Annotated in this window: 51 protein-coding genes (2 of these 51 cut by a window edge); 23 read left to right on the plus strand and 28 right to left on the minus strand. The window is 70.5% G+C overall.

Going from position 1 to position 57442, the window contains the following annotated elements; genetic code table 11:
- The 3 genes in view from lpdA to F4554_RS28580 are tightly spaced (at most 26 nt apart) and all read right to left on the minus strand, a layout consistent with a single transcriptional unit that may run on beyond the window.
- On the minus strand, window positions 1-899 hold the 5' portion of the coding sequence (gene lpdA / locus F4554_RS28570; RefSeq protein WP_179790687.1) for a dihydrolipoyl dehydrogenase. 502 nt of this gene lie to the left of the window's left edge; the window shows 899 of its 1401 coding nt (coding positions 1-899); it begins with the start codon at window positions 897-899; its stop codon lies off the left edge, out of view.
- Between the two features lie 26 nt (window positions 900-925).
- The gene (locus tag F4554_RS28575; protein ID WP_238341430.1) at window positions 926-2803 is read right to left on the minus strand and encodes an ABC transporter ATP-binding protein; all 1878 of its coding nucleotides are present in this window, start codon (window positions 2801-2803) and stop codon (window positions 926-928) included.
- Window positions 2796-4679: an ABC transporter ATP-binding protein gene (locus F4554_RS28580; protein WP_337796238.1), complete on the minus strand. Its 1884-nt coding sequence runs from the start codon at window positions 4677-4679 to the stop codon at window positions 2796-2798. The genes F4554_RS28575 and F4554_RS28580 overlap by 8 nt, the downstream gene beginning before the upstream one ends.
- On the opposite strand from F4554_RS28580, the gene F4554_RS28585 reads away from it, so the two are divergent.
- On the plus strand, window positions 4666-5808 hold the full coding sequence (locus F4554_RS28585; protein WP_179790691.1) for a tartrate dehydrogenase: 1143 nt from the start codon (window positions 4666-4668) through the stop codon (window positions 5806-5808). The two genes, F4554_RS28580 and F4554_RS28585, sit on opposite strands and share 14 nt — an antisense overlap.
- Here F4554_RS28585 and F4554_RS28590 read toward each other — a convergent pair.
- Complete coding sequence (locus F4554_RS28590) at window positions 5759-7072, minus strand: ROK family protein (RefSeq protein WP_179790693.1); 1314 nt, start codon at window positions 7070-7072, stop codon at window positions 5759-5761. The genes F4554_RS28585 and F4554_RS28590 overlap by 50 nt on opposite strands.
- Window positions 7073-7418: 346 nt before the next feature.
- On the opposite strand from F4554_RS28590, the gene F4554_RS28595 reads away from it, so the two are divergent.
- From F4554_RS28595 to F4554_RS28615, 5 genes are read left to right on the plus strand one after another with little or no spacing between them, the layout of a single operon-like run.
- The gene (locus F4554_RS28595; protein ID WP_179790694.1) at window positions 7419-9092 is read left to right on the plus strand and encodes an ABC transporter substrate-binding protein; all 1674 of its coding nucleotides are present in this window, start codon (window positions 7419-7421) and stop codon (window positions 9090-9092) included.
- A gap of 13 nt (window positions 9093-9105) precedes the next feature.
- Window positions 9106-10092, plus strand: coding sequence for an ABC transporter permease (locus F4554_RS28600; RefSeq protein ID WP_179790696.1), 987 nt, complete (start codon window positions 9106-9108; stop codon window positions 10090-10092).
- Entirely contained in the window at window positions 10092-11096 is a 1005-nt protein-coding gene (locus F4554_RS28605) for an ABC transporter permease (RefSeq protein ID WP_179790698.1), read from the plus strand. The genes F4554_RS28600 and F4554_RS28605 overlap by 1 nt, the downstream gene beginning before the upstream one ends.
- Window positions 11071-12093 carry an oligopeptide/dipeptide ABC transporter ATP-binding protein gene (locus F4554_RS28610; protein ID WP_179790700.1) on the plus strand — a complete coding sequence of 341 codons (1023 nt, stop codon included), beginning with the start codon at window positions 11071-11073 and terminating at the stop codon, window positions 12091-12093. The genes F4554_RS28605 and F4554_RS28610 overlap by 26 nt, the downstream gene beginning before the upstream one ends.
- Window positions 12090-13103 carry an ABC transporter ATP-binding protein gene (locus F4554_RS28615; protein WP_179790702.1) on the plus strand — a complete coding sequence of 338 codons (1014 nt, stop codon included), beginning with the start codon at window positions 12090-12092 and terminating at the stop codon, window positions 13101-13103. Before F4554_RS28610 ends, F4554_RS28615 begins: the two co-directional genes overlap by 4 nt.
- On the opposite strand, the gene F4554_RS28620 is transcribed toward F4554_RS28615, so the two are convergent.
- Window positions 13104-13928: a phytanoyl-CoA dioxygenase family protein gene (locus tag F4554_RS28620; protein ID WP_179790704.1), complete on the minus strand. Its 825-nt coding sequence runs from the start codon at window positions 13926-13928 to the stop codon at window positions 13104-13106.
- A 193-nt stretch (window positions 13929-14121) separates the two neighbouring features.
- Window positions 14122-14889: a glucose 1-dehydrogenase gene (locus F4554_RS28625; protein ID WP_179790706.1), complete on the minus strand. Its 768-nt coding sequence runs from the start codon at window positions 14887-14889 to the stop codon at window positions 14122-14124.
- A gap of 113 nt (window positions 14890-15002) precedes the next feature.
- Between F4554_RS28625 and F4554_RS28630 the strand changes: the two genes are divergently transcribed.
- Window positions 15003-16091: a mandelate racemase/muconate lactonizing enzyme family protein gene (locus tag F4554_RS28630; RefSeq protein ID WP_179790707.1), complete on the plus strand. Its 1089-nt coding sequence runs from the start codon at window positions 15003-15005 to the stop codon at window positions 16089-16091.
- 4 nt (window positions 16092-16095) lie between these two features.
- On the opposite strand, the gene F4554_RS28635 is transcribed toward F4554_RS28630, so the two are convergent.
- Together F4554_RS28635 and F4554_RS28640 are read right to left on the minus strand one after the other, a co-directional pair.
- A complete protein-coding gene (locus tag F4554_RS28635) occupies window positions 16096-16896 on the minus strand; it encodes a class I SAM-dependent methyltransferase (RefSeq protein ID WP_179790709.1) in 801 nt (266 codons plus the stop codon).
- A gap of 43 nt (window positions 16897-16939) precedes the next feature.
- Window positions 16940-17572 (minus strand): cysteine hydrolase family protein, encoded by a 633-nt coding sequence (locus F4554_RS28640; protein WP_179790711.1) that lies wholly within the window; start codon window positions 17570-17572, stop codon window positions 16940-16942.
- A gap of 181 nt (window positions 17573-17753) precedes the next feature.
- Here F4554_RS28640 and F4554_RS28645 point away from each other — a divergent pair, with 181 nt between their 5' ends.
- Both F4554_RS28645 and F4554_RS28650 read left to right on the plus strand, forming a co-directional pair.
- Window positions 17754-18314: an ArsR/SmtB family transcription factor gene (locus tag F4554_RS28645; protein ID WP_179790712.1), complete on the plus strand. Its 561-nt coding sequence runs from the start codon at window positions 17754-17756 to the stop codon at window positions 18312-18314.
- Window positions 18311-19546 carry an MFS transporter gene (locus tag F4554_RS28650; protein WP_179790714.1) on the plus strand — a complete coding sequence of 412 codons (1236 nt, stop codon included), beginning with the start codon at window positions 18311-18313 and terminating at the stop codon, window positions 19544-19546. The genes F4554_RS28645 and F4554_RS28650 overlap by 4 nt, the downstream gene beginning before the upstream one ends.
- A 24-nt stretch (window positions 19547-19570) precedes the next feature.
- Here the strand turns inward: F4554_RS28650 and F4554_RS28655 are convergent, their stop codons facing one another.
- The 6 genes from F4554_RS28655 to F4554_RS28680 all read right to left on the minus strand — a co-directional run bounded on the left by F4554_RS28655 (window position 19571) and on the right by F4554_RS28680 (window position 29020).
- The gene (locus F4554_RS28655) at window positions 19571-21067 is read right to left on the minus strand and encodes a hypothetical protein (RefSeq protein WP_179790716.1); all 1497 of its coding nucleotides are present in this window, start codon (window positions 21065-21067) and stop codon (window positions 19571-19573) included.
- 27 nt (window positions 21068-21094) lie between these two features.
- Window positions 21095-22741 (minus strand): hypothetical protein, encoded by a 1647-nt coding sequence (locus F4554_RS28660; protein ID WP_202889497.1) that lies wholly within the window; start codon window positions 22739-22741, stop codon window positions 21095-21097.
- A gap of 105 nt (window positions 22742-22846) precedes the next feature.
- Complete coding sequence (locus F4554_RS28665; RefSeq protein WP_179790718.1) at window positions 22847-24586, minus strand: cellulase family glycosylhydrolase; 1740 nt, start codon at window positions 24584-24586, stop codon at window positions 22847-22849.
- A 146-nt stretch (window positions 24587-24732) separates the two neighbouring features.
- Complete coding sequence (locus tag F4554_RS28670) at window positions 24733-26625, minus strand: ABC transporter ATP-binding protein (RefSeq protein WP_202889498.1); 1893 nt, start codon at window positions 26623-26625, stop codon at window positions 24733-24735.
- Entirely contained in the window at window positions 26622-28442 is a 1821-nt protein-coding gene (locus tag F4554_RS28675; RefSeq protein ID WP_179790720.1) for an ABC transporter ATP-binding protein, read from the minus strand. The genes F4554_RS28670 and F4554_RS28675 overlap by 4 nt, the downstream gene beginning before the upstream one ends.
- Window positions 28443-28504: 62 nt before the next feature.
- Window positions 28505-29020: an SRPBCC family protein gene (locus tag F4554_RS28680; protein WP_179790722.1), complete on the minus strand. Its 516-nt coding sequence runs from the start codon at window positions 29018-29020 to the stop codon at window positions 28505-28507.
- Window positions 29021-29257: 237 nt separating this feature from the next.
- Here F4554_RS28680 and F4554_RS28685 point away from each other — a divergent pair, with 237 nt between their 5' ends.
- Together F4554_RS28685 and F4554_RS28690 are read left to right on the plus strand one after the other, a co-directional pair.
- Window positions 29258-29683: a YciI family protein gene (locus F4554_RS28685; protein ID WP_179790723.1), complete on the plus strand. Its 426-nt coding sequence runs from the start codon at window positions 29258-29260 to the stop codon at window positions 29681-29683.
- A 141-nt stretch (window positions 29684-29824) separates the two neighbouring features.
- Entirely contained in the window at window positions 29825-31045 is a 1221-nt protein-coding gene (locus F4554_RS28690) for an RNA polymerase sigma factor (RefSeq protein WP_179791837.1), read from the plus strand.
- Window positions 31046-31073: 28 nt separating this feature from the next.
- Here the strand turns inward: F4554_RS28690 and F4554_RS28695 are convergent, their stop codons facing one another.
- On the minus strand, window positions 31074-31604 hold the full coding sequence (locus tag F4554_RS28695) for an RDD family protein (RefSeq protein WP_179790725.1): 531 nt from the start codon (window positions 31602-31604) through the stop codon (window positions 31074-31076).
- Between the two features lie 107 nt (window positions 31605-31711).
- Here F4554_RS28695 and F4554_RS28700 point away from each other — a divergent pair, with 107 nt between their 5' ends.
- Both F4554_RS28700 and F4554_RS28705 read left to right on the plus strand, forming a co-directional pair.
- Window positions 31712-32275: a GNAT family N-acetyltransferase gene (locus F4554_RS28700; protein WP_179790727.1), complete on the plus strand. Its 564-nt coding sequence runs from the start codon at window positions 31712-31714 to the stop codon at window positions 32273-32275.
- Window positions 32276-32352: 77 nt separating this feature from the next.
- Window positions 32353-32745: a DUF2237 family protein gene (locus F4554_RS28705; protein ID WP_179790729.1), complete on the plus strand. Its 393-nt coding sequence runs from the start codon at window positions 32353-32355 to the stop codon at window positions 32743-32745.
- Here F4554_RS28705 and F4554_RS28710 read toward each other — a convergent pair.
- From F4554_RS28710 to F4554_RS28740, 7 genes are all read right to left on the minus strand, one after another.
- Entirely contained in the window at window positions 32738-33319 is a 582-nt protein-coding gene (locus F4554_RS28710) for a ribonuclease FAU-1 family protein (protein ID WP_179790730.1), read from the minus strand. The genes F4554_RS28705 and F4554_RS28710 overlap by 8 nt on opposite strands.
- Before the next feature lie 76 nt (window positions 33320-33395).
- The gene (locus F4554_RS28715; RefSeq protein ID WP_238341431.1) at window positions 33396-33941 is read right to left on the minus strand and encodes a hemerythrin domain-containing protein; all 546 of its coding nucleotides are present in this window, start codon (window positions 33939-33941) and stop codon (window positions 33396-33398) included.
- Window positions 33942-34282: 341 nt separating this feature from the next.
- Window positions 34283-36424 carry an ABC transporter substrate-binding protein gene (locus F4554_RS28720; RefSeq protein WP_179790732.1) on the minus strand — a complete coding sequence of 714 codons (2142 nt, stop codon included), beginning with the start codon at window positions 36422-36424 and terminating at the stop codon, window positions 34283-34285.
- Window positions 36425-36547: 123 nt separating this feature from the next.
- A complete protein-coding gene (locus F4554_RS33870; protein WP_179790734.1) occupies window positions 36548-38728 on the minus strand; it encodes a heparinase II/III domain-containing protein in 2181 nt (726 codons plus the stop codon).
- Window positions 38725-40452 (minus strand): extracellular solute-binding protein, encoded by a 1728-nt coding sequence (locus tag F4554_RS28730; RefSeq protein ID WP_179790736.1) that lies wholly within the window; start codon window positions 40450-40452, stop codon window positions 38725-38727. The genes F4554_RS33870 and F4554_RS28730 overlap by 4 nt, the downstream gene beginning before the upstream one ends.
- Window positions 40453-40491: 39 nt before the next feature.
- Entirely contained in the window at window positions 40492-41382 is an 891-nt protein-coding gene (locus F4554_RS28735) for a carbohydrate ABC transporter permease (RefSeq protein ID WP_179790738.1), read from the minus strand.
- Window positions 41382-42245: an ABC transporter permease gene (locus F4554_RS28740; protein WP_179790740.1), complete on the minus strand. Its 864-nt coding sequence runs from the start codon at window positions 42243-42245 to the stop codon at window positions 41382-41384. Before F4554_RS28740 ends, F4554_RS28735 begins: the two co-directional genes overlap by 1 nt.
- Before the next feature lie 289 nt (window positions 42246-42534).
- On the opposite strand from F4554_RS28740, the gene F4554_RS28745 reads away from it, so the two are divergent.
- Window positions 42535-43482, plus strand: coding sequence for an AraC family transcriptional regulator (locus F4554_RS28745; RefSeq protein ID WP_179790742.1), 948 nt, complete (start codon window positions 42535-42537; stop codon window positions 43480-43482).
- Here F4554_RS28745 and F4554_RS28750 read toward each other — a convergent pair.
- Entirely contained in the window at window positions 43467-44096 is a 630-nt protein-coding gene (locus F4554_RS28750) for a DUF1918 domain-containing protein (protein ID WP_179790743.1), read from the minus strand. The two genes, F4554_RS28745 and F4554_RS28750, sit on opposite strands and share 16 nt — an antisense overlap.
- Before the next feature lie 237 nt (window positions 44097-44333).
- Here F4554_RS28750 and F4554_RS28755 point away from each other — a divergent pair, with 237 nt between their 5' ends.
- The 5 genes from F4554_RS28755 to F4554_RS28775 all read left to right on the plus strand — a co-directional run bounded on the left by F4554_RS28755 (window position 44334) and on the right by F4554_RS28775 (window position 48455).
- On the plus strand, window positions 44334-45359 hold the full coding sequence (locus F4554_RS28755) for a trypsin-like peptidase domain-containing protein (protein ID WP_179790745.1): 1026 nt from the start codon (window positions 44334-44336) through the stop codon (window positions 45357-45359).
- A 115-nt stretch (window positions 45360-45474) separates the two neighbouring features.
- On the plus strand, window positions 45475-45930 hold the full coding sequence (locus tag F4554_RS28760; protein WP_179790746.1) for a nitroreductase/quinone reductase family protein: 456 nt from the start codon (window positions 45475-45477) through the stop codon (window positions 45928-45930).
- Entirely contained in the window at window positions 45923-46627 is a 705-nt protein-coding gene (locus F4554_RS28765; protein WP_179790747.1) for a class I SAM-dependent methyltransferase, read from the plus strand. Before F4554_RS28760 ends, F4554_RS28765 begins: the two co-directional genes overlap by 8 nt.
- Window positions 46628-46821: 194 nt before the next feature.
- Window positions 46822-47460 (plus strand): SRPBCC family protein, encoded by a 639-nt coding sequence (locus F4554_RS28770; protein WP_337796239.1) that lies wholly within the window; start codon window positions 46822-46824, stop codon window positions 47458-47460.
- Complete coding sequence (locus F4554_RS28775) at window positions 47460-48455, plus strand: phosphotransferase (RefSeq protein ID WP_179790748.1); 996 nt, start codon at window positions 47460-47462, stop codon at window positions 48453-48455. The genes F4554_RS28770 and F4554_RS28775 overlap by 1 nt, the downstream gene beginning before the upstream one ends.
- A gap of 20 nt (window positions 48456-48475) precedes the next feature.
- Here F4554_RS28775 and F4554_RS28780 read toward each other — a convergent pair whose 3' ends face one another.
- Window positions 48476-49789, minus strand: coding sequence for a sulfatase-like hydrolase/transferase (locus tag F4554_RS28780; protein WP_202889499.1), 1314 nt, complete (start codon window positions 49787-49789; stop codon window positions 48476-48478).
- A 92-nt stretch (window positions 49790-49881) separates the two neighbouring features.
- On the opposite strand from F4554_RS28780, the gene F4554_RS28785 reads away from it, so the two are divergent.
- A complete protein-coding gene (locus tag F4554_RS28785; RefSeq protein WP_179790750.1) occupies window positions 49882-50658 on the plus strand; it encodes an SAM-dependent methyltransferase in 777 nt (258 codons plus the stop codon).
- Between the two features lie 12 nt (window positions 50659-50670).
- Here F4554_RS28785 and F4554_RS28790 read toward each other — a convergent pair whose 3' ends face one another.
- Window positions 50671-51270: a TetR/AcrR family transcriptional regulator gene (locus tag F4554_RS28790; RefSeq protein WP_179790751.1), complete on the minus strand. Its 600-nt coding sequence runs from the start codon at window positions 51268-51270 to the stop codon at window positions 50671-50673.
- A gap of 114 nt (window positions 51271-51384) precedes the next feature.
- Between F4554_RS28790 and F4554_RS28795 the strand changes: the two genes are divergently transcribed.
- The 3 genes from F4554_RS28795 (at window position 51385) to F4554_RS28805 (ending at window position 53844) form a co-directional block, all read left to right on the plus strand.
- The gene (locus F4554_RS28795; RefSeq protein ID WP_179790752.1) at window positions 51385-52590 is read left to right on the plus strand and encodes an FAD-dependent monooxygenase; all 1206 of its coding nucleotides are present in this window, start codon (window positions 51385-51387) and stop codon (window positions 52588-52590) included.
- An 83-nt stretch (window positions 52591-52673) separates the two neighbouring features.
- On the plus strand, window positions 52674-53441 hold the full coding sequence (locus F4554_RS28800) for a hypothetical protein (protein ID WP_179790753.1): 768 nt from the start codon (window positions 52674-52676) through the stop codon (window positions 53439-53441).
- Between the two features lie 4 nt (window positions 53442-53445).
- Window positions 53446-53844 carry a DUF2089 domain-containing protein gene (locus tag F4554_RS28805; protein WP_179790754.1) on the plus strand — a complete coding sequence of 133 codons (399 nt, stop codon included), beginning with the start codon at window positions 53446-53448 and terminating at the stop codon, window positions 53842-53844.
- 92 nt (window positions 53845-53936) lie between these two features.
- On the opposite strand, the gene F4554_RS28810 is transcribed toward F4554_RS28805, so the two are convergent.
- The 3 genes from F4554_RS28810 to pknB form a co-directional block, all read right to left on the minus strand.
- A complete protein-coding gene (locus tag F4554_RS28810) occupies window positions 53937-54341 on the minus strand; it encodes a VOC family protein (protein ID WP_179790755.1) in 405 nt (134 codons plus the stop codon).
- A 154-nt stretch (window positions 54342-54495) separates the two neighbouring features.
- Window positions 54496-57093, minus strand: a complete 2598-nt coding sequence (locus F4554_RS28815) for a polysaccharide lyase family 8 super-sandwich domain-containing protein (RefSeq protein ID WP_179790756.1) — start codon at window positions 57091-57093, stop codon at window positions 54496-54498.
- Between the two features lie 217 nt (window positions 57094-57310).
- Window positions 57311-57442: the end of a Stk1 family PASTA domain-containing Ser/Thr kinase gene (gene pknB, locus F4554_RS28820; RefSeq protein ID WP_179790757.1), read on the minus strand. Its footprint extends 1761 nt past the window's final position; 132 of the gene's 1893 nt are visible here — the last part of the coding sequence; its start codon lies off the right edge, out of view — the gene reads right to left on this strand; it ends in the stop codon at window positions 57311-57313.

Below are 57442 nucleotides of genomic sequence, written 5' to 3' on the forward strand. Positions count from 1 at the left end.
CCGCGCCGGTCGACGGCGATCGCGCCGCGTTCGGTCAGCTCGACCCCGGTGGTGTCCAGGCCGTAGCCCTCGACCCGGGGCGCGAAGCCGATCGCCTGCATCACCTTGTCGGCCTTCAGGGTCTGCTTCTCCCCGTCGCGGGTGACCAGCACCTCCACCTGGTCGCCGCTCTCGTCGATCGACTCCACCCGGGTCGAGGTGAGGATGTCGATGCCGAGCTTGCGGAACCTGCGGTTGAGCTCCGCGGACACCTCGGCGTCCTCGGTGGGCACCACCCGGTCGAGGAACTCCACCATGGTCACCTTCACGCCGTAGGCGTTCAGGACGTACGCGAACTCCACCCCGATCGCGCCCGCGCCGGCGATGACGATGCTGCCCGGGAGCTCCTCGCTGAGGATCTGCCCCTCGTAGGTCACCACCCGGTCGCTGAGGGAGGTGCCCGGAAGCAGCCGGGTCTCCGCGCCGACAGCGATGATGCAGTGGTCGAACGTGATCGTCTCGGTGCCGCCGTCGGTCTTGTCGACCCGGATGGTGTTCGGGTCGGTGAAGGTGCCGCGGCCGTCGTACTCGGTGATCGCGTTCTTCTTCATGAGGTAGTGGACGCCCTTGACCCGGCCGTCGGCGACCTTCCGGCTGCGGGTGTACGCCGCGCCGTAGTCGACCCGTACCTCGCCGTCGGCCTGGATGCCGAACGCCTTGGCCTCCCGGGTGACGAGGTTGGCCAGCTCGGCGTTGCGCAGCAGCGCCTTGGACGGGATGCAGCCGATGTTGAGGCAGACGCCGCCCCAGAACTTCTCCTCCACGACCGCGGCCTTCTGACCGAGTTGCGCGGCTCGTACCGCCGCCGTGTAGCCGCCCGGACCCGAACCCAGCACCACCACGTCAAAGTGTGTCGACATGCCCCAGACGGTAGCTCGCCCCCTGGTCAGCGGTAGGCACGGGCCTGCATCTGGAACAGCTCGGCGTACCGTCCACCCAGGGCCACCAGCTCCTCGTGCGAGCCGACCTCCGCGACCCGCCCGTCGGCCATCACCACGATCAGGTCGGCCATCCGGACGGTGGAGAACCGGTGGGACACCAGGATGGTCACCCCACCGGTCTCCGCGGCCGCCAGCCGGGAGGCCTGCGCGAACCGTTCGAACAACACGTGCTCGGCCTCGGGGTCGAGCGCGGCGGTGGGTTCGTCCAGCAGCAACACCAGGGTGCGCTCCCGCATGAACGCCCGCGCCAGGGCCAGCCGCTGCCACTGCCCGCCGGACAGGTCCACCCCGTCGGAGAACTTCTTGCCCAGCTGGGTCTCCAGGCCGCGGGGCAGCTTCTCCACCACCGCCTCGGCGTCGCCGCGGCGGATCGCCGCCGCCACCGCCCGCTCGTCGTCCATCCGGTCGGTGTCGCCGATGCCCACCACCTCCCGGGCGGTGAACTGGAACTTCACGAAGTCCTGGAAGCCGGCCGAGATCCGGGACCGCCACCCCGCCGGGTCGAGGTCGCGCAGGTCGGTGCCGTCGACGCGGATGGACCCCGTCGTCGGGTCGTACAGCCTGGCCAGCAGCTTCACCAAGGTGGTCTTTCCGGCGCCGTTCTCACCCACCAGCGCGACGGTCGAGCCGGCCGGCAGGGTCAGGTCGACGTCGTGCAGGGTGGCCTGCTCCGAGCCGGGGTAGCGGAACCCGACGCCGCGGAAGGTGATCCCCTCGGTCAGCCGGGGCGGGGCGGGCGTACGGCTGTCCGACCAGGAGTTGCGGGCGGCGTACTCCCGCAGCCAGTCGTAGCGGCCGAAGCTGCGCAGGATCTCGCCCATCCAGTAGACGTTGCCGGCCAGGCCGCCGGCGAGCTGGTCGACCTGCGGCGCGACCAGGATCAGGAGTACGACGTCGCCGGCGCTGACCTGGCCCGAACGCGCCCGGGCCAGCACCCACACGATCGCGGCGGCGTAGACCAGGCCGAAGGCGGCCCGCACCGTCCCGTCGAGCAGGGCACCCTTGCGCAACGCCGTCGCCTGGATGTCGAACACCTCGTCGTGCAGCCGCGCGAGCCGGTCGACCAGCACCGGGCGCAGGCCGAAGACCCGTACCTCCAGGCCGTTGCGGGCGTCCTTGGAGATCTCGATCAGCCGGTCGATCATCCGGTGGCGGGGTGCGACCTCCTCGACGGCGTCCTGCACCCGGCGGATGTTGCGGTAGGACGACCACACCCGGCCCAGGCCGAGCACCGGGAGCAGGAGAAGTACGGGGTGCACCGAGCCGAGCAGGCCGAGCACCGCGACGGTGTTGGCCGCGATGCCGACCAGGAACAGCAGCATCTCGAAGCTGACGCCGAGCCGCCACGCCTGCTCGCGGATCAGCTCCAGCCGGTCGGCCACCTTCGGGTCCTCGTGGTGGGTGATGCTCGGGATCGACACGGTGACGTCGAGCAGGTCGCGGTAGACCCGGCCCGCCACCCGCTCGGCGGTGGTGTCCTGGATCGGGCCGGTGACGACCATCCCGACGAAGCTCACCGCGAACCCGACCAGGATGACGGCGGTGCCCAGGCCGATGGTGCCCGAGTCCCGCCCGGTCAGCCCGTCGACGAGGAGTTTCACGCCGTACGTCTGGGCCGGCGCGGTCACCGCCTGCAGAACCGACAGCACGCACTGGACGACGACCAGCAGCGGGGCCGCCCGGAAGGCGGTGACCGCCCACAGGCGTACGGCCCGCACCGCCTCCGGCAGCGGCAGCGAGCGTTCCGCGGCCTTCTTCTCCTCGGCGGCCTTCCGGTCCTCCGCGGCCTTCTGGTCCTCAGGGGACTGCGTGGACTCAGACATCGACCGGTCCCCTCTCCGCGACCTCGGCCACGGCGTACCGCTCGGCCTGCAACGTGAACATGTCGGCGTACCGCCCGCCGGTGCCCAGCAACTCCTCGTGCGTACCCGACTCGACGATCCGGCCGTTTTCCAGCACGCAGATCCGGTGCGCGTCGCGTACGACGGAGAACCGGTGGGAGATGATCAGCGACGTGAGGCCGGAGGTCAGGTCGAGGTAGCGCTCGACGAGTTCGGCCTCGGCGCGGACGTCCAGCGCGGCGGCCGGCTCGTCGAGCACGAGCACCCCGGCGCCGGCGTCGACCGCGAACAACGCGCGCGCCAGCGCGACCCGCTGCCACTCCCCGCCGGACAGGTCGACGCCTCCGGTGTAGGTCTTGTCCAGCACGGTGTTCCAGCCGGAGGGGAGCCTGGCGACGACGTCGGTGATCCCGGCCTCGGCGGCCACCCGGCCGACCGCGTCGCCGGGGTCGACCGCCGGGGACGGCCCCGGCGGTCCGGCGTGCTCGACCGCGCCGAGCACCACGTTGTCGGCAGCCGAGAGCGGGAACCGCAGGAAGTCCTGCACGATGGCGGCGATCCGCCGCTGCCACCGGGCCAGGTCGAGGTCGCGCAGGTCGACGCCGTCGACGGTGATCCGGCCCGACGTCGGCTGGTAGACGCCGGCGAGCAGCTTGACCAGCGTGGATTTTCCGGCGCCGTTGACTCCCACGAGGGCCAGCGCCTCACCGGCCCGGATCTCCAGGTCGAGACCGGACAGCACCTCCGCGCCCTCCGCGGCGCCGGGGTAACGGAAGCTGACGTTCTCGAACCGGACGCACTCCCGCGGCATCGCGCCGACGTCGGGCGTGCGCATCGTCGGGCCCGGCTGCCCTTCCGCCCGCCCCTCGGTCTGCTCGGGGTGGTGTTCGGCGATGAACCCCGGAAGCTCTCGCAACGCGCGAAGGGCGGTCTGTGCCCGCCGCACCTGTACGGCCGCGAAACCGTTGTACGACATGCCGACGGCGAGGATCGCGGGGACCGCGGTGGCCACCTGCGTCAGCGGCAGGTCACCGGCCAGTGCCGCCCGGGCGACCAGCACCACCGCGACCGCGTGCGCGGTCAGGTGCACCACCGCCGCACCGGCGGCGGCCGCCGTGCCCTTGCGGCGGGCCGCCCACACCGGCCGCATCGCGTCCAGCCACTCCCGCAGATGGCGTTCGACCAGCCAGCGGTTGAGGCCGAACACCCGTAGTTCTTTGGGCGCGTCCTTCATGCCGAGGTCGAAGAGGTACCACGTGCGGCGCTGCCCCTCGGTGAGTCCCCACCAGGAGTCGATCTCGCGCTCGACCACCCGGCGGCGGTCCCACTCCATGAAGAAGGTCACCGCGGCCAGCACGACCGCGACCGGCCAGGAGAACGTCCGGCCGACCAGTACGGCCGAACCCAGCAACGTGAGCCGGCTGGACACCAGCCCGGGCAGGGTGTGCAGGCCGTTGCTGACCTGGTAGCCCTCCTTGCCCTTGGCGCGTTCCTGCTCGTCCTGTACCTGCGGGTCCTCCAGGTGGTGGATCCGGCGGGGGCGCAGGAGCGGGTCGATGACGCGGACGCCGATGTCGCGGGAGACCCGGTTGGAGAGGTTCCACTGCGCGACCTGGGTGAGGGCGGGAAGGGTGCTCTGCGCGACGAACACCACCAGCATCGCCGCGAGCAGAAACCCGAAGCCGGCAAGGGACATCGCCGCCGACCTGTCGGCGACGACGTCGGGCACCGCGCCGACGACCTGCCCGACGAGGTAGGTGAGCAGAACGCCGAGGACGGAGGAGGAGACGGCCAGGCCGAGCGTCAGGAGGGTGTTGCGGCGGGCGACCTGGTAGGCATACCCGATGAGTGCGAACACGCCGAGGACCGTAACTGCCACCACCGACAGGCACAACGGGATTAGCGCCGACCCCACCGGCGCACGCGTACACGACGTCGCCGTCATCGCCGGTGACGGCATCGGCCGCGAGGTGGTTCCCGCCGCGATCCGTTGCCTGGACCTCGCAGCCGCCCGCCACGGCTTCGGGCTGGCATGGAGGGAGTACGACTGGGGCTCGGACCACTACCGCCGGCACGGCGCGATGATGCCACCGGACGGCCTGGACCGGCTGCACGCGCACGACGCCATCTTCCTCGGCGCGGTCGGCGCGCCGGACATCCCCGACACCGAAACCCTGTGGGGCCTGCTGATCCCGATCCGGCGCAGGTTCAGCCAGTACGTCAACCTCCGGCCGGTGCGTACGCTGCCCGGCGTGCCCAGCCCGGTGCGCGGCGCGGACACCATGGACCTGGTGATCGTCCGGGAGAACGTCGAGGGCGAGTACTCCGAGGTCGGCGGGCGGATCTACCGCGGCGAACCGGCCGAGGCGGCGATCCAGGAGGCGGTGTTCACCCGCACCGGCATCACCCGGGTGGCGGCGTTCGCGGCCGAGCTCGCCGCCGGGCGGCGCGGCCTGGTCACCTCCGTCACCAAGTCCAACGGCATCGTGCACACCATGCCCTTCTGGGACGAGGTGGTGGAGCAGACGCTGGCCGGCCGGCCGGGCGTACGGCTGGAGAAGATCCTGGTGGACGCGATGGCGGCCAAGCTCGTGCTGGCCCCGACCGCGTTCGACGTCATCGTGGCGTCCAACCTGTTCGGCGACATCCTCTCCGACCTCGCGGGCGCGATCGCCGGGTCGATCGGGGTCGCGCCGAGCGCCAACCTCAATCCCGAACGCGACCACCCGTCGATGTTCGAGCCGGTGCACGGGTCCGCGCCCGACATCGCCGGGCAGGGCGTCGCCAACCCGGTCGGCCAGCTGTGGGCCGGTGCGATGATGCTCGACCATCTGGGTGAGCCGGCCGCCGCCGCGGACGTGGTGGCGGCGTTCGAGGCCGTGCTCGCCGCCGGCGTTCGTACGCCCGACCTCGGCGGGACGGCCGGCACGGAGGAGTTCACCGCCGCGGTTGCCCGACACCTCGGCGAGGCGCCCGCTCCGCACTGACCGGCGCACCGGCATCCCCGGCACCGCGGGTCTCGAACCAGTCGAGCAGGCGGGGTTCCACGTCGTCCAGCCCACGGCGGACCGCGCCGAGCACCACCGCCCGCTCGCCGAGGGCCGAGGCCGCGACCCGAGGCGGGGTGGCGATCCGGCCGCGCAGCAACCGCTGGGTGATCCGGCGCAACGGGTCGACCAGCACCTCGTCGGCCGCAGTGCCGCCGCCGATGACGACGAGCTCCGGGCTCACCAGCAACGCCACCGTCACCAGGGCGTATCCCGCGCCGGCCACGAAACGTTCCAGCGCCGCGCGTGCCTCGCGTGACCCGCCGGACGCCGCGTCGATCAGCGGCCTGGTCTCCACCCCCCACGACAGGCTCTCCCGGTCCTCGGGCCGGCGCAGGCTGTGCCGGCTGGGCCTGCGGCTCCCCCAGCCGACGAACTCCGTCACCAGTTCCGCGCTGGCCCGGGCCACGTCACCGCGGGCCGTACGCGACTCCTCCCACAGGTCGAGGAAGCCGAGCTCGCCGGCCCCGCCGCCGTGCCCGCGCAGCAGTCGCCCGTCGACCACGAACCCCGCGCCCGTACGAGAACCCAGCAGCAGGAACGCGATGTCGCGGCACCCCACGGCCACTCCCCGCCACGCCTCGCCGACCGCGGCCAGGTTGGCGTCGTTCTCCACCAGGACCGGGCAGCCGAACGCCGACCGCAGCGAGGCGGCGAGGTCCAGGTCGGACCACTCCGGCAGCGCCGTGCAGAAGCGCACCCGGCCGGCATCGGCGTCCACCGTGCCGGGCGTACCGACCACCGCGGTCAGCACGTCGCCGGCGCGCACGCCGGCCGCGGCCAGCACCGCGCGAACGGTCGCCCGCACCACCCGCAGCCGGCACCGGCGACCGGCCTCGCGGTCGACGCCTCTGGTGCGCTCGGCAACCAGGTCGCCGGCCAGGTCGGCGACGGCCGCGTGCACCGACTCCTCGGCCACGTCCACCCCGAGCAGGTGGCCGGCGCCGGCACGGAAGCAGAACCGCCGGGCCGGGCGCCCGCGTCGCGGCCGGGCAGGTGCGGACGCGGGGCCGCTCGCCTCCACCACGGCGCCCATCCGCACCAGGTCGGCCATCGCCGCGTCGACGGTGGGCCGGGACAGCTCGGTGCTCGTGGCGACCTCCGCGACGCTCCAGTCGACCTCGGTGCCGCGCAGGGTGTCGAGAACCGTGCGCGCGTTGATGCGCCGCAGCAGGGCCGGTGTCGCGGGGTCGCTTACCTGCAAGGGTCCTCACTCCTCCGTGGCAAACCTCGACAGGATGGACGGTGCCGCCTGGCTGTGGTCACCAGCATCACGACCGGGACGGGCCGACAGTGCCCCGGACGGCGGAAACGGTCAGTAATTTCACAAGGGCTTTACCTAAACAAGGCTTGCTATCGCCACGTCGGCGCGGGAATCTCGGACGCACAGCAAGATCGATCCGACGCTGCACCAGTTCTGTTCCACCAGTTCCGCTGCACCAGTTGTGGTCCACCAGCTCCGCTGCACCAGTTCTTCAGGTACCAGCTCCGCTCCACCAGTTCTTCAGGTACGCCCGTCCCGGCGCGCAGGCACAGACGGTGAGGACGCGATGAAACGATCGGCAGTTGTACGACTTCTCGTGGGTGCGTGCGGCCTGGCAATGGCCGCGACCGCCTGCGGCGGGCAGTCCGGTGGGGGCGGCGGCTCGGCGGGTGCCAGCACGCTGTCGGTGGTGAACGCCTCCGGCGCGTTGTGGACCTGCAACTTCAACCCCTACGCGCCCGCCTCCGGGCAGACCGCCGGTGCGGTGTGGGAGCCACTGATCTACGTCAACACCCTGACCGGCAAGGAGAAGCCCTGGCTGGCCACGGGCTACAAGTGGAGCCCGGACCGCAAGGAGCTCACCTTCACCACCCGGTCGGGAGTGAAGTGGACCGACGGAAAGCCGTTCACCGCCAAGGACGTCGCCTACACCTTCAACGCCGCCAAGGCCAACGACGCACTGGACAGCTACGCCCTGTGGGGCGAGGGCGTCCTCGACAGCGTGACCGCGGTGAACGACACGACGGTGAAGTTCCGGTTCAAGCGGGTGTCCACCTCGTCGTTCTACTACATCGCCGGCCAGACCTGGATCCTGCCCGAACACGTGTGGAGCAAGGTCAAGGACCCGGTGAAGGAGATGATGCGCAAGCCTGTCGGCACCGGGCCCTACACCGTCGGCTCGTGTACGCCGCAGGCCGTCACCTACACAAAGAACACCAACTACTGGCAGAAGGGCAAGCCCAAGGTCGACAAGGTGCTCTACCCCGCCTTCGTCGACAACCAGCCGGCCAACCGCTACCTCGCGCAGGGCAAGGGCGACTGGGGCGGCCAGTTCGTACCGAACATCGACAACTACTGGGTCGCCAAGGACAAGGCGCACCGCAAGTACTGGTATCCGCCGAGCGGCAACGTCTACATCGGCATCAACAGCGCCAAGCCCTACCTGGGTGACAAGCGGGTCCGCCAGGCGCTGTCGTACGCCGTGGACCGGGACAAGGTGTCCAGCGACGCGATGTACGGCTACCAGCCGCCGGCCAACCAGGCCGCGATTCCCACACCCACGTTCAAGGACTGGCTGGACCAGGCCGCGGTGTCGAAGTACGACTACGGCTTCGACCCGGCGAAGGTGGCGAGCAAACTCCAGGCGGCCGGCTTCACCAAGGGGCCGGACGGCATGTTCAGGACGCCGGACGGCAAGCCGTTCAAGCTGAGCATCATCAACAACGGCGGCTTCACCGACTGGGTGGCCGCGGTGCAGGTGCTCACGGCGAGCTTCAAGAAGGCCGGCGTCGCGGTGGAGGCGCTCAACCTCAACGGCAACGAGTACAACCGCCGGCTGAGCCAGGGACAGTTCGACCTGGCGTACATGTCGGCGAGCACCGGCCCGACGCCGTACTACGAACTCCGCGACGTCCTCTACGGCGCCTACGCCAAGCCCGTCGGCCAGGACACCAGCCGCAACTACGAACGCTGGAAGGACAACGCCACCGACACCCTGATCCGCAAGTACGACACGATGACCGACCAGCAGGCCCAGATCGGCGTGGTCAAGCAACTGGAGCAGGTCATGCTGGAGCAGGTGCCGGTCATCCCGGTCACCCAGTCGGTCTCGTGGAGTCAGATGGACAGCACGAGGTTCACCAACTGGCCGACGAAGCAGAACCCCTACGCCAACCCGGCGCCGTACGCCGCGCCCGACTGGGCTGTCGTCCTGCTCAACCTCAAGCCCGTGCAGAAGTGACGAAGGCGCTGGTATGCCCCGACTGATCCGCCGGCTGGAGTTCTTCGTCGTCACGTTCTGGGCAGCGGTGAGCATCAACTTCCTGCTGCCCAGGATGATGCCCGGAGACCCGATCCAGCAGATGATGGCCCGGATGAAGGGCCAGATCACCGGTTCCCGACGACACTCACTGGAGGTGATGCTGGGCCTGAACACGCACGAACCCCTGTGGAAGCAGTACATCTCCTACTGGGGCCAGGTGTTCAGGTTCGACTTCGGCTCCTCCATCACCTACTTCCCCGACAGCGTGACCAGCGTGATCTCGATCGCGATCCCGTGGACGCTGGGTCTGGTCGGGGTCACCACGGTCCTCGCGTTCGTCCTCGGCACCCTGCTGGGCGCGGTCGCGGCCTGGCGGCGCGGCGGGGTGCTCGACAGCGTGCTGCCGCCGGTGTTCATCGTGGTGGGTGCGCTGCCGTTCTTCTGGGTGGGACTGCTGTTCCTGTACGTCTTCGGCGTCCTGCTTCCGTGGGCACCGATCGGGTTCGGGTACGACATCACCGCCGGCCAGTTGTCGCTCAACTGGCAGACGATCAGCCAGATCGTGTCGCACGCGCTGCTGCCGGCCACGGTGATCGTGCTGACCTCCATCGGCGGCTGGATCCTCACCATGCGCAACACGATGATCGGCGTGCTGTCGGAGGACTACGTGAAGATGGCGCGGGCGAAGGGACTGCCCTCCGGCCGGATCATGTTGCAGTACGCCAGCCGCAACGCGATCCTGCCCAACCTCACCGGCTTCGCCATGTCGCTCGGCTTCGTCATCAGCGGCGCACTGCTGGTGGAGCTGGTGTTCACCTACCCGGGGGTCGGCTACCTGCTGGTGCAGGCGGTGACCGGGCAGGACTACCCGTTGATGCAGGCGTTGTTCCTGCTCATCACCGCCGCGACGCTGGTCTCGGTCCTCATCGCCGACGCCGTGACGTACGTCCTCGATCCCCGGACCCGAGGCAGGGCGTGATGAGCACCGACGTCAACCACACCGGCGACACCGGCAACACCGACACCGCCGTCGAGGCAGCGGCGGGCGCCCAGGACGACGACACCCGCCACCGGAGCGCGATCGGCCAGTTGCTCGGCTCGATCGCGCACAATCCCAAGGCGCTCACCGGCGCCGCCATACTGGGTCTGTTCGTCGTGGTCGCGGTGTTCGCGCCGCTGATCGCGCCGTACGACCCGCACGCCACCGACTACGGCCGCGGCGTCGGACCCAGCGGGGCGCACTGGCTGGGCACCACGACGTACGGCCAGGACGTGTTCTCCCAACTGGTGTACGGCACCCGGCAGTCGCTGCTGATCGCGTTCCTCGTCGGCGGGGTGGCGACCGTGGTGTCGGCGCTCATCGGCGTGGGCGCGGCGTACGTCGGCAACCTCGTCGACCACGGGCTGTCCCTGCTCACCGACATCTTCCTGGTGATCCCGGGCCTGCCGCTGCTGATCGTCATCTCCTCCTACATCCGCGGCGGCGGCATCATGGTGATGGTCGGCGTCATCGCGGTGACCAGCTGGGCCTACGGCGCGCGGCAGTTCCGGGCGCAGGCGCTGTCGCTGCGCAACCGGGAGTTCCTGGACGCGGCCCGGGTGCGCGGTGAACGCACCTCCTACACCGTGGTGTTCGAGATCCTGCCCACCATGTCCGGACTGCTGGTGGCCAACTTCCTCGGCGCCGCGGTGTACGGCGTGCTGGCGGTCGCGGGCCTGCAGTTCATCGGGCTCGGCGACATCACCTCGATCAGCTGGGGCAGCATGATGCACTGGGCGGAGAACAACGAGGCCCTGCAGGCGGGAACGCCGCTGTGGGACCTCGCGCCCGGCCTGTGCATCGCCCTGCTCGGGGCCAGCTTCTCGCTGATCAACTACGCCTTCGACGAGGTGAGCAACCCCGCCCTGCGCCCGCCGCGGCGGCGCCGAGTTCGCGGGGACCGGAAGGAGGTGGCCGGTGCAACCACTGTCCAGCAGGCCTGACACCACACCGGACTCGCGTCAAGCACTGCTTGACGTCGACGACCTGGTGGTGGACTACGGCGTGCACGAGCCGGTCCGCGCGGTCGACCACGTGAGCCTGCGGGTGCGCCGGGGTGAGTTCGTCGGCATCGTCGGGGAGTCCGGGTGCGGCAAGTCCACCTTGCTGTACGCGGTGGCCCGGCTGCTCAGCCCGCCCGCGCGCATCGTGTCCGGGCAGGTCGACTTCGCCGGGCACCAGATGGTCCAGCTCACCGAGGACGAGCTGCGGCCGATCCGCTGGCGCGACTACTCCGTGGTGATGCAGAGCGCGATGAACGCGCTCAATCCCGTTCTCAGCATCGGCGCCCAACTGCGGGACGCGATGGCCGCGCACGAACGCGTCCCGGCCGCACAGATGCGGCAGCGATCGGAGGAGGTGCTGCGGCTGGTCGGCATCGACCCCATCCACCTCACCAGCTATCCGCACCAGCTGTCCGGCGGCATGCGACAGCGCGCGATGATCGCGATGGCGCTGGTGTTCCGGCCCGACCTGATCATCATGGACGAGCCGACGTCCGCGCTCGACGTGGTGGCCCAGCGGTCGCTGATGCGGCGGGTGAAGGCGCTGCAGGAGGAGTTCGGGTTCGCGGTGCTGTTCGTCACCCACGACATGTCGCTGGTCAGCCACTACTCCGATCGGCTGGCGATCATGTACGCGGGGCAGATGGTCGAGCTCGGCCCGACCCGCGAGGTGTTCGCGCACGCCCGGCACCCGTACAGCACGGGTCTGCTCGGCGCGTTCCCCTCCCTGCGTGGTGAGCGACGGGAGCTGACCGGCATCCCGGGCGCTCCGCCGGACCTGCGCCATCCTCCGCGCGGTTGCCGTTTCCAGCCGCGCTGCCCGAAGGTGATGGACGTCTGCCGCGAGGACCCGCCGCCCTACCAGGTCGGTGGCACCGATCTCGTCCGCTGCCACCTCTACGGACCCGACGCGTCCGAACGACAGGAGTCGCGATGACCGCCGCGTCGACGCCACCACGTCCGGACGGCCCGGTGCTGCGCGCCACCAACCTCACCCGGCACTTCCGTGTCGGCGGCCGGCTGGGCCGCAACACCCTGCACGCCGTGGACGGGGTGGAGCTCACGATCGGGCGGCGCGAGATCGTCGCGCTGGTGGGTGAGAGCGGCAGCGGCAAGAGCACCGTGGCCAGGTTGCTCGCGATGCTGCACCCGGTGACCGCGGGCGAGATCCACTACCACGGCCGGCCGGTGGGTTCGCTGCGCGGCCGCCGGCAGCGCCTGGATTACCGCCGCCGGGTGCAGATGGTCTTCCAGGACCCCTACAGCTCGCTGAGCCCGGTCTATCCCGTCTCGCACGCGATCGTGCGTTCGCTGCGGCTGCACCGCGGCGACCTGTCCACGACCGAGCGCACGAAGGAGGCCGAACGCCTGCTCGGCCTCGTCGGGCTCACCCCGCCCGGTGAGGTGATGCGGAAGTACCCGCACGAGCTGAGCGGCGGGCAGCGGCAGCGGGTCGGGTTCGCGGCGGCGCTGGCCTGCCGGCCGGAGGTGATCCTGGCCGACGAACCGGTGTCGATGCTGGACGTCTCGATCCGGATCGGCCTGCTCAACCTGATGGCCAGGCTGCGCGAACAGGAGGACGTGTCGTTCCTCTACATCACCCACGACCTGGCCAGCGCACGCTACGTCGCCGACCGGATGATGGTGATGTACGCCGGGCAGGTGGTGGAGAGCGGGCCGGCCGAGCAGGTGCTCGCCGACCCGCGTCATCCGTACACCCAACTGCTGCTGTCGGCCGCACCGGATCCGGACGCGATGCGGGAGGAGAGCGGCCCGGACGACTACGGCGAGCCGCCCCGGGTCGTCGACCCCGAGGAGGGCTGCCGGTTCCGTCCGCGTTGCCCGCTGGCGATTCCGGTGTGCGAGACCGTCACACCGCCGCTCGGCGAGCTGACCCCGGGCCACTCCGCGGCCTGCCACGTCGCGGCCCTGCACACGTCCGGCTGATCAGGGCACCGGCTGGGCAACCGGCGGGCGGGCCGGCGCCACCGGCTGCAGGATCCGCCGCCGGTCCGGGGTCAGCCGGTCCAGCAGCTCCGGGGAGTACTCGTAGTTGAACCTCGTACGCGCCCACGACGGGCCGTAGCGGTAGATGAGGACCCGGCGCTCGCCCGGGTTGGTCCGGCTGCTGCCGCCGTGCATCAACCCGTCCACGAACAACAGCGCGTCGCCCTTGTTCAGGTACAACGGGATCGCGCCCTCGAGGGTGTCCATCCGGTCCCCGGCCGCGTAGTCACCGGCCAGCGGGTGGGTGAAGTTGGACTTGTGGCTGCCCGGGACGACCATCGTGGCGCCGTCGCCCTCACCCACGTCGGTGAGCGCCACGATGATGTTCACCTGGCCGCAGCGGAACACGCCGTTCTTGTACTGGAAGGCACCGCGCATGGCACCCTGGAAGCCGCCGCTGTGCACCGGGTGGTGCCCACCGGAGGTCCGGATGGAGGCGATGCACTCGTCGACGAAGACGCCTTCCACGTAACACTTCTCCTCACCGGCGAAGTGTGTGACCAGGCTGATCCAGGACGGGTGGTCGACGAGGCGCTCGAACGGCTCGCCGGCCTCGACGCAGTTGTGCAGCTCGAAGCCGGTCTCGTCGGTGTAGTCGCGGCGCTGCGCGTTGCCCCACCACTGGCCGGGTGCGAGTTCGGGGAAGTTGTCGAACTCGTGGTTGAGGTCGGCCAGCAGGTCCGGCTCCACGGCGTTCTTCAGCACGAGGTAACCACGAAGGTCGAACAGGAAGTCGTCCAGCGGGGTCGGCTGCTTTCGTTCCACAGGTCTCCACCTCTCTTCGGCCGAGCTTGTCGATCACCTCGACCACGTGCACCGGCATGCGCACGGCTGTGCAGCGTCGTTTCGCCACCGACCCTAGGCGCGGAGGATCCGGGCGCGCCTCCAGCATCCTCCGCCCTGCTTCCCGGATCGTCCGGTCGTCCGCCATCGGACGCCCCGTGCGGGCACGGACCCCTCAGAAGACGGTGTAGCCGCCGTCGACGACGAGCACCGACCCGGTCATGAAGGATGCCGCCGGGCTGGCGAGGTACACCACGCTGGGCGCGATCTCCTCAGGCGAGGCGTACCGCTGCTGCGGGGCGTCCTCGATCCACTGCCGACGGAACTCCGGCCGGTCCACCGGCGCCATCTCGGTGTTGACGTAACCGGGCGCGAGCGCGTTGACCCGGATGCCGTGCGACGCCCACTCCGCCGCCAGCGACTTCGTCAGCTGGTGCACGGCCGCCTTCGACGCGTTGTAGGCGGGCTGCCACTGCGGGCGGTTGACGATGATGCCGGAAATCGAACCCACGTTGACGATCGAGCCGCCTCCGTTGGCCGCCATGTGGCGGCCGGCGACCCGGCAGCACCGCCACAGCGCGCGGACGTTGAGGTCGAACACCTCGTCCCACTCCTCGTCGGTGACCTCCCACGACGGCGCGTGGTAGCACACCCCCGCGTTGTTGACCAGGATGTCCAGGCCGCCGAGTGCTGTGACGGCCTCCTCCACCGCCCGGTCCACGTCGGCGGCGACGGTGATGTCCCCGGTGATCGGCACCGCGCGTACGCCGTTTTCGGCCAGTTCCGTGGCGGCCCGCTTGTTGCGGTCGGCGTGCCGGGAGACGAAGGCGACCTCGGCGCCGGCCTGGGCCAGCGCGACCGTGAAGGCTCTGCCCAGGCCGCGGTTGCCGCCGGTGACCAGGGCCTTGCGGCCCGCGAGGCTGAAGCTGTCGAAGACGTCCACGTGCTGTCCTTCCGTTGGCCGGACTCCATCCCAAAGCTATCCGGCCCGCTGTCTTCTGGTCAGGGGTGCCGGTACCGTCGGAACGGCCGCAGCCGGAGCCAGTGGAGGAACGGATGAGCAAGGTGGTCAGCGCGTCGGCGTACCTCGTCGACCTGGAGGTGGAGACCCCCCGCACCGATGCGGTGCAGTCCTTCGTCAAGCAGGAAACGGTGTTCGTCGAGATCACCACCGACGACGGCCACACCGGTCTGGGCTACAGCTACACGATCGGCACCGGCGGGCACGCCGTCCTCGCGTTGCTGCGGCACGACCTGCTGCCGCGGCTGGTGGGCACCGAGGCCGGCGACATCGAGGCGCGGTGGAACGACCTGTACGCCGTTACCCGGGCGACCAGCATCGGCGTCATCACCGCGCTCGCCCTCGCCGCCGTCGACACCGCGCTGTGGGACGTACGCTGCCGGCGTGCCGGTGAACCCCTGTGGCGGATGGCCGGCGGGTTCCGGCAGCAGGTACCCGTCTACGACACCGAGGGCGGCTGGCTGCACCTGCCGGCCGAGGAACTCGTCGCCGGCGCAGCCGCCTCCCGCGACGCCGGGTTGTTCGGGGTGAAGCTCAAGGTGGGCAAGCCCCGCGTCTCCGAGGACGTCGCCCGCATCGCCGCCGTCCGGACCGAACTCGGGCCCGGCATGGAGATCATGGTCGATGCCAACCAGTCGTTGACAGTAGCCGGCGCGACCCGGCGGGCAAGGGCGTTCGAGGACCTGGACGTCGCGTGGTTCGAGGAGCCGCTGCCGGCCGACGACGTCTCCGGCCACGCGCTGCTCGCCCGGGCGAGTTCGGTCCCGGTCGCGGTGGGCGAGTCGCTGTACTCCCTCGGGCAGTTCCGCGGCTACCTCGAGGCGGGCGCGGCCGGCATCGTGCAGGTCGACGTGGCCCGGATCGGCGGAATCACGCCCTGGTTGAAGGTCGCCCACCTGGCCGAGGCGTTCAACGTCGCGGTGGCGCCGCACTTCCTGATGGAGTTGCACGTGAGCCTCGCCGCCGCGGTGCCGAACGGCTCCTACGTCGAGCACATCCCACAGCTACGCGCGATCACCACCGAGGAGCTCCGGATCGTCGACGGGCACGCGGTCGCGCCGGACACACCCGGGCTCGGCATCGTGTGGGATCCGGACGCGATCGACAATCGCCGGGTGGCGTGAGGATTCAGCGGCGGCGGCCGACGGTGAGTACAGACGACCAATGGCGGGTGAGCCGGCCGTCGGGACGGACCGCGAGCCGGCGGCGGATCTCGCCGTACAGCCGGTCCCGCTTCACCGGCCCCATCGCGATGTGGCCGGAGAACGTGTCCAGCAAGGCGATGTACTCGTCGGCGGTGTAGCGGCGTCCCCACACGTATCGTCGTACCGCCACCGGCTCGAAGTGGCCCGACTCCTCGAACTCGCCCGCCAGGTCCGGCGCGGCCTCCGGCGGAGGCGGGGGCCACTGGTCGCCGGGCTTGTCCTCGCCGAGTTCGACGTACACCTCCTGGATCTGCTCGAAGAACGGGTCGTAGCCCGCCGGAAAGCCGTGCACGGCGTTCCACACCGCGAGGTGCCCGCCCGGCCGCAGCAGCTCCGCGGCCCTGGCGTACTTCACCGCCGGGTCGACCCAGGACCAGGCCGTCGCGGCGTAGACGAGACCGAACCGCGTCCCGTCGGCCGGGCCGGGCCACTCCTCGAAGGACGCGGTCACGACCTCGACGTCGGCGAAGCCGGCCAGGTTGTGCCGGGCCTGCTCGGCCAGCGCGGGCCCCAGCTCCACGGCCGTGATCGCGAAGCCCGCGCGGGCGAGAGGCAAGGTGGCCTTGCCCGGGCCACAGCCCACCTCCAGCAGGTGGTCCGCCGGCTTCAGGTGGGTGACGTCGAGCAGGTCGGCGTACAACTGCCCGGGGTAGTCGGGACGGGCCGACTGGTACGAAACCGCCGCCTCGTCGAAGGTGGTCCTCAGCCGCCGATCGTCGGACATCGGGCCATCATGTCAGCGGACCCACCGCGAGAGCACCGCCTTTTCAGGCGACCGTGGGCATCGCCGCTGCCGGCACCTCCAGCGTCTTCTCCCGGGCGAAGGTGAACCCGGCGTCGAAGGAGGTGACCGTCGCCAGGCCGCACGCGTCCAGCGCCTCCAGCGAGATCTCGTGCAGCCGCGGCGTCTGGGCCGCGCAGCAGTCGGACAGCACCGTCACCTCGTAGTCGTGCATGAACGCCGACCGGACCGTCGACTCCACGCCGATGTTGGTGACGACGCCGGCGAACACGAGTTCGGTGACGCCGAGCCCGCGCAGCAGCGGGTCCAGCGACGTCCACAGGAACGCGTCGAAGCGCACCTTGTCGACCGTCAGGTCGTCCGGCAGGGCGCCGAGCTCGGCCATCAGCTCGTCGTCCCAGGTGCCAGCGACCAGGCCGTTCAACTGCGCGAGCCGGGGGTTCAGCCGGGCGGCGCTGGTTCCCTCGTCGGCGCGCCCGGGCCGGTAGACGTGCCGGGTGAAGATCACGGGCGCGCTGTTGCGGCGGGCGTCGGCGACCACCTCGGCGGTGGTCCGTACGGCCTGGTCCACGTCGGCGAGCTTCATCCCCACGTGCGCGAGTGATCCCTCCGGATGACAGAAGCCGTTCTGCATGTCGATGACGACGAGCGCTCTCATGGCGCCACCTTCCCCAGGTGAGTGGCAGGTTCTGCGACGACTTCCCTCGGACGTTAGGAAGCCGGGGTTACCGCTGCGTGAACTCGTGCACCGGAACGGGTTACAAGCTGAAGTCGCCCGGCCGCGTCATACCCCCCAAGAATCATTTGACGGTCGAACGTCGAGACGCTAGGTTCCCGGCATGCCCTCGGAGATCAAGAGCATGCGGGCCGTGGCCCACCCGGTCCGGCTGCGCATGCTGTCGCTGCTCACCGGCGCGGCCATGTCGGCGGCCGAGCTCGCCCAGGAGCTGGACATCACCCACGCCAACGCCTCCTACCACCTGCGGCTGCTGGTGGCCGCCGGCATGCTGGAGCCGGCCGGTGAGGAGAACGTCCGCGGCGGGGTGGCTAAGCGTTACCGCTATCTCCTCCGCGCACCCGGGACTCCCGGCTCACCCGGGTCGCCCGCGACGACGGCGCCGACCGGCGAGGTCGACCTCGAGCAGTTGCCGGTCTGGCAGGCCATCGCGGACGAACTCGTCCGGCGCGCGCACCACCAGGTCCGCACCGAGCATCCGGTGCTCCTCACCGACGCCGAACTGTGGGTCGAACCCGAGACCTGGCAACAGGTGGTGGCCCTGGCCGCCGAGGCGTCCAACCTTCTGCACACGAACGCCCGCCGGGCACGCACGTCCGGCACGATGCGCGTCAACGCGACCATGGCGCTGTTCGAGCTGGCGCGACGGGAGAACAGGCGATGATCGACCGGCATTCGCTGGCGCCGCTGCGCCACCAGCGCTTCCGTTACTTCCTCGGCGCCCGGTTCGCCACCCTGCTGGGCAGCGCGATCGCGCCGATCGCGGTGGCGTTCGCGGTGCTCGACCTCACTCACTCCCCCGCGACCCTGGGCGTGGTGCTCGCCGCCCGGACGATCCCGATGGTCGTGCTGGTGTTGTTCGGCGGCGTGGTCGCCGACCGGTTCCGCCGCGACGTCGTACTCGTCTCGGCCAACGTGGTCTGCCTGCTCACCCAGTCGCTGGCGGCGTTCCTGCTGCTCACGGGTACGGCCGAGGTGTGGCAGATCGCCACGATCGAGGCGGTCAACGGCGCGGCCGCGGCGTTCACGTTCCCCGCACTGCAGGGGTTGCTCCCACAGCTGGTGAACCGGTCCGAACTCCAGCAGGCGAACGCGCTGAACGGCCTCAGCCGCAACGTCACCATGATCGGCGGCGGGGCGGTGGGCGGCGCGCTGGTCGGTTTCCTCGGGCCCGGTTGGGGCCTGGCCGTGGACGCGGTGACGTTCGGCGTGGCGGCGTTACTGATCTCCCGGCTGCGGCTGGCCGGGGTTCCCCGCGAAGCCCAGCAGCGGTCCTCCACCTGGACCGACCTGCGGGTGGGCTGGCAGGAGTTCGTGTCCAGGCGCTGGGTGTGGGTGATCGTCGCGGCGTTCTGCGTGTTCAACGCGGTGACCGCCGGGGCCTTCCAGACCCTCGGCCCGGTCATCGCCGACGAGACCTTCGGTGCGGTGGGCTGGGGGCTGTTGCAGTCGGCCAGCGGCGTGGGCCTGGTGGTCGGCGCGCTGGTGATGCTGCGCTGGCGGCCGCGCCGGCCGCTCGTGGTCGGCATGCTCGGCTGCGGGGTCGCCGTGTTCGAGCTTCTGCTGCTGGGGTTGTCGCCCACCCTCGCGCCGCTGCTAGTGGTCGGCTTCCTGGTCGGGGTGGGCACCGACCTGTTCGGCATCGGCTGGGAGACCGCTCTGCAGGAGAACGTCCCGACCGACCGGCTGTCCCGGGTCGCTTCCTACGACGCCCTGGGCTCGATGCTCGCGGTCCCGGTGGGCCAACTGCTGGCGGGCCCGCTGGCCGCGGTGTTCGGCGAGTCGGGGGTGATCGTGGGCGGCGCCGTGCTCCTCGCCGTCGTCGTGGCGCTCACCGTCGCCGACTCGTCGGTACGCGGGCTGCGCCGAGCCCGGATTCCGGCGGCCCGGGGCTGAGCTCCGGGCGCGTGGGCAGTCCCCCTACTCGATGCCGAGGATGAGGTCATTCTCCGACGGCAGGCCCGCCACCAGCGTGCCGTCCGCGAGCAGGATCTCTCCCTGCACGGCCACCAGGTTGCCGGCGTCGAAGTCCCAGCGGGACAGGTTCAGCCGGACGTCGTAGTCCGCGCGGAACCCGGCAGGCACGCCGCCCGGCCGCGGCGCGGGCAGGTCCACCGTCCAGATGTGGAACTCGTGGGGAACCGCGCGGACGGGCAGGGTCGTCCACGGCCCCGCGCTGCCGGACGGCCGGAAGCTCATGGTGAACCAGTCGGCGGACGCCGGGTTCGTCACCGTCAACCGGAGGTGGACAGGTGGCAGCGAGACGCTGGTGCCGTTGGCGAAACCGACTGCCAGACGCGCGGTGGTCCCCGGCTTCACCCCTCTGGGTCCCCTGGTCCAGACGGTCGGCAGAGCCATGTGCAGCTTGCGGTACGCCGTACCGAGCTCCGCGCCCTCGCTCGGCAGGGCGTTGGAGCCGGGCCGGGTCCGGTCCCGCAGCGAGAACGACAGCAGCGGATCGGTCTGTACGGCACCGGGCCGGAGCGTGAGCCGGAAGCGGTACCTGTGGTGATAGCCGGCCGGTACCGCGAAGTCGGCGGTCGGTGATGCCAGGACACTGTGCTCGTCCACCCCGCGCCGTAGCGTGAGCCGGTGCCAGCCGCCGCCACGGCGTACGTCCAGCCGCAGGTGGTCGGCCGCCGCGAAGTCGATGCCGAAGTCGAGACCCGCTCGGCGGAACGAGCGACCGGTGGCGTTGTCGACGGTGGCGGTGAACTCGACCGGGGCGCCGCCGAGCGTCACCTGCCTCCGGGGCAAGGTCAGGTTGACAGGACTGCCCATGGGCGGGTTGAGCGCGAACACCGGCCCGGGGGCACTGGAGTCGGTGCGGTGTCCCTTGTCGCCGAGGTCCAGCCCGGCGATGGCGGAGAACGTCACCAGGCCGTACTCGGGCTGGTAGGCCTTCGGTACGCCGACCCGTAAACGGTAGGTGCGCGTCTCGTGCGGCCGCAGGCGCACCGGCACCGGCGCGTTGTAGAGCAGCTCGGGTTCCTCCGGATTGATCCACTTCATCGCCGTCCGGTGCCACCCGGCGCTGTCGTGGTACTCCAGCCGCAGCTCGTCCGCCTTCAGGCCCCAGGAGAAGGTGAACGACAGCCCGGCGCGTACGGCATGTCCGGTCGGGTTGGTCACCTCGACCCCGAACCGCGCGGGCGCGCCCCCGGGGGTGAGGTCACAGTCCTCGTCTCTGACGGCGACGATCCGCGCCACGTCGGCGGGAGGCGACGGCGTGGGCGCGACGGTCGGCCGGCAGTCGAGGCTCGAGGCCGGAGCAGTGCTCGGCGTCGACACGGCCGGAGTGCTCGGCCGGGCGGTCGCGCCGGACGGTGCGGAGGTGACGCCGCACGCGGCGAGCACACCCGAGGCAAACAGGGCGACCCCCGCGGCGCACGCGGCGAGGGCACCCCTGCGGATCACGGCACGACCTTACCGATCATCGACCGGTCACTGGTAGGAGACGAAGACCGGGGCCGGGCTGACCTCCATGGTCTCCTGCGGAGTGAACGTCGGGCTGTCCGCACGGTAGAAGTTCTTCCATCCCCACCGCACGTCGGCCGGCGCGTTGCGGTGCAGCTTGTTCCAGGTTTCGAACTTCTCGCCGGGAGTGCCGAAGCCGTCGGCGTGGATGAGGACCTGGACGTCGTCGTAGCCGGTGTGCACCGCGGACCGGTCCGAGATCATGTCGAGCCTGAACTGGTGCAGCATGAGCAGCTTCTGCGGCAGGTGGTGCTCCCGGGTGAAGCCGGCCAGCCATTCGGCCGTTCGGTTGACCTCGGCCGCGTCGACCGAACCGATCACCTTCATCGGCCGCTGGGGCGGCTCGAGCCGCCACTCCGGGTCCAGCGCCAGGCCGACGTTCGGCAGCTTGAGCAGTGGGGCGTACCGCTTGGCCTGGGTCAGGAAGTCGGTGTAGCCGGGCTGCAGATCCAGCACGACGTACAGACCCTCACGGTGCGCGGCCTCGACCCACGGCCGCAGCGTGTCCACCGGCGTCTCGCTGGAGTAGTTGCCGTCGGATCCGGCGGAGGCGGAGGACACGGTGGTGATGATTTCGAAGGCGGGTACGACCTTCTCCTTGCTCAGCGGCTGGTAGTCGGCCGCGACCCGCTTGGCCCGGGCGATGGCGTCGGCGAGCGGCTGCTGCCCGAGCGAGCCGAGCGCCGAGCTGCCCGGGTGGCCGTAGAGCGCCACCATGCGCCGGCCGGGGAACAGCACCTGGCCTCCGCCGGGCAACTGGACGCCGGTCGCGGCCACGTCGACCCGGGCGCGCAGCCGGTCGGCGGGCCCGAACGCGCTGCCCAGCGCGAGGACCCGGGACGCACCGTCCTTCGCCAGTGCGGTGATCGCACTGCCGTCGGCGCGCGGGTCGGCGGTGCTGGTCCGCACCACCCGCGCACCGCCGGCGCGCGCAGTCGCCGTGGCCGCCTGGCCTGCGGGCTGGTCGAGTGCGAGGACCACCAGATCCTTCAGCGGGGCGGGCGGGTGGATCCCGGCCACGGCGTCGCCGGACGCGTTCGGTGCCACCGTCGGCGACGGCGACGCGGCTGGATGCTGCCGCGCCCACGCTGTGGCCCTGGCACCCACCGGCAGGACCGTGCGTACCTTCAGCCGGCTCAGCTCGGCGCGCACCGCGTCTCCGGCCGCACTGCTTCCGGTGGCACCGCCTCCGGCCGCCGGAGTGACCAGCAGGGGTACACCGAGCCGTTCGGCGGTCTCGGTGGCCCTGGTCAGGCCGGCCCGGTCACCGTCGGCAACCAGGACCGCGGCCGGTGACCGCTGATAGAGAGCCCGGCTCGCGCCGAGTGCCAGCTGTGCCGCGGTCGTTCCGGCGACCACCGTGGTCGCATCCTTCGGCACGGCGGTGACGGCCTGCACCTGCTTCGGACCCGCGTCGGCATTGCCACCCGCGTCGGCCCCCGCGCCCGCCTTCGGGCCGCCACCTGCATCGCCACGCTGCTCCGTCGCCCCCGATGTACACCCGGCGACCGCCAGCACGCCGACGAGCACGGCCATCAGCAGACGCGAGCGACTCCGGGCAGGGATCGCCCGGGCCGCGCCCGTCCACCGACCGCAGCCCCCGTTGAAGATCATGGCCCGAGCCTAACGGTCGCACCCGGTAGGCGGGCGCGCACACGCCGCCGCACCGGCCGAACGCCGACGCCTCGATTCCGGGCTCACTCCGGGCTCGCTCCGGGCTCACTCCGTTGGCGCCCCGGTGATGCTCGTACCTTGCTTGGTCAGCGTGTAGTCGACGACCGCACCGCTCCAGAAGTGGAATCGCAGGTTCACCACCCCGTCCTTCAGTTCGGCGAAGAACGCGGGCAGCAGCCTGATCTCGTTTGTGTCGTACGCCGGAGTGAAGGACGCGCCGAACTCCTTGTACGACGTCCAGTTCGCCGGTCCGGCGTTGCTCCCGTCGGGGTAGACGGCCTCCATCGTGGCCAGCCGGTCGCCGTTGAACGCGGTCGGCACGGCGAACGTGCCGGACGTACCGCTCGCCGCCGCCAGCACGGGCCGGTCCGCGACGACGACCTCGAACTTCCAGGCCGAGCCGGCGGAGAACCTCGCGGTCAGCACGGCGTTCGTGCCGTAGTCACCGTCGGCGGTCAGGGACGCCAGCAGCCCCGCACGGAACGTCAACCGGTCGCCGTTCAGCACGTAGTCGCGCCCGGCCCGCAGGGTCCGTCCGGCGTACTCGATCCGCACCAGCCGGTTGCCGTTGAGGTTCAGGGTGACCGACTGGTCGGCGGGTGCGGCGTCCTTGTCCACGAACACCAGATCGCTGGTCGCGGTGGAGGACCGGCCGATCCAGCTCGTCCGCATGACGTCGTACAGGTCGGTGTCGCGCCACTGGTAGGCGACCCGGTCGAAGTGCTGGCCGTTGTCCCACAACATCGTGGTGAGGTGCTGCTGCCGGGCGTAGTAGCCGAGGTACTCGAAGAACTTCAGCTTCTCGCCCTGCTCGATCGTTCCGGTGTTCTTGTCGAAGCCCAGCAGGCCGTACTCCCCGACCACCACCGGGATGCCGGCCGCGACCAGGGTGTCGTGCACCCGGTCGAAGGCGTCGGTCAGGTCCTGCCTCGCGGCGTCGTCGAAGCGGGTGCCACCGGCGATGTTCACGCTGAACGGGTAGTACCCGTAGTAGTGCACGGTGGCGATGATCCGGTTGTCGTGCAGTTTGTCGATGGTCTTCTTCAACTCGTCCAGGCGGGCCTGCGACGGTGAGCCGGTGAGCGTGGGCAGCACCAGCGGACGATCGGCGTTGCGCCCGCCGGAGTCACGCACGATCTGGTGGAACGTCGTGTTCAGTTCGTCCAGCCACTGGAAGTACTCCGGTGCGTCGGCGTTCCAGTCGCCGGAGAACCGCGGCTCGTTGATGCTCTCCAGCATCAGCCGGTCGGGCTCGTCCCGTAGCCGGCCGGCGATCTGGGTCCAGCCCGCGCGGTACCTCGCCATGACCTCGTCGTGCTTGGTCGGCATGTCGATGACCCAGGTGCTGGAGTCGTGGTGCATGTTGACCATGACGTAGAACCCGGTCTGCAACGCCCAGTCGACGACCTGGTCCACCCGGTCCAGGTAGGCCGGGTCGATCGTGTAGTCCGGCGCGGGTCCCATGTGCTGGTACCACGTCACCGGGATCCGGATGCTGCGGTAGCCCTGTGCCTTCAGCTTCTGCAGGAACTGCTTCGTCACCCGGGGATTCCCCCACGACGTCTCGTCCGGGCCGGTGGAGTCGAAGGTGTTGCCGAGGTTCCAGCCCGGTTGCATGGCGTCGACGTAGGACTGCAGGTCGTTGGCGGGCACGGCGTCGGCGGGCACGGCGTTCGTGGACATGGCACGTCCCTGGGCGAGAGCAGGTCCGCCGGCGGACGACAACGCGAGGGCCAGTGCGATCGTGAACACCGCGACGAGGGCCTGCCTGCTGCGTCCGAACATGCGGCACGACCTTTCTGGTGGACCCTGCTGCGGCCCCAAACTGCGCGACCCTCTCCGGGGCACCCGACAGCCGGGGAGCGTAGTTACGCTTACCCGCCTGTTCCAGGGGTCACGACGTTCCAGGACGGCCGGACCCGGCCCGCCGGTCACACCGTCGCGGCGTCCGGGTCCTCCTCGGCCTCCACCACCAGTTCCTCCGCCCACAGCCGGCGCATCTCCGGGCACGTCGCCAGCAGGTGCGGCAGCGGTCCGCTCCCGACGACCCGGCCGCGGTCGAGCACCAGCACCTGGTCGGCTCGTTGCAGCGCCGCCCGCCGGTGGGACACCACCAGCACCGTCTCCGGTCCGCGCCCTTCCTTGGCGGCGTCGGCGATCCGGTCCCACAGCAGGTGCTCGGTCTCCACGTCCAGCGCGGACGACAGGTCGTCGACCACCAGCAGGTCGGGATTGCGTACGAGCGCACGGGCCGCCGTCGCCCGCTGCACCTGGCCGCCGGACAGCCGTACGCCGCGCGGTCCGACCACCGTCTCCAGGCCCTCGGGCATCTCGGCGAGGTCACGCTCCAGCGCGGCCAGCCGCATGGCGTCGGCGAGGGTGTCGCCGTCGGCGGGCCAGCCCAGCAGGAGGTTCTCCCGCAGCGACTCCGAGAACAGCCGCGGCACCTGTCCGGCGTAGGCGACCCGCCCGGGCACCAGGAACGTGCCCGGGTCGTCCACCGGCTCGTCGTTCCAGCGCACCGTGCCGGAGGTGGTCGGCAGCAGGCCGAGCATCGCCCGGACCAGCGTCGTCTTGCCCGCGCCGACGGCGCCGGTGACGACGGTGAAGGATCCGCGTTCGACCCGCAGGTCGACGCCGGTGACCCCGCGGCCGCCGTCGTGGTGGCGTACGGTCAGGTCGCGCACCTCGAGCGTACGCAGCCGGTCGGGCGCCCCGGCCCGGTCCGGTGCCTCGGTGAGCACCGGCGGCGGTTCCTCGTGGAACCACACCGACGAGTGCCGGGCAAGGTCGTCCGCGGTCTCGTGGTCGGCCATCAGCCGGGTGAGCCGCTCGGTGGCGACCGCGCCCTGGGGAATGCGGTAGAGCATCCGGCCGAGGATGCGCGGCAGCATCGTCAGCCAGCCGACGTAGCTGGTGAACAACGCCAGGTCGCCGACGGTGAAGTCGCCGCGCCGCATCGCCGGCGCCGCCAGCAACAGCACCAGGCCGATGCTCACCTCGACCGTCGCGCCGGTGACCGTGTCCAGCATGTCCATCGCCAACCGGTCCTTGACGGCAGCCTGCCGGCGCCGCCGGTTGTGCGCCCGCAGCCGATCCAGGACGGCGTTCTCCGCACCGGCGGTCTTGATGGCCAGCACGCCCGCGAACGTCTCCCCCACGAACGCCGTCACCGCAGCACCCAGCTCGCGGGCCCGGGCGTGGATGCGCCGGATCACCTCGCTGAGCACACGGATGAGGACCACCACGACCGTCAGCGGCAGCACCAGGACGACCGTGATCACCGGGTCGATCGAGGTCATGATGGCGAACGCGCCGATGCCGAACAGCACCGCGCCGATCAGGTCCACGCCGTTGTCGGTGGCGATCACGAGGTCCTCGACGTCGTCCCGGAAGCGGGACACGGCCTCACCGGAGGAGTGCGGCAGCCGGCTGGCCGCCGGTCCGCGTGCGCTGAGGATGGACCGCAGCACGTTGGACCGCAGCATCGTTCCCGCGCCGATCCACCAGTACGGCCAGATGTTCACCGCGAACCAGAACACCCCGCCGCGGGCCGCCTCCGCCGCGACGAACGCCGCGCACAGCCACAGTGCGGTGTCCAGACCGGCGGCGCTGTGGCCGCTGATCTGGTCGAACAGCCCCTTCAGGACCAGGCCGGTGAGCAGGGGTACGACGAAGAACAGCGACCACAGCAGACCGCCCACGACGTAGCGCCGCAGGTCGAACCCCACCAGCCGGCGCATGACGAGGAGTACGCCGGAACGCCAGCTCACCGGCGGCCGCGTTCCGTGCGGTCCGGCGGACGTCTGGGTCGGGGCGCTCATCGGCGTACTCCACTCATCGCTTCGTGGTCCGGCCGGTGCTGATTCCTGGGCTGATTCCTGGGCTGATTCCTGGGCTGACCCAACCCTGCCGCGGCCAGCAGGTGCGCGAACCTGCTGTCCGGGTCGGCGGCCAGCACCTCACGCCGGCCGTACTCCACCACCCGGCCGTCCTCGACGACGGCGATCTTGTCCACCCGGGCCAGGGAGGACAACCGGTGGGCGATGAGTACGGCCGTACGGTCGGACAGCAGCCGGTCGATCGCACCCTCGATGTGGTGCTCGGTGGCCGGGTCGAGCCGGCTTGACGCCTCGTCCAGGACGACCAGTCCCGGGTCGGACAGGAACGCCCGCGCGAACGCCAGCAGCTGCGCCTCACCGGCGGACACGCCACCGCCCTGGGCACCGAGCACGGTGTCCAGACCGTCGGGCAGGGACGCCAGCCAGTCGCCCAGCCCGACCTCGGTGACAACCTCCCGCAGCAGGTCGTCGTCGGCGTCCTGACGGAACATCATCAGGTTGTCGCGCACGCTGGCCGCGAACAGCTGGACGTCCTGGGTGACCACGCAGATCCGGCGGTGCACCGAGGCGAGGTCGGTGTCGCGCAGGTCGACGCCGCCGAGCCGGACACTCCCCCGGGTCGGGTCGTACAACCGCAGCACCATCCGGGCGATCGTGGTCTTTCCACTGCCGGTACGCCCCACCAGGCCGAGCGTCTCTCCTGGCGCCAACTCGAGGTTGACATCGGTGAGCACCGGCTCGTCGTCGTCGGCGTAGGCGAAGTGCACGCCGGTCAGCTCCAGGCGCAGGGGCCCGGTCGCGGGCAGCGGCGTGGGGTCGGCGGGTTCGGGAAGCGTGCGTTCCTCGGCGAGCAGGCCACCGATCCGGGCCACGCCCGCCAGCGCCTTCTGGTACTGCTGCAGCTGGTCGATGATCCGCTCGAACGGCGACCGCACCATCTGGGTGTACTGGAACAGCAGCACGGCCGTACCCACCGTCAGTGTGCCCGACTGCTGGACCCAGGCCGCGAGTCCCAGCACCAGCGCGGTGCCGACGGCGAACGCGAGGTTGGTGACGGCGAACAGCCCGCCGCCGACGCGTTCGGCGCGCAGCTCGGCGCGGTAGACGTCGGCGCTGGTGCGGTGGAACCGCCGGACCACGTGCTCTCCCGCGCCGTTGGCCCGGATGTCCTCAGCCGCCGCCAGCCGCTCCTCCACGGCGCCGAACAACGCCGCGAACTTCTCGCGTACGCGGGTCATCGCGGGCACCGCGACCCGCTGCGCACGCACCATGAACCAGCCGATGAGGACGCAGTACGCCAGCAGGACGGCACCGATGCGCAGGTCCACGTTGAGCACCACGACCAGCACACCGACCAGGAGCAGCAGGCTGGCGACGACGTCGAGCAGGAACGCCACCACGAAGTCGGCCAGCGCCACCACGTCACCGTCGACCCGCTCGATCATCTCCCCCGGCGTGCGCTTGCCGTGGTAGGCCATGTCCAGGCCGAGGGCGTGCTCGGCGAGGCGTTCGCGCAGCCGGTTGGTGCCGTCCCAGGCGAGCCGGCTGGCCAGCCAGGCGGTCAGCATCCGGGCGAGCTGGCCGAACACCGCGAGTCCGAGGTATCCCACCGCCAGGAACGTGAGCTGACCGGTGCCGGCGCCGGCGATCGCGTCGTCGACGAACCTGCGGGTGAGCTGCGGCGCCAGCAGCGGCAGCAAGGTGGCGACCAGAATCACCGCGGCCAGGGCGAACGCGGCTCGCCGCCCGGGCCACAGCAGGCGCAGGACGACACGACGGGGGGAGGGAGAAGCAGACATGATCGCCTCGACGCTACGAGGCGGACCGCCGCGCGGCAATTGGTTTACGCCGGGAGGCTCCCCTACCGCGCGTACAGCTGGGTGAGCTCCGCCACGACGTCGTCCCACTCCGGTCCCGGGCGGCCGTCCAGCGCGGCGGCCAGCCGGTCGAGGTAGTAGTGCCAGCCGGCCGCCACGTCCTTTACGTCGTCGCCCGGCGCCAGCCGATGGACGAAGCGCAGGCTGGTGCCGGTGCCCCCGGTTTCGTCCGGACCGAGTGTGACCTCCACCCGCCACCGAGGCTGGCCCGGTACGGACCAGTCGACCACCAGCCGGCGCGGCGGCTCGCACTCCAGAATCCGCACCGGCTCCGGCCCCGCGCCGTCCTCTCCGGTCATGGTGAACTCCACGGTCGACCCGACGCCCGGACGTCCGGTCCAGGTGCCGATCCAGCGAGCCGAACGGTCGGACTCGGTGACGACCGCCCACACCTCCTCGACCGGATCCGGGTAGGTCCGGCGGAACTCCAGGCGTACTCCCGTCCCCTCCGAATCACCTTCGGGGACCACCCGGCCGAGGCCGGGATGTGTGTCGGTCATGGACGCTCCTTCGCCGTGGTGGTCGAAGTCCCCGACTATAAGACCCAACTTAAATAAGCGCTACCTCCTCCGACGGCGTGTCCGGTGGGAGGCCCGACGGGAAGTCCGGCAGGAAGTCCTGGAGAAAAAGGTTCGGGCACCGTGTCGAACCGGTCCCCGGCCGTTCGAAGTGTGGTTGGAAGGTGGGTCGAGGCCCAGTGACCGACAAGACACGGACAAGCAGACAGGGAGATCGACATGCGGGTGATGGTTCTGGTGAAGGCAGACGCCGACTCCGAGGCCAGCGTGATGCCGGAGGAGCAGTTGCTCACCGAGATGGGGAAGTACAACGAGGAACTGGTCAAGGCCGGGATCATGCTCGCCGGCGACGGCCTGCACCCCAGTTCCAAGGGGGTCCGGGTGCGCTTCTCCGGCAAGGAACGGTCGGTGATCGACGGACCGTTCGCGGAGACGAAGGAACTCGTCGCCGGCTACTGGCTGTGGCAGGTTCGTTCGATGGACGAGGCGGTCGAGTGGGTGAAGCGGTGCCCCAACCCGATGCTCGGCGAGTCCGAGATCGAGATCCGCCCGGTGTTCGAGGCGGACGACTTCGGCGAGGCGTACACGCCCGAGGCCCGGGAGCGCGACGAGCGGCTGCGCGCGCAGACCTCCCAGCGGCAGTAGTCCCACCGGCCGGGCGGCCGGCATGGTCTGATTGGGGCCGTGAGGGCAGAATCCCAGCTCGCCGGCGGCCCGGCCGGTCATCCGGAGGCCCACCGGGACGTCCACCAGGATGCCCACCGGGCGATAGAGACGGTCTGGCGGATGGAGTCCGCCAGACTGATCGCCGGGCTGGCCCGGATCGTGCGCGACGTCGGCCTCGCCGAGGAGCTCGCCCAGGAGGCGCTGGTCGCCGCCCTGGAGCAGTGGCCCACCGAGGGGGTGCCCCCGAAGCCGGCCGCGTGGCTGATGACCATCGCCAAGCGGCGCGGGATCGACCGGTTGCGGCGGGAGGAGCGGCGCGACCAGAAGTACGCCGAGATCGCCCGCGACCTCGACGTCGAGCAGGTCGACCACGCCGCCGAGGTGGCCGCTGCCCTCGACGACCACATCGAGGACGACCTGCTCCGGCTGATCTTCGTCGCCTGCCATCCGGTGCTGTCCACCGATGCCCGGCTGGCGATGACGTTGCGGGTGATCGGCGGCCTGCGTACGGACGAGATCGCCCGCGCCTTCCTCGTACCCGAATCCACGATCGCCCAGCGCGTCGTGCGGGCGAAACGCACGCTCGCGCAGTCCGGTGTGCCGTTCGAGATCCCCGAGGGCGCCGACCGCGCGGCCCGGCTGTCGTCGGTGCTCGAGGTGATCTACCTGATCTTCAACGAGGGGTACGCGGCGACCGCCGGTGACGACTGGCTGCGTCCGGCGCTGTGCGAGGAGGCGTTGCGACTGGGGCGGATCCTGGCCGCGCTCGCCCCGGGCGAGGCCGAGGTGCACGGACTGGTCGCGCTGATGGAGATCCAGGCGTCGCGGGCGAACGCGCGCGTGGACGCGTCCGGGCAGCCCGTGCTGCTGCTCGACCAGGACCGTGGGCGCTGGGACCATTTGCTCATCCGCCGGGGACTGGCCGCGCTGGAGCGGGCCGACTCGCTGGGACAACCAGCCGGGCCGTACGTCGTCCAGGCCGCGATCGCCGCCTGCCACGCGCGTGCCCGTACGCCGGAGGAGACCGACTGGGCCCGGATCGTCGGACTGTACGGCGTACTCGCCGCGATGCTCTCCTCGCCGGTGGTCGAGCTCAACCGCGCGGTCGCGGTGGGGATGGCCCGGGGCCCGGCGGACGGGCTCGCCCTGGTGGACGCGCTGGTCGACGAAGGAGCGCTGGCGGAGTATCACCTGTTGCCGTCGGTACGCGGTGACCTGCTGGTGAAGCTGGACCGGCGGGAGGAGGCTCGGGCGGAGTTCGAACGCGCGGCTTCCCTCACCCGTAACGAACGTGAGCGCGCACTTCTCCTGAGCCGTGCCGCCGACTGTGCCGTCGGCTGAACGTCCACAAGCGGAATCCGCGTCAACCTCACCTTGCGCGGGAGTGACAGCGGACCACCGTCGTCCCTGCCAGCCGGTCGTAGGGCGTGCGCCCCGAACGCCAGAAAACACCGACCACATAGGCCGCGGCAAGCACGTACACAGCACCGAGCAACACCGCGTCGACGACCGGCGATCCGATCCGGAGCGTCAGGTCCCAGATTGCGGTGTGCGCAAGTTCCCATGGCAGCAGGACTTTCAGAGCGTTGCGCGCCGCCGCGCGAGGGAAGCCGACGCGTCCGTCCGGCGTACGGCGTACCTCCACCGCGAGCATTCGCTTGCCGACCGTGGCGCCCCGGCGGGCCTCCTGCACCGCCAGCCACGTCGTCACCGGCACACTCAGCAGCAGGCTCGCCGCGAGTTGGGCGAGCACCCGGCCGCTGACGCCGGACACCTCCGGAGCGACGCCGAGTGCCCGGGCAGTGAACCCGACCCCGACGAGGATGCCGACGTATCCGAGGATCACGGCATAGTCGAGCGCCGTCGCCGCCACCCGCCGCCACGCCGTCGACTCACCCATCGGCTCCGCCCCCCGTTGGTTCGTCCAGGTGTGTCCTGGCACGATACCCCGCACGCCGAGTAGCTCGGCGTCTCGGCGAGGACGGATGGACGACGATGAATCCTGCGGTGACTGTCCGGCCATTCGACAAGACCGCGGACACGGATGCGGTTGCCGCGATCGACCGTTCGTTCCGCACAGACGAGGCCATGCGGGTCTCACGTACCGACGACGGCTTCGAGCTGACCGCGGTGCGGACCGAGCCGCTCACGAAGGTCTTCCCGCTCGACCTGGACGAGCAGACCGACCACGGCCGGTGGGACGCGGCCTGGGTCGCCGAGACCACCGAGGTCAGCTCTCCGGGGACAGTGGTCGGTTTCGCCGCCGTCCGGTTCTCCCGGTGGAACCACCGGGTCGAGCTCTACCACCTCTACGTCGACTCCGCCCACCGCGGCCGAGGCGTGGCACGTGCGCTGCTGGAGCAGATCGACGAGGATCCGCTGATCCGCGAGCAGGGGCACTGCCTGTGGCTGGAGACCTCACACCTGAACGTGCCCGGGATCCGCGCCTACCGAGCGCTGGGATTCCAGCCCTGCGGCCTCGACCTGGAACTCTACGGCGACCCGCCCAGCGGGCCCCGGGAGATCGCGCTCTTCTTCGCCCGGCCGCTGCCCCAGACGTCTGCCCCGTAACGGAACCGCTCACGACTCGACCGCGTGCGGACAGCCGTGACGCGCGTCTTCGGCGGTGACATGGCAGGCTGTGCCGGATGAACGACGACCGGAACGTGCTCGGCGGTGAGCTCGCCCCCTGCGGTACCGACCCGGTGACCGGCTTCTACCGCGACGGCACGTGCAGCACGGGGCCGGACGATCTCGGCAGCCACACAGTGTGCGCGGTGGTCACGCAGGAGTTCCTCGCCCAGCAACGCGAGCTCGGCAACGACCTGGCCACGCCGAGGCCGGAGTTCCACTTTCCCGGCCTTCGTCCCGGCGACCGTTGGTGCGTGGTGGCCGCGCGCTGGCTGCAGGCGCTGGAGGCCGGGGTGGCTCCGCCGGTGGTGCTGGAGGCGACGAACGTCCAGGCCACGCAGGTCATTCCGCTGGAGACGCTTCGCAAGCACGCCGTCGACGTGCCACCCGACATCCGGTCGCTCACCTGAGCGAGCGACCGGCCGCGTGCGCCAGCCAGCGCAGCGCGGAGCCGTCGAACGGCGGGCCACCGGCCCGCATCAGCTCCGCCACCTCGGCACACGAACGCCGTGCGGCCTCCACGTGCCCGGCCGGGACCGAGTATCGCGCGACCTCGGCGGCCACCTCGTCCTCGTCGAGGACGGTCACCATGCCATCGCGGTCACGGACGACGTCGAGGGTCAGGTCGACGAAGGAGATACCGCCGGCGGTGGCCTCCGCGGGTGTCGAGATGTCCGCGCGGTCCGGCTCGACGTCGTCGAAGGTCCGCACCGATCCGTCGGCGCAGTAGGCACGGAAGCTGACCGGTGGCGTGCCCATCCGCGCCACCCACCAGCCGTCGTACGGATAGCAGAAGACCTGGTCGGTGGCGTACCGCAGGATCGTGCCGCTGGCCCGCCGGACCGGCCATCCGGCCGGGAGCACCGCCCAGTCGCCGTGCTCGTCCCGGCCGAGTACACGCTCGGTCCACGACGCGTTGATCCGGTCCGGAAACTTCAGCTTGCGGGCGGCCCGGCAGTCGCGCTCGAAACAGCCCAGCCGCATCCGGTGCGTCCCCTTCGTCGATGGTCACCCCGGCCACGTGACCGGCCGGACGGCCGGCCACGCGAAGCCGACCGGACTACTGCGACTTCAGAGCCTGGGTCAGCTCCTCCTTGGACATGCCGGCCGCGCCCTCGATGCCCGCGTTGCGCGCCTGGACGAGCAGTTCCTCCTTGGTCTCCTGACCGGGCTGCTCGCCGATGTGCTTCTCCCGGCTCGCCGCGAACGCCTTGCCGAGCTCGTCTCGGCGCGCGTCGTCGAGCCGGTCGCGGAGCCCGGGAAGAACCTGGCTCTCCTCCTCGTCCACGTGGTGCTGCACCGCCTCGACGAACTCGGTCAGCTTCGACTCGAAGCTTGCGTCGTCGGGGTCGGTGGCCTTCAGACGGGCGAGGAGTTCCTCTGCCTCGGCATGCTCTTCCTGGCTGTGCGCCACCTCGTCGGTCTCCGCGGCCTCCTTGCGAGCCACGGGGTAGACCTCGGCCTCCTCGGCCCGGGAGTGCGCCACGAACAGAGCCGACAGCTCGGGCAGTGTCAACGCCCGCTTGTCAGGCTCGTTCTGCAGAACGTCGAACAACCGCTCGACCTCGCGATGGTCTGCCATGATCAGGTCGACGACATCCGCCATCAGTAATTCCTCCCCGATGCTTCTCGTCACTCTGCGCGGTGGTTGGGCCGCGTTCGCCATTCCACCATGGTTCCTGGTTGGTCGCTTGTCGCTCAGTAGCCGACGGTCCTGCGAGCCGGCGGTCTTCGACAGCGCACCTTCCGTACGCAGATCGTGCACAGGCCGTGCTCGACTCGTGCATGGAGCGTGGAGGTCGTCCTACCCGGCCGATCGCGGCGTAACCGCACGGCCGCGGTGGTCACCTGCTGAGCGTGGTCACCTGCGGAGGACGTACCCCGCGGCCACGCGATCACACGCGGGCAGTGACCGAACCAGGTCGGTCACTGCCCGCGTGCCGCCGCTCACGTGTGTGCGGCCGGGTTCGTCCAGTAGAAGGCCTCCGGGTCGTACGCCGCGGGCGTGGGGTGCTGCCACGGCGCGATCAGGCCGTTCAGCTTGAGGTTCTCCCGCGCGGGTACGTTTCCGAGCTCCTGGTGGGCGAGCTCCACACACGGATAGTTGCCGACCACGCCCATGTAGAACGGCCCGTGGGAGATGTGGATCTTGATCATGTCCCAGACGCCCGCGAACCGCTTCAGTGCGTCGGTCTCCACCCGCGCCTTGTCGTAGATCTCCCACAGCCGGGTCACCGGGTGGTCGGCTGGGGGCTTCTCGCTCGGCGGGTTGCGTTTGTACGGGTCGGCGTTCGCGACCTTCTTCTCCTCGGGCGTGTTGCGGATCATGTCGTAGTTCGCGTAGAGGGGCGCCCAGAACGCGGCGCTCAGCCCGTTGCCCACCGGGACCAGGAGTTCCGGGCTGACCAGGCACTCGTGCACAGGCATCGCGGGGTTCATCCAGGCCGTGTAGGCCATCAGCTCACCGGCCTGCCACTTCACGCTCCACTGCGCCGGCGGGACGGGGTTGCGCATGACGTCCAGCCCGAGCGCCTTCCAGTACTTCTGCAGCAGGCTGCCCATCTTGTCGCCGTCGCCGGTGACGTCGGCCGCCTGGTCCAGCCGCAGCCGGAAGCGTCCCCCGTCGGGGAGGTCGCGCAGCCCATCCCCGTCGCGGTCCACGACTCCGATCTCGTCCAGCAGCTTCTTGGCCTTCTCCACGTCGTGGGCGGAGTAGCTGTCCCGCCAGGCCTCGAACGTCTTCTTGCCTTCCGGGTCGGCCAGGCAGTCCGAGGCCTTCAGGCTGTAGGTGCCGGTGGTCTTGTAACCGGTGTTGAAGAACACGGCCTTCTGCACCTCGGCCCGGTCCACGCCGAGGGAGAGCGCCTGCCGGAACTTCGGCTCGTTGAGGACCTTGCGGATCGCCGGGTCCTTGTAGTTGAGGTTGAAGAAGAACAGCGAGCCGCAGCCCGAGCCGCTGTCCCAGAGCAGGACGTTCAGCTTGCTCTTCTTCGCGGCCTGCTTCAGACCGGACACGTCCGCGAGAGAGATGTTCGCGAACGTGCCGTGGACGTAGTCGGTGTCACCGTTCTGGATGCGCAGCTTGGTGACCTGGGGGTCCGCGACGGCGGTGAACGTCAGCGTGTCCACGTAGGGAAGCTGGTCACCGTCGGGGGTGACACACCAGTAGTACGGGTTGCGTTCCCACACCATGGTGCGGCCCTCGCGGTAGGACTTCAGCCGCCATCCGGTCATGGTCGGGCAGTCCGGGTTGATCCCGAAGTTCCGCTTGGACTCGAAGGTGTCGACCCACTTCTCGCCGAGCCCGCCGGTGTAGGCGGGGTGGTACTTCACCAGGTAGTGCTTCGGCACGATCCACGTCGGGCCGTTGCCGTTCTTCACCCAGTTGGCGATGTACGCGGCGGTGAGCGGCGCGGAGGTGCTGAACTTGATCCGCACGGTGAGGTCGTCGGGCGCGGACAGCTCCGCGACCTTGTGGTCGGCAGCGATGAGTTCGGCCGGCGCCACCTCCGGATGACGCTCGTCGAGCACCATGTCCTTCCACCAGAACATGATGTCTGCGGCGGTGCAGGGTTCGCCGTCGGACCAGCGCAGCCCCTTGCGCAGGTGCAGGGTCCACTCGGTCTGGTCGGCGTTGGTGTCCCAGCTTTCCGCCAGCCCTGGGCCCACGTCGAGGGCGTCGTTCAGCCACCGCAGCGGCGAGTGGCCGTACATGTATTCCTTGACCACACTGCTGGCGGTGTCGTCGACGATGAGGCGAAGGTTGCCGCCGTACTTGCCGCGCCGCAACCAGTTGTGCGGCAGCACGTACGGGTTCGCCGGCAGCCGGTCGCCCACCTTCGGCAGCGATCCCGCCTTCACCTGCTTGGCCAGCAGCGGTGACTCGGAGAAGCTCTTCGGCGTCGGCAGCGCCTTCGTACTCGACCCCTTGCCGGTGGCGGCGGATTTGGCCGGCCCGCCGTTCGCGGCCGGGGTGGCGTCCCCACCCGAGCACGCGGCGAGCATCGCCGCACCGGCGGCGACGGCGGAACCATGGAGGAAGGCCCGGCGGCTGAGCCGGGACGGGTGGTGCGCGTGCTCACTGCTCATGCGACCCCAATCAGTTCGCGCTCACGTTAGGTCGCACGCGGGCCGTCCCGCCGGGTCCAGGCCGGTTCCGGACGTCCGGATTCCGCCGTCGCGCTTCGGTGTCGCTCACGGCGCCGCCAACCGTCACCAGGTTTCGGGGAGCACACAGGTGTAGGTGGTCACGTCGCCGTCCGTGTGCTGCTCGACCACAGCCTCCGACGCCCCGTCACCACGTCCGCCGAACGACACCGACCACCGGTCCACGCGGTCCTCGGCGAGTACGACGTCGAGGCGCAACGGGCCGCCGGCCGCGAGTTCGTTCGTAGCCCAGGAGACCGCCCGCACCACGCCGGCTCCGGCGTCTCCGTCGATCGGCTCGACCACCGCCGCGTAGCTCGTCCGCGGCCCGCACGACCGGCGCAGCAGCGTCGCCTGGCGTTCGGCCGGCGGGTTCGACGGCGAGGTCGCCACCAGAACGGTCGCCCCGTCGGGGTCCAGGCCCCACATCCGGGTGCCGGCGCCGTCCACCTCCCAGGCCACCTCCCAACCGGGTTCGGCGGGCAGTCGGCGTACGTCCTCGAGGAACTGGTACGCCTCGCCGCCCGGCGGCCAGTCAGGCATGCCGAGGTCGCCGGTCAGGTCCGCGGGGTCCGGCACGACCAGCGTGCCCCGGTGATGCCAGGCCAGGTCCACCGGCTCCTCGCCCGCAGTCGCGACGAGCACGACGTCCAGGAAGTAGCCGCGCGGTGCCGACTTCCACAGCACGCACCGGCGGATCGACGCACCCGCGTAGGCGGGAACGTGCACCCGCCGGGGCTCACGCAGCCACGAACCCTGGGGACCGCGATCGGCGTCCGGGTCGACCGGCCAGGAGACCGCCGCGTCGACCACGCCGGGGTGGTCGAGCGCCGGCGCGGTGTGGGCGAGCAACCGGCCCTGCGCCTCCGGCTGCGACACCTCACCGATCACCACGGTGTTGTGTGCGAGCGTCTGCCGGAACCACGGGCCCTGCAGCGGTGAGTTGTACGCCGGTGAGCCGGGATCGGGTGCGAGCCGGACACCGAACGCGTGCAGGTCCAGCATCAGCTTGTCCGGGTGACCGTGGCCGCCGCCGTGCAGGCCGTACTTGACGAGCAGGCCGCGTTCGGCACGGCCTTCGCCGTCCGACAGCACCGCGTACCCGCTGGCCGGATGAATCGCCCGCCGCGGCCGAGGGGGCGCGGCGCCGGCCGCGCGCAACTCCGGGCCCATCAGCAGTGCCGTCTCCGACAGCCGGGGCACGCCACGGTCGTAGACCGTGCGCAGGAACGCCGCGTCCGCCGGGTCGTTCCACAGTCCGTACGCCTGCTCGTAGTGCGCGGCGTACCCGCCGACACCGAGCGGCAGTGCGATGCTGATCCAGCCGTCGTTCAGCGCGGGCAGGCTCAGGTCGGCGCGCAGCATGGTGAGCGGTGCGACGAACGTCGAGCGCAGTCGCGGCGAGTCGAGAAAGCCCGGGTTGACATGGCGCAGCGCGAGCGCGGCCACCAGGATGCTGGACAGCATGTAGAAGTGGTACGACGGCGAGCCCTCCGCCCACCAGCCGTCGTCCAGGATGCCCTCCCGGAGCTGTTCGGCCAGGCCGTGCGGGTGGGCGAACGCCCTGTCCAGGAGGGACTTCTCGCCCAGCTGCACGCCGAGCGTGGTCAACGAGGCGAGGTGCCAGCACTCGATGTTGTGGATCTTGTGCAGCAGCTGGTCGGTGACGTGGGAGCCGATGTTGTGCAGCAGGTCGGTCTCGATCCGCTCCCGGTCGACGGCACCGAGGGAGTCGCGTACGCCGTCGTAGGCGTAGGCGATCCCGATGCCCCACACCGCCTCCTCCAGGGACTGACCGGTGACCCGGCCGTGGCCGACGTGCTGCCCGTGCGGCGGGAGCTTCGGGTAGCGATCCGCGTAGTCCAGCAGCAGGTCGGCCACATGGTCGCGGTAGCGCTCCTGCCCGGTCGCCTGCCACACCAGTGCGCACGTGGACAGGCCGTTCAGGATGTGGCCGTTCAGCACCGAACGCCAGCCGCCGTCGAACGACTCACCCCGCCAGGTGGCTCCGTCCACCGGGCAACGGTGTTCGTGTGGGCGGGCGGGGTCGAAGTCCAGCAGCACCACGTGGTCCGGGCAGTAGTACGCGTGTCCCCAGCCGGCGCCCACGTCGGCCGGCCGCAAGCCCGCCTTGACGGCCTCGTCCGCGCGTGCCAGCAGATGGGTCCAGGCCGGGGCGAACTCCAGGTCCCGGCTGCGCGCCCGCAGCCGGTCGTACTCCTGCCCGGTCCGTAACGGATGGCTCACGAGCTTCCCTTCCGTGCGGCCTTCTCCGCGGCCAGCCCCTTCTCCAGTTCGGACCTGATCTGGTCGCCGCCACCGGAGCGCCACCGCTTGCGCATCTCCGCCAGCGAACTCATCGGCCGTCGCCCGGTGATGATGCCGTTGGTGTAGTCCTGCACCAGCGCGGTCAGGGCGTCCCCCTTGGTGAAGTACGTCGCGGAGTCGATGCCCGCGGTGGGGTCCTGGGCGAACGCCTTCGACATCTCCTCCACCAACTGCTGCGCCTTCACCGCATCACCGGGAGCGTTCGGGAAGTAGTAGCCGACACCGGGAATCGCCATCAGGCTGAGGAAGCTCTCCGCGCCCACCTTCGGGTCGGTCGAGGCCACCGGGACGCCGTTCGCGTCGTACTTCCACTGGTGGCCCTCGACCCCCATGTGGGTGAGGAACCACTCCCGGCTGCCCAGCGGCGCCGCGAGGTAGTCGATGACCCGCAGCAACTCCTCGACCCGGCCCTTGTCCTTCACCGACGTCGGAATGCTCAGCATGCCGTAGTAGCCGAGGTCCGCCGGGACGATCCCGTGGCCGCCGTCGAAACCGGGCGGCACCAGCACGTCGGTGCGTGCCTTCGGGTCGCGCTGCAGGATCTCCCGGCGGGCGCCGTTGACGCCGTAGTACTGTTCGGGCCCGTTGATGTTGAGGATCGCCACCCGGCCGGCACTCCAGTAGCCGTGGTACTGCGCGGGGTTGGGCGTCAGGGTGAGCACGTTCGGGTGGATCAGGCCCGCCTTCCACAGCTTGTTCGCGAAGGCCAGCGCGTGCTCGTACTCCTCCGTCTCCAGGTCCTTGGTGAGGCTGCCGTCCTTGTGCAGGCGCCAGTTGACAGGCGCGCGGTAGACCTGCAGACCGCAGAAGCTGAACGCGACGTCGATGGTGGCGATGGGGTAGGTGTTCGGCCCGCCGCCGGTCTTCATCGCCTTCAGCCAGGCGAAGAGCTCGTCGAGGTTGGTGGGCTTGTCGGGCATGCCGCCCTTCTCGGCCCAGTCCTGGCGGTAGGTGACCGTGCCGCCGATCGCCTGCGGGCGGTAGCAGGGCACGCCGTACACCGCACCGCTGATGCGGGAGTTCTTCCAGGCGTACTGCGGAACCAGCGCCAGGTTGGCGTACTTCTTCACCTTGTCGCCGCCGAGGAACTCCCGCAGGTCGTAGAACACGCCCTGGGGAAGGAACTTTCGGGCCGCCCGGCCGCGGTAGCTCGGCTCGTTGGTCACGATGTCGGGCAGGTTGCCGCTGGCGATCGTGGTCACCAGCTTCTCGCCGTAGCTCTGCGCCGGGACGATCGTCGTCTTCAGGTTGACACCGAGCACCTTGTTGACCGCCTGGTGCCAGACGTTCTGCTCCAGCGGGGTCGGCGGTGCTCCCCAGGTGATCGTGAAGCTGGTGACGTCACCGCCGCTGCCCGGCGTCTTCGGCACCGAGCGGTAACCGGGCCGGGGAAGCTTCTCGAACGCCGGCGGAATGGCCGGGTCGGCGGACAGGTGAGCACCCGGAATCGCCTTCCTGGCAACGGTCACCGGCAACGGTTCACCCCCGCCCGAGCCACCGGAACCGCCCGAGCCGCCGGAGCCACTCGTGCCCGTCCCGGTGCCCGCGCTCGAACACCCGCTCAGGACGGCGCCGCCCAACGCGCCGGCGCCGAGCAGCAGCAGGTCCCGGCGGCGAAGCGCACGGTCGAGTTCGCTGGTCATGGTTGTCTCCTTCTGGCGTCGGCCACTGGTGTTCGGGCCTCAACCCTTGATGGCTCCGGTGAGGACGCCCTTGGTGAAGAACCGCTGCAGGAACGGGTAGACCAACAGGATCGGGACGGTCGCGAGCACCAGCACAGTCATCTGGATCGTCTCCGGCGTGAGGTGGACCTGCGTCTGCTCGCGAATCGCCGCGTCGCCGAGCGGCTCGGCCTGCAGCACGTACTGGCGCAGGATCAACTGGATCGGCCACATCCGCGGCTCGTTGAGGTAGAGCATCGCCTCGAAGAAGGAGTTCCAGTAACCCACGCCGTAGAAGAGTGCGATCACCGCGAGCACCGCCTTGGACAGCGGCAGCACCACCCGCCACAGGATCTGCAGCTCACCGGCACCGTCGATGCGGGCGGCGTCGTACAGCTCCTCGGGGATGTTCATGAAGAAGTTGCGGATCACCACCAGGTTGAACGCGCTGATGGCGCCGGGAACGATCAGTGCGAGGTAGTTGTCCAGCAGGCCCACGCCGCGCACGACGAGGTAGCTCGGGATGATGCCGGCCGAGAACAGCATGGTGAACAACACCAGCAACAGGATCGGCCGCGCGCCCGGCACCCGGCTGGTACGACTCAACCCGTACGCCATCGTGACGGTGCAGAACATGCTGACCAGCGTTCCGACGGTGGTGACGCAGATGCTCACCACCAGCGCACGCGGGACGGTCTGCCCGGCCAGGATCAACTGGTACGCCGCCGTGGTGAAGCCCTTCGGCCACAACAGCAGGTCGCCTGGTGTGTAGACCTTCGGGTTGGACATGCTGACCGCGATCACGTAGATGAACGGATACAGCGTCACCACGACGGTGAACGCCAGCACGAGCACCTTGAGCGCCGTGACGAACGCGCTCGGGCGTTCCTGCCAGATCGGACGCGTCGCCATCAGAAGACGCCCTCCCCACCCATCTTCTTGGCCGCCCGGTTGGCGCCCAGGACCAGCACGGTGCCGACGAGGCCCTTGACCAGCCCGGCCGCGGTGGCAAGACCCCAGTCGCCGCCGTTGATGCCGCGGAAGTAGACGAACGTGTCCAGCGTCTGCGCGGCGTCGGCACCGACCGCGGGCTGCTGCAGCAGGATCTGCTCGAAGCCCACCGACAGCACGCTGCCCAGCCGGAGAATGAGCAGCAGGATGATCACCGACGCGATGCCCGGCAGGGTCACGTGCCAGATCCGGCGCCATGGTCCGGCCCGGTCCAGTGCCGCGGACTCGTACAACTCCTGCGGGATCGCCAGCATCGCGGCGAGGAAGATGATCGTCCCCCAGCCGACCTCCTTCCAGATGACCTGGGCGGTCACCAGGACGGCGAAGGCGTCGGGGTTGCCGATGATGTCCGCGGCCTGCAGGCCGAACAGCTTGAGCACGTGGTTGAGCACACCGGTCGGCCCGAGCATCTGGTTCCAGATGGAGACGACGATCACCCAGCCGATGAAGTGCGGCAGGTAGACGACCGTCTGGATCCACCGGCGTACCCGCACGCTGATCACACTGTTGAGCAACAGCGCCAGCGCCAGCGGGGCCGGGAACGCGAAGACGATCTGCAGGCCACTGAGCAGCAGCGTGTTGCGCAACGCGTTCAGCAGCTCGGGATCGCTGAAGATCTGCGCGAAGTTCGCCCAGCCCACCCACGGACTACGCCGGAACCCCAGGAACGGCGAGTAGTCCTGCCAGGCGGCGATGTTGCCGAGCAGCGGCAGGTAGCGGAACACCACGAAGTACAGCAGCCCCGGCGCGATGAGCACGTACATCCATCGTTCGCGCCACATCCGGTGCGCGAGCCCCAGCCTCGTGCCGTCCCCGGTAGGCCGGGCACGTCGCGGCGAGGAACCCCGGACGGCGGGTGCACTCGGTTTGCTGGACGTCGTTGTCGTCGTCGACGTCATCACCCCCACAGACCCTCGCAGGTTGCGCCGTTGCGGAACTGGCGCCAGTCCCCCGACCCGGACGCACAAGCTCCGTAGGCGATGCCCCACAAGGATGAAGGCGGGATGCGGTCTCGACTAGGCCGTAGCCGACCGCTGTTAGTACGATCCTGACATGGTGCGGCGTCGGTCACCGGCCCAGTCGCCGGCCTCCTCCGTGGCCGTCTTACCGGCCACCTATCGCCAGCACGACGTGTTCGGTCCGGGCCCGATGCCGTTGTTCGCCAGCGTCGTACGCCTCGACGGCGACCTCGAGGACCACGCCCACGACTTCCTCGAGATCGCCGTGGTCGGTGAGGGTTCAGGCAGGCACCGCACGGCCACCGGGTCCGCGTCGGTGCAGGTGGGTGACGTACTGGTGTTGCGACCCGGCGCCTGGCACGGCTTCACCGACTGCCGCGAGCTGCAGGTGGCCAACTGTTGTGTCGGTACGTCGGACCGGGTGGCCGACCTGAGCTTCCTGCACGTCGTTCCCGAGCTTCGCGAACTCCTGTGGACCGCACCCGCGGCGGCCGGCCGCAAGGGTGTGCTGAGCACGCGCGTCGCGCCGGAAGCGGCCACGCTTGCGTTCGGCGAGATCGGCCGGCTGACCGAGGCGTTGCACGGGGATGTCAACCGCGTGTTGCTCATGGCCAGGTTGCTGACCGTACTCGGCCACCTGGTGGGTACGCCCGCACCGGCCCGGCCGGCACCGGAGCCCCGGCCGGCTGTGGTCGACGCTGTCGTGCGGGCCCTGGACAACGAGCCCGAGTACCCCTGGACGGTCGAGCGGCTGGCCGGTCTGGTCAACCTGGATCCGGCGTACCTGTCCAGGTTGTTCCGGCACCACCTCGGCCAGCCGCCGATCAGCTACCTGGCCCGGCTGCGGATCGAACGCGCCTCGGTGCTCCTGGCGGGTACGACGCTGCAGGTGGCTCAGGTGGGTGCCGCCGTCGGCTGGCCGGACCCGAACTACTTCGCCCGCAGGTTCCGCGCGCTGTCTGGCCTGAGCCCGACCGACTATCGTTCGCGGTGTCTCGTCTCGCCGAGCTCGGAAGGCCCGGTGGGTCAACCGAAGCGGTGAGTCTCGCCGGCGTAGGCCAGCAGTACGCGCAGCACGTCGCGGATCGAGGCGACACCGACGACCGTCTCCTCCCGGCGCAGCGGGATGTGGCGTATCTCGCCGTCACGCATCAGCGCCGCGACCCGGGTGATGCTGTCGGTGGGGCTGGCCCACACGGTGGTGGCGCCCACCAGGTTGTGCGCCTGCACCTCCTCCGGGTCGGCGTCGGCGGCGAGGGCGTGCACGACGTCGCGTTCGGAGATCATCCCCAGCGGCGAGCCCTGGTCCATCACCACCAGCGCTCCCACCGCGGCGTCGGCGAGGGAGACCGCGGTGACGCGCAGCGAGTCGTGCGCGTCGACGTTGACGACCGGCGCCCCCATGATCCGTTCGACCGGATCCTCGGGACGCACCGGTCCGGGTGCTGTCGCGAGCGGTTCCTCCCCGGCTCGCTGCCGGGGCACCACCCGGGTGTCCGGGCCCGGGTAGAGGAGGGACTCGTGGCCGTCGTCCCAGTCCACGCGATAGTGCTCGGCGTCCTTCGTTCCCAGCACCTCGCGTACCGTGCCGAGCCGGTTGGGCCGGTCGGTCACCTCCGCCTGCACGATGATCCGGTCACCGATTATCGCGTGCATGGCAGCCTCGCTTTCCGCTCCGGGTGCGCGCCGAGGCTCCCGCCGGCGGCACAGACGTCTCGGGTGCTGACTGCACCCTGTCCACCGACCGGTCCGGGCACCAAGGGCCGATGGTCCCCGCGCATCGCCGCAGTGGGCCGGGTGACGGCACTGATGCCCGTCGGCGACGGCCACCCCGTAGGAAACCGCACGCTGACGGCCCGCCGGATCGGCGAACAAGGCGGGGATACTTGCAGGGTGTGGAGGTGGCGCAACAGGCCTTCCGCACGCCCTGCCGACGCTCCGCGAAGTGAGCAACCACCGGACAATCGCCGCGAACTATGGGTTCCGGAGGCACGCAGGCCGAGGGGTGCGGAAACCACCCCACCCGGTGCGGCCGGCCGGGCGGGCACGTCGGCGCGCGGTGACGGGCAGCCCGGCCCCGCACAGCGGCCCGATCAGGGCGACGGCACCTTCCTCACCTGGGCCCGAGCACACGTCGCCGTCCTTGTCGTCCTCGCGGCCGTGCTCGGCGGCGTGGCCGGCGGGGCCGTGGGCGCGGCGACCGTGTCCGGGCTCAGCACTCCCCCTGCCCAGCCGCCGGGCCGGCCGGTCGTGCTGGCCGAGGGGTTGCCGCGGATCGTGCAACGGATCGGCCCGGCCGTGGTCGAGGTGCGTACGTCCTCTCTCGGCGGCCACTCCATCGGCAGCGGAACCGTCCTCACCTCCAACGGGTTGGTCCTGACCAACTTCCACGTCATCTCCGGCGCGTCCCCCGCCGGCCGGATCACCGTGCAGACCGGCACCGCGGCCACGTCCGGCCCCGTCCAACCGGCCACGTTGATCGGCGCGGACCCGAAGGCCGACCTCGCCGTCATCCGGGTCACCAACGCCAGCGGCCTCGTCCCGGCACCACTGGGGAACTCCGATCAGCTGGCCGTGGGCGACCCGGTGATCGCGATGGGCGCGCCGTCCGGCCTGCAGGGCACGGCGAGTTTCGGCATCGTCAGTGCCCTGGACCGGCTGGTGCGGGTGGCCGGTCCGAGCCTGGGGCTGGCCGGCCAGGGCCCGCCAGTCACCTACCGCGCGATCCAGACCGACGCCGCGCTCAGCCCGGGCAACTCCGGCGGTCCGCTCGTCGACCAGTCCGAGACGGTGATCGGCATCACCTCCGCCGTCTTCGAGGGAACCAGCGGCAGATCCATCGGCGTCGGCTTCGCCATCCCGATCAACGACGCCGAGAAGCTCGTCCGCACGATGGTGGCGCAGTACGGGCCGAAGTGACCCGAACTCCCGCGTGCCGGAACACCGGTGGGGTCGCGGTCGTTCTTCCGTCCGACCACCAGCTGAGCAGTCCCGCCACCAGCTGAGATCCGGCCTGGCTGAGAAAGGCGTCGCGATGAGGACCCGTACGGCGGCCAAGGACACCTTCCACCGCCTGAGCACCGGCGCCCACCGGGCCGTCTTCACCGCCACGAAGGGGCGGGTCCTCGGCCGTGCGCTCGGCATGCCGGTCATCGAGCTGATCACCGTCGGGCGCCGCTCCGGCCAGGAGCGCTCCACCATGCTGACCGTCCCCGTCGTCGACGGCGACCGGCTGGTTCTGGTGGCGTCGTTCGGCGGCGACGACCGCGACCCGGCGTGGTTCCACAACCTGCGCGCCCACCCCACCGTCCGCGTCACCGGCCTCGGTGCCACTCGTACGATGCGGGCGCGGATCGCCGATGACGAGGAGCGCGCGGCTTTGTGGCCGCGGATCGTCGCCGCCTACCAGGGATACGCGAACTACCAGACCCGCACGACCCGGAGGATTCCAGTTGTCGTTCTCGAACCCACAGCCGACGCCGATGCCTGAACCCCCCGAGGAACGCGTACGCCGGCTGGCCGCCGAGTCACTCACCGCGCACGACCCGATCGGCTGGTTCGAGCGGTTGTACGCCGAGACGGCGAGCGCCGGGGGCTCAGAGCCGGGCGAGGGACCCGCGATCCCCTGGGACCGCGGCACCCCGCACCCGCTGCTGGCGGACTGGGCGCAGGAGCGGCGCCTGGCCGGGGCGGGGCGGCGTGCGCTGGTGGTGGGCTGCGGCTTCGGGCGGGACGCGGAGTTCCTCGCGCGACTGGGCTACGACACCGTCGCGTTCGACGTGTCCTCGACGGCCGTCGAGGAGGCGCGGCGCCGGCACCCGACCTCACCGGTCAGCTACGTCACCGCCGACCTGCTGGACCCGCCGGCCGACTGGGTGGGTGCGTACGACCTGGTGGTGGAAAGCATGAACGTCCAGGCGCTTCCCGACCCGCCGCGGGCCGACGCCATCGCCCGGATCGGGCCGCTGGTGGCACCGGGCGGGACGCTGCTCGTGATCCAGGTCGCCGGGGACGATGACGCCGGTCGCGTCCAGGGCCCGCCGTGGCCGTTGAGCCGAGCCGAGATCGACGCGTTCGCGACGGGAGATCTTCGGCCGGTACGCATCGAGCGCCTTCGCAACGACGCCGACGACCCGGGCCGGTGGCGGGCCGAGTTCAGTTCAGCGGCAGGAGATGGCCGGACCTGACCAGCCAACACGGCCGGTTGTCCCTTGTGGGGCAGGCGAACCGGCCCGAGCCGCGGGCGCCGGGCACAACCCCGGCACACGGCGGGCTGTCGGGTTCTGGCCGACAAGCGAAGGATCGGCTTGGCCGATACAGTGCCGCCTGGCAGGCTGAGCGGTCGGTGATACGTCCCGCAGCAGGAGTCGAAGGAGGCGCCGTGATCGACGACGTGACCCACCATCTCGGCGCGGTCGGCCGCACCGTCCGCAGCGGAGAGCGCGACGGCCTTCCCACCCGGGTGGTGGCCGTGAGCCAGACCTACGACGGCGCGGTCGACGACGTGTGGGACGCGCTCACCAATCCCGAGCGGCTCCCCCGCTGGTTCCTTCCGGTCACCGGCGACCTTCGGGTCGGCGGGCGCTACCACCTCGAGGGGAACGCCACGGGTGAGATTCTCGCGTGTGCGCCGCCGTCGCACCTGGCGGCCACCTGGGAGTCCGCCGAGGAGGTCACCTGGCTGGAGGTCCGGTTGACCGAGGAGGAGCCCGGGCGGACGCGGCTCGACCTCGAGCATGCGGCCCACGTCGACCCTGGACGCTGGAAGCAGTTCGGGCCGGGCGCCGTGGGCGTCGGCTGGGACCTCGCCCTGCTCGGCCTGGCCACGCACCTGTCGGGAGCCGGTGACCTCGACCCGGCGGAGGCGGCCGCCTGGCCGCTGTCGGAGGAGGGCCGGAAGTTCATCGCGTCGTCGAGTGAGCGGTGGGGCGCGGCCAACGCCGCCAACGGCGAGGACGAGGCGACCGCGGCGGAGGCGGCCGCCCGCACCACCGCCTTCTACACCGGACAACCGCTGTAGTGACGGCCGAGCTCCACCTGGTCCTCGACCGCTGGGGACTCGAACCCGTCGGCACGATCGAGCGCACCGAGTCCGGCACGATGAACGACACCTACGTCGTCACCACCGCGCGCCGCCGGGTCGTACTCCGTCGCCACCGCCGCACCGACCGCAGCCAGGTCGAGTGGGAGCACGAGGTCGTCGCGCACGCCCGCGCGGGCGGCGTGCCGGTGCCCGCCGCCATCCCCACCCCGGACGGCGAACTCGTCGTCGGTCACGGCGGCCGGTGGTTCTCGTTGTTCACGTACGCCGACGGCGAGCAGGTGGAGAGGAAACGCCTAGGCCCGGATCACGCCCGGGCGATGGGAGCGACACTGGCCAGCATCCACCGCGTGCTGGCCGACATGCCGCATCCTCCGACCGCGAAGAACCAACCGACGCCCACGCCGGAGGAGTCCTTGCGGCGGATGGGGGATCTCGTCGCGCTGATCGAACGCCGGGACCGCGAACACACCGCCGACCAGTGCGACGCCTGGGCGCTGGACCGGCTGCGCAGCAAGATGACCTGGCTCGCGTCGGATGGCGCCCGGCTCGCGCTGCCCGAGGCGCCGGCGGGTGCGGCCCGGCTGACCCACGGCGACTACCAGGAGACCAACGTGTTCTTCTCCGAAGCCACCGCCGCCGATGTACGGGTGGTCGCGGTGATCGACTGGGACAAGGCCGAGGTGCGGTGGCCGCCCGAGGAGATCCTGCGGGCGCTCCACTATTCGTTGCTTCTCGCGCCCGACCTGTGCTCCGCCTTCGTCGACGGCTACCGCTCGGTGAGCCCGCTCGCGATCGACGACCTCGACCTGGCCGCCGACATCCGCACGGTCGACGACGTGCACTCCACCTGGCTGCCCGAGGAGATCTACCTGCGCGGCAACGACCGGGTACGGCAGTTCGTCCGGCCCGGGCCGTTCGTTCCGTTCAACCGGCACTGGCGCGAACTACGGCAGAACCCGGCCATCTCCTAGGGTCTGTCGCAGGACAGACCCTAGGCAGCACCGCTCCAACTCCTGTGCTGCTCCTGGAAGCCCGCCAGGGCACGGTCCAGTTCGTCGGCGGCCTCCGGGAACCGATCCGAGACGTCGAACTGCTCCGCTCTGTCCTCGGCGAGATCGAACAGAGCACGTTCGACGACATAGGGCGGCGTCATTCCTTCGCGAGCGTGATGGACCCGCTTGAACCGTCCGCGGCGCACCGCCCACTGTCCGTCGTACGTCCAGAACACCGCACGCTCGTCGAGGTCGGCGGGTGCGCCGGGTTTCCGCAACCCCGCAAGGAGCGAGCGGCCGTCGACGTCGGTGAGTTCGGCAGGTGCGCCGTCGACGGCTTCGAGGATCGTCGGGAGCAGGTCCATCATCAGCCCGACGCCCGGGTAGTCGACTCCGGCCGGCAGTTGGCCCGGCCACGACACGATCGCGGGTACGGCAACTCCCCCTTCGAGTACGGACCCCTTCGCGCCCCGGAGCCCACCGGTGGACCCGCCGTCGTAGGAGACCTCCTCGCCGTCGAGCCAGTTCCGGCTCTCCCTGGAGGGACCGTTGTCGGAGGAGAAGAAGACCAGGGTGTTCTCGCGCAGGCCGTGCTCCTCCAGCGCGTCGATGATCAGCCCGATCGCGTCGTCCATCGCCGCGACCATGGCGGCCATCGTTCTGCGGCCTTCGGGGAGGTGGGCGAACCGGTCCAGGTACTCCGCCGGCGCGTGCAGCGGATAGTGGGGCGCGTTGAACGGCACGTAGCAGAAGAAGGGCCGATCGTCGTCTCGCGCGACGAACCGGGCCGCCCGCTCGCCGATCACGGTGGTGAGGTAGTCGCCGTTGAGCCACACCTCCTCGTCGCCCTCCCAGAGGTCGTGCACGGGATTGTGGCCGCCCCAGTAGAAGATGTGCGAGTAGTAGTCGACGCAGCCCGCGCGGAACCCGAAACTCTCGTCGAATCCGTGGTGCGCGGGACTGAACTCCTCCGCCACCCCGAGGTGCCACTTGCCGAAGATGCCGGTCCGATAGCCGCGGCGGCGGAGTTGGCCGGCCAGCGTCTCCTGGTGGGGAAGGCCCCGGGTGCGGCGCGTGCCTCCGAGGATCGTCTCGACGCCGGCGTGGGCGGGGTACTTCCCGGTCAGGAGCGAGGCCCGCGAGGGAGAACAGACCGGTGAGTTGGAGTACCACTGCGGCAGCCGGACACCGGAGGCGCACAGGCGGTCGAGCACCGGGGTCTCCAGGTCGTCCGCCCCGAAGCAGCCGACGTCTCCCCACCCGAGATCGTCCGCGTAGATGACGACGACGTTGGGACTCGTGGTGTTCGGCACATTCACCCCTCGAAGCCGTGGCAGTACCCGCACATTCTGACGGGCCGATAATCGATGGCGATGGCCGGGAGGACCTGCTTGGGTACGTGCCGATGACAACCGAACTCGACGCGCTCGTACGCCCGGCCGACTATCCGCTGTCCGCGAAGTACGACCCAGCATGGTTGCTGGACCTCGACATGGGACCGCATCCCCTGTGGTTGCTGGAGGATCTGGCCCGCGACCTGGACCTCCGTCCCGGGATGAAGGTGCTCGACCTCGGCTCAGGGAAGGGCGCGACGTCGGTGTTCCTGGCCCGCGAGTTCGGCGTCGAGGTGGTCGCGGCCGACCTGCGGATCGCACCGGAGACGGCGACGGCGGTCTTCACCGCGGCCGGCGTCGCGGACCGGGTGCACGCGGTCCAGGCGGAGGCGCACGCGCTGCCCTTCGAGGCCGAGTCCTTCGACGCCATCGTGTGTGTCGACGCGTACGAGTACTTCGGTACGGCCGACAACTATCTCGCGTACATCATCGGTTTCCTCAAGCCTGGTGGGCAGTTCGGGGTCGCCACTCCCGCCATGACCCGGGAGGTCCGCGACCTCGGCGCGATCCCGCCACACATCAGGGCGTGCGTGGGCTGGGAGGCACTCGCCTGGCACACCGCGGACTGGTGGCGCTTCCAGTGGGAGATCACCGAACTCGTCACCGTCACCTCGGCCCGGCCGCAGCCGAGGGGGTGGAACGACTGGCTGGCGTGGGGTCGCGCTGTCTCGACGCGCGCCACGGGCACCGACCGGGCCGTGGTCGAGAGCGTGAACGCCATGCTGGAAGCCGACGGCGGTGAGTTCCTGACCTTCGCGTTGCTGACCGCGCGCAGGAACGCGGTCTGAGGACGGTTCGGGTCACGAGGTCCGCGAGGAGCCGGTCTTCGTACCCGGCAACGGGCCGGTGAGGTAGCGCTGCACCGTGGGTGCGACCGAGGCCACCAGCGTCTCGGTGTCCATCGCCACCATCGGCGGCAACTTGAGAACGTAACGGCACAGGGCGATTCCCAGCAGTTGTGACGTCACCAGCGCGGCGCGCGCCGGCGCCTCCTCCGGGTCGGCCACCACCCGGCCCATCGCCACCTGAACCTGGCCGCCGAACACCTCACGCAGCCTCACCGCGGCCGCCTCGTTGGTCGCCCCGGACCGGAACGCCACCACCAGGACGTCGTCGGCGAGGTCGCCCTCCCAGCGTTCGAAGAAGTGGCGGACGAACCGCTCACCCGCGGACTTCCGGGGACCTTCGGACAGGTCGGGCAGCCGCAGGTCGATCTCCGCCGCCATCGCGAACAGGCCGTCCTTGGACCCGTAGTAACGCATCACCATCGACGGGTCGATCCCCGCATCCGCGGCCACGGCCCGGATGGTCGTGCGTTCGTATCCCTCCGTCGCGAAACGGCGGCGGGCGGCCCGCAGGATCGTCTCCCGGGTCTGGTCCGAGCGTGTGGTGAACGGCATGCCCACAAAGGTAGGCCAACAGGTGTTGGCAAGCCAGCCTAGCCGGGCTACCGTGTAGTCAACAAGCGTTGGCAAACAACCGTTGGACTTGTGCCGGACTCCCCGGAGGCAACCGTGAACTCGCTTCACAACCCCACCAACGTCCCGCTACCCACCTCCACCCAGGTCCTCGTCGTCGGCGGCGGACCGGTCGGCCAGACCCTGGCCGTCGCCCTGCGGATTCGCGGCGTGGACACGACCGTCGTCGACCAGCAGTCCGGGCCCGCGGACACCTCGCGGGCGGCGGTGATCCACGCCCGCACCCTCGAGGTGCTGACCGATCTCGGCGTCAACGACGAGTTGCTGCGGCGCGGCCTGATCGTGCCCCGGTTCACCGTCCGCGACCACGATCGCGCTCTGCTGTCGGTGGACTTCCGCGGGCTCCCGAGCGCCCACCCGTACACGCTGATGTGCCCGCAGGACGTCACCGAACGCGTGCTGACCGACCGGCTGCACCAGCTCGGGGGCCAGGTGCACTACGAACACCAGGTCGTCGACGTCAAGCAGCTCTCCGACCACGCCCTCGCCACCATGGCCGACGGCCGGACCGTCCGTGCTCAGTACGTCGTGGGTACGGACGGCATGCACAGCACTGTGCGCGCGCAGGCCGGCATCGGCTTCCCCGGCACCGCCTACGCCGGGTCGTTCATGCTGGCCGACGTCCACCTGGACTGGGAACTGCCCGCCGACGAGATCCAGCTCTTCTTCGCCACCGCCGGGCTGATGGTCGTCGCGCCGCTGCCGGGCGGGCGGCACCGGGTGGTCGCCACCGTCGACGTCACACCGGAGCACCCCACCCGGGACGACCTCCAGGCCCTCCTGAACACGCGCGGTCCGCTGCGGACTCCGGCGCACGTACGGGACGTGGTGTGGGGTTCGCGGTTCCACGTGCACCACCGGCTGGCCGACCGCTACCACGCGGGCCGGCTGGTCCTGGCCGGTGACGCCGCCCACGTGCACAGCCCGGCCGGCGGGCAGGGCATGAACACCGGCATCCAGGACGCCGTCGCCCTGACCCGTCACCTGAGCGCACTGATCGAGGACGAGTCACGTCAGGCGGAGCTCGACGCGTACGAGGCCGAACGCCGGCCGGTCGCCACCGGGGTGCTGTCGCTCACCGACCAGATGACGCGCGTGGCCACGGTGCGGAGCGTCCCGCTGCAGAAGCTCCGCAACGCGGGGCTGCGCGTACTCGACCGGATCCCGGCCGCCCGCCAGGCGGTGGCGATGAACCTCGCCGAGTTGAGCACCGACCCCAACCGGGACCCCGCGCGTCCGTAGCCGCAGCCAGGGCCGGTCGACAAGCTGGCAAGTTGACGAGGCGGTTGGTTGACAATCTGGAAATTCACGCTTTACTACCTGCCATGACCATCGCACAGCAGAGATCAATTCTGGAGAAGGTGGCCCGGGGCGAGATCTCGGCCGAGGACGCCGAGCGTGAGCTGGCGGCCCTGGACCCGGGTCAGCGGCCGGGCCAGACCAACCCGGCACCGATCCCACCACCGCCCCCCGCCGGCCTCGAGCCGGTCGACCCCGCCGAGCCGGTTGAGCCGGTCGAGCCGGCCGAGCCCGCCGAGCCGGCCGAGCCCGCCGAGCCCGTAGAGCCGGTCGGCGGGCGGACCGCCTCCGAGACGCTCACGGTCCACGTCAGCCTGAACGCCGCCGGGACGATCGAGGTCGCCGGTGACCGGGAAGCCGACGACGTCTGGTTCGAGGGTCCGTACCGCGGCTCGATCGAACGCGACGGTGACAACGTGCACGTGGAGGGCCAGGTCGGCGACGACACCCTCCTCGTCGTACCGGCAAACGCTCAGCTGCACCTGGAGCTCAACGGCGGCGACGCTCTGGTACGCGGACTTCGCGGGTCCTTCCACGGCAACTTCAACGTCGGCGACGTCCGGCTGGAGACCGAGCTGACCGAAGGCACGTCCCACATCGAAGCGAACGCCGGTAACGTCACCGTGGTTCTCGCCCCCGACTCCGACGTACGCGTCGTCGTGCGGTGCCCGGCGGAGTACGACATGGACCAACTCCTGGAGAAGGCCGGCCGGGGCGAGTACGTGCTCGGCAAGGGCACCGCGCACCTGGACATCGACGGCAACCTCGCCGAGGTCTCGGTCAAGGTGGGCTGAGCCGATGACCACACATACCCCTCACACCCAGCACACGCCGCCCAGCGCCTGCCCCACCTGCCAGGCACCGTTGTCCGTCTCGGGGCTGCACTGCGAACGCTGCGACACCGAGGTCCGCGGGCACTTCAGGCACTGCGAGTTCTGCGCCCTCGACGACGCCCAGCGGGACCTGCTGCGGGTGTTCCTCGCCGCCCGCGGCAACACCAAGGAGCTCGAACGCCACCTGGGCGTGAGCTATCCGACCGCACGCGCCCGGCTGGACGAGCTCCTCACCGCGCTCGGCGTGGCCACCGCGCCACCGGTCGACCGGCAGACCAGGCGGCGCCAACTACTGGACGCCGTGGCGCGAGGCGACGTCGACGTCGACGACGCCATGGCCGAACTCACCCAGGGCGCCGGCTGAAGCGGGTTTCGAAGTGGGCAGCCGGTCGGAGCGCCTTTCCCTTTCTGCTGAAGGGAAAGACGCTCACCCCGTCCCTCCCGGACCCGCGAGGGCTACGGCAGGTTGAGCTGCCAGGAGACGCCGAACCGGTCGTTCACCCAGCCGAACCTCGTGCTGAATCCGTACCCGCCCAGCGGCATCAGGGTCTGCCCCTTCTCCGACAGCGTGGCGAACAGCCGCTCGAGCTCCGCCTCGGTCTCGCAGGTCACGAACAACGAGACCGAGGGCGTGAACCCGAACGCGTGCTCGACCGGGCTGTCGATGCACATGAGCTCCTGCCCCGCCAACGTGAAGGTCGCGTGCTGCACGCTCCCCTCGGCACCCTGGCCGTCCGCGCCGTAGCGGGTCACGGACCGCACCTCGGAGTCGGGGAACAGCGAGGTGTAGAAGGTCATCGCCTCCTCGGCCTGCCCGGTGAACATGAGGAACGTCGTGATCTTCTGCGTACTGACGATCATGGCGAGCTGCTCTCCTCCAAGGTCGCACGGAGTCCGACAACGTCTGGCAACGTCGAACAATGTTGCGACCGAGCGTTTCACCCTGGCCTTATATAAGTCAAGTCCTATCCATCGATCGCGGAGTACCCCTAGCGGAGTACGCCGAGCTCGGCGCTCACAGCCCCAGCGTGACCGTACGGCTGCGCCCGTACAGCTGGTGGGTGTCGACGTCCAGCCGGGTGCCACCCGCGACCGCACTCACCCGAACACCTTCCGCCGGCGCGACCGGGGTCAGCGGCCGTCCGCGCAGGACCACCGAGATCGTCTCCCGGTCCGTGGTGGGGTCGGCGACGGCGGCCTCGGTCCGCCCGTCGCGCCGCCGCTGCACCAGCACCGACGCCGGGCCGTCGACCCGCACACCCGCGACGTTGTGCAGGTCCGGGCCGAAGGTGTTGACCGCGGTCAGCCCGAGCCCGGTGTGCCGGACGGCCTGTACCTGCGTGGTGTTCGCCGCCACGACGACCCGGCCCTCGCCGTAGGAACCCAACTGGCGTTCGGTCGCGTTCGGAACCAGCGCGTACGCCAGCGACGAAGGCGCGACTCCGGGCGCGTGGTCCAGGTGGACGCCGAACACCGACCTGGTGATCGCGGTGTCGGGATTCGCGGTACGCACGACCCGGCGGCTGCGGGTGACCTGCTCGGTCGCGACGCGCACCGGTCCGGTGGTGTCGAGGAAGACGTAGCCGACCGAGGTGCCCTGGTCGGCGTTGGCGTATCGCAACCAGGAAAGGTCGGCGGTGCCCGTACCCGCCCATGCGCTTCCGTCGCGCCGCACACCGCTGATCGTGATCGTGTCCGTCGGCGCGGCGGTCCGGGAGTCCACCGTGGTGAGGACCGCCCGGCCGGACGGGTCGCCGACCCCCGCCGCCAGGACGACGACCTCCTCGTCCAGCATGAACCACGACTTGTGCGCGGTGGCGTTCTGGTAGACCACGAAGTCGTCCGGCAGCAGGCCCTTCTGCTTGGCCGCGTAGGCGACGTCGTCGGACTGGATCATCGCGGCCGCACCGAAGGCGCCCAGGATCGCGCCGCCGGAGTGCCGGTTCGTGCCGCGCGGGAAGTAGACGTAGGTGTTCTGCGACTCCGACGACGAGGTGAAGTTGAGCGGGTGGTCGGGGTTGTCGTAGTACGGCGTTCCGTACAGCTCGGGTATCGTCCGCCGCCGCTCGACCGGTGAGGTGACCCCCGCCAGCGCGTACGGCGACACGGTGGTGAAGTAGTCGATGCCGTACGCCTGGGCCTGGTCCTGGCCGGACAGGTAGAGGTAGTAGGCGCCGTCACCCTGGAACCACGGCAGGAGGTTCTCACCGCTCATGTATTCGTACTTGCTGATCCGCTCGGAGCTGCGGGCGAGCGCGAACGCGTAGCCGGGGCGCAGGTGGACGTGCCGGTCCATCGCGTTGAACGCCACACTTCGCGAAGCGGGGTTGAGATCCCGCGCCGGGATGGTGTCATCCGCGACGATGTCGGCGTACCTCGCGATGCTGACCGGTGAGACGAACCGGGTCGGGTCGAGCGTGGCCCGCGACGTCTCGCGGATGAACTTCACGTAGCTCTTCAACGCCGCTGCCGCGGCGCCTTCGGCGACGCTCGACAGGTCGACGACCGCCTCGACGACCACGGCCACGTCGGCGTACCCGGTGGTGGTCCGGGAGACCGCGCGGCCCTTGACCACCTCCATCATCCAGCCCTCGAAGATCAACGGGGCAAAGCCGTCGCGCACCCAGCCGTCGACCACCGACACGAGGTCGTCGCCGCGCACGTAGCTCGTGCCGTCGAGGATCTTCAGGGTCTGTACGACCCGTGTCAACAGGCCCTTGCCATAGGAACCGGTGTAGGCGACCGAGTCGTGCTGGATGAACGATCCGTCGGCGTAGTACCCGTCGGTCACGCCGTGCTCGAGGTGGTACGGATCCACGGTGGCGAAGACCGTCAACTGGTCCGCGAGCGCCTTGCCGACCCGGGCCTCGTCGCCGACCACCGCGCCCTGCAGGATGCGGTTGGTGGTGATGTCGGCGAGGTTGGCGCCGGTGTGGAACCGGGAGTCGAGGTCGACGTCGCCGTCCTTGCCGTTGCGCAGGTAGGCGTCCATCGACGCGACGTACGTCCGTGCGAGGTCGGGGCGGTAGTCGTGCACCTCGTCGGCCAGCAGCACCAGCGTCCTGCTGACGTGGGTGGAGATGCCGATCTCCCAGTTGAACCAGTTGCCGTAGTAGCCCTGCGCCTGGTCGCCGTAGTAGTGGTCGTGCAGCCACGCCAGGCCGTCGAGCACCCGGCGTCGCACCGCGGTGTTGCCGTGCAGGTCCGACGCCGGCCCACCCGGGACGCTGGTGGCGAGCGCGATCTCGTACAGGTGCTGGAACGACACGGTGAGGTTGGGGTCACTGGTCCCCAGCGGGATCCCGGTGAACAGTTCGCCGCCCGGAGGGTCGGTGTCCTTCATCGCGGCCAGCCAGGTGCGCGCGGTCTTGTCGATGCCGGCGAGCTTGGCGGCCACTTCCGGCCGCTCGTCGGCCTCGGGATCGCCGGCGAGGATCGCGACGGTGTTGGCGAGCAGTCGGGCGGCGTCGGCGTCCACGGCGTCTCCCTGGCCACCCGAGGCGGCCACCTGACCGATGACGGTCGGCTGCACCTGCGCACGCCCCGGCGTGATGGTCGTCGCCAGCCCGGCGGTCGGCAGGAGCGACAACAACTGACGACGGCTGATCCCCATGGGCACTCCTCGACGGCGGCGGCAGAGCGACGACCAAGCGGCGGCGGAACAGCGACGCGGATCTGGCGTTACGAGGTGATGCCGCCACAGTATGCACCACCGGCACGGCGCAGAGTAAGCACTGCCGATCATGGTCCGCCGCCCGGCCGACCCGGTGGGGACGGTCGCCGGGGGTCAGCCCAGGGAAGGCCGGCCAGCTCAGAGAAGGCCGGTCAGCTCAGGGAAGGCCGGGCAGGCCCGGAAACCCGTTGTCGTTGTTGTCGTTGTTGTTGTTGTCGTCGGTCGGCGTCGGCGACGGGGAGTCCGTGGGGGTCGGCGTGTCCGTCGGGGTCGGTTTCGCGGTGGGCTT

It is taken from the genome of Actinopolymorpha rutila (genome assembly GCF_013407855.1).
GTDB lineage: Bacteria > Actinomycetota > Actinomycetes > Propionibacteriales > Actinopolymorphaceae > Actinopolymorpha > Actinopolymorpha rutila.

Coding starts and splice junctions, on each gene's coding strand:
- F4554_RS28575 (WP_238341430.1), bottom strand. CDS start 2,803: ATGTCTGAGTCCACGCAGTCCCCTGAGGACCAGAAGGCCGCGGAGGAC.
- F4554_RS28585 (WP_179790691.1), top strand. CDS start 4,666: ATGAGTGCGAACACGCCGAGGACCGTAACTGCCACCACCGACAGGCAC.
- F4554_RS28595 (WP_179790694.1), top strand. CDS start 7,419: ATGAAACGATCGGCAGTTGTACGACTTCTCGTGGGTGCGTGCGGCCTG.
- F4554_RS28600 (WP_179790696.1), top strand. CDS start 9,106: ATGCCCCGACTGATCCGCCGGCTGGAGTTCTTCGTCGTCACGTTCTGG.
- F4554_RS28605 (WP_179790698.1), top strand. CDS start 10,092: ATGAGCACCGACGTCAACCACACCGGCGACACCGGCAACACCGACACC.
- F4554_RS28615 (WP_179790702.1), top strand. CDS start 12,090: ATGACCGCCGCGTCGACGCCACCACGTCCGGACGGCCCGGTGCTGCGC.
- F4554_RS28630 (WP_179790707.1), top strand. CDS start 15,003: ATGAGCAAGGTGGTCAGCGCGTCGGCGTACCTCGTCGACCTGGAGGTG.
- F4554_RS28635 (WP_179790709.1), bottom strand. CDS start 16,896: ATGTCCGACGATCGGCGGCTGAGGACCACCTTCGACGAGGCGGCGGTT.
- F4554_RS28640 (WP_179790711.1), bottom strand. CDS start 17,572: ATGAGAGCGCTCGTCGTCATCGACATGCAGAACGGCTTCTGTCATCCG.
- F4554_RS28645 (WP_179790712.1), top strand. CDS start 17,754: ATGCCCTCGGAGATCAAGAGCATGCGGGCCGTGGCCCACCCGGTCCGG.
- F4554_RS28650 (WP_179790714.1), top strand. CDS start 18,311: ATGATCGACCGGCATTCGCTGGCGCCGCTGCGCCACCAGCGCTTCCGT.
- F4554_RS28660 (WP_202889497.1), bottom strand. CDS start 22,741: ATGATCTTCAACGGGGGCTGCGGTCGGTGGACGGGCGCGGCCCGGGCG.
- F4554_RS28665 (WP_179790718.1), bottom strand. CDS start 24,586: ATGTTCGGACGCAGCAGGCAGGCCCTCGTCGCGGTGTTCACGATCGCA.
- F4554_RS28670 (WP_202889498.1), bottom strand. CDS start 26,625: ATGAGCGCCCCGACCCAGACGTCCGCCGGACCGCACGGAACGCGGCCG.
- F4554_RS28675 (WP_179790720.1), bottom strand. CDS start 28,442: ATGTCTGCTTCTCCCTCCCCCCGTCGTGTCGTCCTGCGCCTGCTGTGG.
- F4554_RS28680 (WP_179790722.1), bottom strand. CDS start 29,020: ATGACCGACACACATCCCGGCCTCGGCCGGGTGGTCCCCGAAGGTGAT.
- F4554_RS28685 (WP_179790723.1), top strand. CDS start 29,258: ATGCGGGTGATGGTTCTGGTGAAGGCAGACGCCGACTCCGAGGCCAGC.
- F4554_RS28690 (WP_179791837.1), top strand. CDS start 29,825: ATGGAGTCCGCCAGACTGATCGCCGGGCTGGCCCGGATCGTGCGCGAC.
- F4554_RS28695 (WP_179790725.1), bottom strand. CDS start 31,604: ATGGGTGAGTCGACGGCGTGGCGGCGGGTGGCGGCGACGGCGCTCGAC.
- F4554_RS28705 (WP_179790729.1), top strand. CDS start 32,353: ATGAACGACGACCGGAACGTGCTCGGCGGTGAGCTCGCCCCCTGCGGT.
- F4554_RS28710 (WP_179790730.1), bottom strand. CDS start 33,319: ATGCGGCTGGGCTGTTTCGAGCGCGACTGCCGGGCCGCCCGCAAGCTG.
- F4554_RS28715 (WP_238341431.1), bottom strand. CDS start 33,941: ATGGCGGATGTCGTCGACCTGATCATGGCAGACCATCGCGAGGTCGAG.
- F4554_RS28720 (WP_179790732.1), bottom strand. CDS start 36,424: ATGAGCAGTGAGCACGCGCACCACCCGTCCCGGCTCAGCCGCCGGGCC.
- F4554_RS28730 (WP_179790736.1), bottom strand. CDS start 40,452: ATGACCAGCGAACTCGACCGTGCGCTTCGCCGCCGGGACCTGCTGCTG.
- F4554_RS28735 (WP_179790738.1), bottom strand. CDS start 41,382: ATGGCGACGCGTCCGATCTGGCAGGAACGCCCGAGCGCGTTCGTCACG.
- F4554_RS28740 (WP_179790740.1), bottom strand. CDS start 42,245: ATGTACGTGCTCATCGCGCCGGGGCTGCTGTACTTCGTGGTGTTCCGC.
- F4554_RS28745 (WP_179790742.1), top strand. CDS start 42,535: ATGGTGCGGCGTCGGTCACCGGCCCAGTCGCCGGCCTCCTCCGTGGCC.
- F4554_RS28750 (WP_179790743.1), bottom strand. CDS start 44,096: ATGCACGCGATAATCGGTGACCGGATCATCGTGCAGGCGGAGGTGACC.
- F4554_RS28760 (WP_179790746.1), top strand. CDS start 45,475: ATGAGGACCCGTACGGCGGCCAAGGACACCTTCCACCGCCTGAGCACC.
- F4554_RS28765 (WP_179790747.1), top strand. CDS start 45,923: ATGCCTGAACCCCCCGAGGAACGCGTACGCCGGCTGGCCGCCGAGTCA.
- F4554_RS28785 (WP_179790750.1), top strand. CDS start 49,882: ATGACAACCGAACTCGACGCGCTCGTACGCCCGGCCGACTATCCGCTG.
- F4554_RS28790 (WP_179790751.1), bottom strand. CDS start 51,270: ATGCCGTTCACCACACGCTCGGACCAGACCCGGGAGACGATCCTGCGG.
- F4554_RS28800 (WP_179790753.1), top strand. CDS start 52,674: ATGACCATCGCACAGCAGAGATCAATTCTGGAGAAGGTGGCCCGGGGC.
- F4554_RS28805 (WP_179790754.1), top strand. CDS start 53,446: ATGACCACACATACCCCTCACACCCAGCACACGCCGCCCAGCGCCTGC.
- F4554_RS28810 (WP_179790755.1), bottom strand. CDS start 54,341: ATGATCGTCAGTACGCAGAAGATCACGACGTTCCTCATGTTCACCGGG.
- F4554_RS28815 (WP_179790756.1), bottom strand. CDS start 57,093: ATGGGGATCAGCCGTCGTCAGTTGTTGTCGCTCCTGCCGACCGCCGGG.